We start from the raw sequence: 54,601 nt of genomic DNA, 5'->3' as shown, positions 1-54,601 counted from the left end.
GGCGCCCGGCCGCTGCGCCGCACGATCCAGCGGGAGATCGAGGACGCGCTGTCGGAGAAGATCCTGTACGGCGACCTCAAGGCCGGCCAGATCGTCGTGGTCGACACCGAGGGCACCGGCGAGAACGCCAAGTTCACCTTCAAGGGCATGCCGAAGCCCTCGTCCGTCCCGGACGTCGCGGTGATCGAGGAGGCGTCCCCGCTGAACCTCAACAAGGACTGACGGCCTTCAAGCGGAAGGGCCCGCACCCGAATCGGGTGCGGGCCCTTCGGCGTTCCTTCGGCCGTCTCAGGGGCGGCTGGGGGGTGGTCAGGCGAGCAGGAGGTAGGCGGTGCCGCCCGCGAGCACGAGCACGTCGGTGACGGCGAAGATGATCCAGGACCAGCCGACCAGGCGGCGGGCCGCCGCGCGGTCGGTGGCGACCCGCCGCATGCCCGCGTCGCTGAGCAGGATGCCGACGAGCCCGGCGGGGAGCACGGCGAACAGGGCGAGGGTGCCGAGCAGGAACGCGCAGACGCTGCCCTTGCGGGTCAGATCGCCGTTGGCGTCCACGCCCAGCGGGAGTCTGCCGCCGGCGACAGCGACGTCCATGGGGGCCTCCGAGGGGGTGGATGGCACTGTCCGCACGGTACGTCCCCGCCGTCACCGGGGGCAAGGGTTTTCTGTGACGCGGGTCATACTCCCGTCGCGGGTTCGGCGAAGGTGCCGGGAAGGGCGTACCTGCCGTCGTCCAGGGGGTCCACAAGGCCGTCGGCGATGAGGCCGTCCAGGGCGCGCTCTCGTTGGACGGCGTCGGACCACACGACGTCCAGGGCGGGCTTCTCCACGGGGTGGGAGGACTGCCGGAGGACGGCCAGGAGACGGCCCCTGCACTGCCTGTCGGTGCCCGCGTAGGTCTGGCCGCGCCGGGGCGGGCCGTCGTAGGCGGGCCTGCCGTCCCGGTACCAGGCGCACTGGGCGATCACGGGGCAGTCCGCGCAGCGCGGGGAGCGGGCGGTGCAGACGAGCGCGCCCAGCTCCATCACGGCGACGGCCCAGGTGGCGGCCGTCTCCGGGTCGTCGGGCAGGAGGGACTCGGCGAGGCGGACCTCGGCCGTCGTCTGGGTCTTCGGCGGGTGTTCCTGGCCGCCCTTCAGCCTGGCCAGGACGCGCCGCACGTTGGTGTCCAGGACGGCGTGCCGCTGCCGGTAGGCGAAGCTCGCGACGGCCGCCGCCGTGTAGGCGCCGACGCCGGGCAGGGCGAGGAGCCGCGCGTGGTCGTCCGGCACCCTTCCGGCGTGCCGCTCGGTGATCGCGACGGCGCAGGCGTGCAGCCGCAGCGCGCGGCGCGGGTAGCCGAGCCGCCCCCAGGCGCGCACGGCCTCGCCGGACGGCGCCGCGGCCAGCGCGGCGGGCGTGGGCCAGCGCTCCATCCAGGCGGTCCAGACGGGCAGGACGCGGTTCACCGGCGTCTGCTGGAGCATCAACTCGCTCACCAGGATGGACCAGGGCGAAGCGGACGGCGTGCGCCACGGCAGATCACGGGCGTGCACGGCGTACCAGTCGAGAACGGGTTGGATCGGCATCGCCGCCAGCTTAGGGGGTGCGCGTGTCGCGTGCGCTGCCGAAGATCCAAAACGCATACTGTCGGTATGGATTCCGGCACGCCAGGTTATGACGACGAGGGTTACGGCGACGCTTACTGGCGGCGCAGGGCGCTGGCGCTCGGCGCGGTGCTGCTCGTCGTCGGCGGGATCACGTGGAGCTGCGTGGGCGAGGACGCCCCGGCCCGCAAGACGGTGGCCGCCGGATCGGCGAGCCCGACCCCGACCCCGGAGCCCAGCGCGACCGGCACCGAGGCGTTCGTGATCCCGACGGTGACGTTCACCGCGACCGTCACGGCGACCGTAGCGGCGCCCCGCCAGCCCGGCGACGCCTGCGCGAAGAACAGCGTGGTGGCGACGGTCATCCCGGCCAAGGCGGTGTTCCGGACCGGCGAGCGGCCCTCGTTCCAGGTGACCGTGGTGAACACCGGCAAACTGGACTGCACCTTCGACGTGGGCGCCGAGCACTTCGTCGCGCGGATCACCACGGGGCCGTACAAGATCTGGTCGTCGGCGCACTGCCCGTCGGGGGGCGCGTCGTCCATCCAGATGCTGCGCCGGGGCATCCCGTACACCACGACGTTCGAGTGGAACCGGCGGCGCAGCTCGTCCGGGTCGTGCTCGACGCCGCAGTCGAAGGCGGTGCCGGGCACGTACACCGTGCGCGGGTTCGCGCCGGGCGTCAAGACGCCGAAGGAGACGTTCACGCTGGTCGCGCCGCCCTGAGCCCCGTCCCGCACGGCCTCGCGGAGTTATCCACAGGCGCTCCGGAAAATGTCGGCGGTTCTGTTTAGGGTCGTGGCATGGCGAAGGCAGTGAAGACCGCGTACAGGTGCGGCGAGTGCGGGTGGCGGACGGCCAAGTGGGTCGGCCGGTGCGGCGAGTGCCAGGCGTGGGGAACGGTCGGCGAGGCGGGCGCGGCGGCGCCGCCGCGGGTGGTGTCGGCGGGCCCCGTCACCACACCCGCCCGGCCGATCGGCGAGGTGGACGTGCGGTCGTCGGCCACCCGGCCGACGGGGATGGACGAGCTGGACAGGGTGCTCGGCGGCGGTCTGGTGCCGGGCGCGGTGGTGCTGATGGCGGGCGAGCCGGGCATCGGCAAGTCCACGCTGTTGCTGGAGGTCGCGGCGCTGGCGGCGGGCCAGGGCCCGGTCCTGTACGTGACGGGCGAGGAGTCGGTCGAGCAGGTGCGGTTGCGGGCCGATCGGGTGGGCGCGATCACCGAGCGGCTGTACCTGGCGGCGGAAACGGATCTGGGCGCGCTGCTCGGCCATGTGGAGGCGGTCGGGCCGCGCCTGCTCATCGTGGATTCGATCCAGACCATCGGCTCGGCGGAGGCGGACGGCGCGCCGGGCGGCGTCACCCAGATCCGCGAGGTGACGGCCAACCTGATCCGGGTCGCCAAGGAGCGGGCGATCACCACGGTGCTGGTCGGGCACGTCACCAAGGAGGGGTCGATCGCGGGGCCGCGCCTGCTGGAGCACCTGGTGGACGTCGTCCTGTACTTCGAGGGCGATCGGCACAGCAGGCTCCGGATGATCAGGGCGGTGAAGAACCGGTACGGCCCAACGGACGAGCTCGGCTGCTTCGACCTGTCGGAGGTCGGGATCGTCGGGCTGGCCGATCCGAGCGGGCTGTTCCTCACCCGGCGCGAGGAGCCGGTGCCGGGCACCTGCGTCACCGTCACGCTGGAGGGCAGGCGGCCACTCGTGGCCGAGGTACAGGCACTGGTCGGGCAGAGCTTCCTGCCCTCCCCACGCAGGGCCACCTCGGGGCTGGATTCCACCCGGGTGGCCATGGTGCTGGCGGTCCTGCAGCAGCGGGCGCGGATGAAGATGCACGAGAAGGACGTGTACGTGTCGACCGTCGGCGGAGTCCGGCTCGCCGAGACGTCGGTGGACCTCGCGGTGGCGCTGGCCGTCGCCGGGTCGAGTTCGGAGCAGCCGCTGTCGCCGACGCTCATCGCCGTCGGGGAGGTCGGCCTGGCAGGCGAGGTGCGGGCGGTCCCGGGCGCGCAGCGGCGGCTGAGCGAGGCGGCCCGGCTCGGGTTCCGCAGCGCGCTCGTGCCGCGCGGCGCCCTGGAACTCGGCAAGCGCGGGCCGCTGCGCGAGCTGGGCGCTGTTGAGTTCGAAGGGATGAAGGTGATCGAAGTGGACACCCTCGCCGAAGCCACCCGCGTGGCGTTCACCGCGCCATGACCTTCCGTGTGCGCCCGGCCCACGGTCCGGTCCGACCGAAATGGACATTTCGAAAGCATCACTGTCAGGAGGAAGGGGAACCAGCGGGACGAGCCGCACGTCCGACCCAACGGAGAAGGGGTTCTCGGTAAACTGACCGCGCCCGAATCTCACTCCAGGGGCGCATGACGGAAGAGATCTTCCGGTACGGCCGCGTCCCCTCTGACGACCGGCGACCTGCGGGGGTCCAGTGCCAGCACCAGAGAAGACCGTCGACGACAGACGCCGCGCGACGCTTGCCGCGGTGGCCCCGGGGACGCAGCTGCGCGACGGTCTGGAACGCATCCTGCGCGGCCATACCGGCGGCCTGATCGTTCTGGGCTACGACAAGGCGGTGCAGGAGTTGTGCACCGGGGGTTTTGAGCTCGACGTCGAGTTCTCCGCGACCCGGCTGCGCGAGCTCGCCAAGATGGACGGCGCGATCGTCGTGGACGCCTCGTGTACCCGGATCGTGCGGGCCGCGGTCCACCTGGTGCCCGACCCGGTGATCCCGACCGAGGAGTCCGGCACCCGGCACCGCACCGCCGAGCGCGTCGCCAAACAGACCGGGCATCCGGTGATCACGGTGAGCCAGTCGATGCGGATCATCGCGCTGTACCTCGACGGACGCTATGTCCTTGAGGACTCCGCGGCGATCCTGTCCAAGGCGAACCAGGCGCTGGCCACGCTGGAGCGCTACAAGCTGCGGCTGGACGAGGTGTCCGGCACACTGTCGGCGCTGGAGATCGAGGATCTCGTCACCGTGCGTGACGTCACCGCTGTCGTGCAGCGGCTGGAGATGGTGCGCCGCATCGCCGACGAGATCGACGGCTACGTGGTGGAGCTCGGCACGGACGGGCGGCTGCTGTCGCTCCAACTGGACGAGCTGGTGTCCGGCGTCGAGGAGGAGCGCGAGCTGATCGTGCGCGACTACCGCCCGAGCGAGCGCCCCGTCGCCCAGGTGCTCAACGCCCTGGACGCGCTCACCGCCGCCGACCTCATCGATCTCGGCGACGTCGCCCGCACCCTCGATTTCACCGGCACCGACTCCTTGGACCTGCCCGTCAGCCCCAAGGGCTACCGCCTGCTGGCGAAGGTCCCCCGCCTGCCCGGCAGCGTCGTGGAGCGCCTCGTCGAACACTTCGGCGGCCTCCAGAAGCTCCTGGCCGCCACCACCGACGACCTCCAGGCCGTAGGCGGCGTAGGCGAGTCCCGAGCCCGCTCCGTCCGCGAGGGCCTCTCCCGCCTAGCCGAATCCAGCATCCTGGAACGCTACGTCTGATCCCCAGCCCCTCAAACGCCCCCCGAAGCCAACACGGACCCCCACCCCACCCGGCCGCTTTCCACAGCGCCCGGGAGGTGTAAGCGCGACCCGGTGGTCAGCGGCTTTCCACGGCACTCCGCGCTGACATCAGCCACCGCGATTCGGGCCCGCCGTCTGGACTGAGGATCTTGATCGCCCCCAGGGCGATCAAGATCTGAGGGAAGACGGCGGATCCCAGCCCGAATCGCCGCGCGACGGAGGAGCGCCAAACAAACACAGCAAGGACCGGAGTAATACCGACCCGGTTAGATTCCCTTGATCAGGGTCTGAAGGTGCTCGCTTACATGCGTGGGGCGTTCCAGCATGGCCATGTGGCCGGAGGTGGGGATGACTTCGAGGCGGGCTTTGGGGCATTTGGTGGCGAGGGTGAGGCTGTGTTCGACGGGGGTGAGGCGGTCGTTCTCGGCGGCGATGATGAGGGTGTCGATGGTGGAGAGGGGGGAGCAGGGGGAGATCTCGGGGGTGGCGATCATTGAGTGGAGGAAGCCGGTGAGGGCGTCGAGCCGGGTGTGCGACATGAGTTCCTCGGCGAAGCGGACGGCGGTGGGGCTGGCGTCCGGGCCGAAGGCGATGAAGTCCTCGATGAGCAGTGAGGCGGTGCGGCTGAAGCGGCGGGAGCGTTCGAAGGCGAGGGCGCGGGGGGTGGCGGCGCGGGTGGCGCGCGGCAGGACGGTCTGTGTGACGCGGGCGAGCGCGGCGGGCAGGCCGAGGGTGACCTCGCCGAGGCCGCCGCTGGACGTGCACACGAGCCCGGCGCCCTTGATCTTGGTGCCCATCAGCCGGGGGTACTCGTCGGCGAACCGCATGATGGTCATGCCGCCCATGGAGTGGCCGACGAGGACGACGGGTGTGTGCCGTGGCACGGTGGCGTCGATGACGGCGCGCAGGTCGTGTGGGAGCTGCCAGAGCCGGTAGGTGTCGTGGGCGGCGGAGTCGGAGAGGCCGTGTCCGCGCTGGTCCCAGAAGACGAGCCGGCCGAGGTCCTGGAACGCCTCGCGCTGGAAGTGCCAGGAGTCGCGGGTGAGGGTCCAGCCGTGGCTGAAGACGATCGCGAGGTCGTCCCGGTCGGGGTTGTCGATCTCGGCGTGCAGCCGGGTGCCGTCGTCGGCGACGACCGAGACGGGGGTGCCGCGCCGGGCGCCGAGGACCTCGCCGGCGTACGGGTCGGGGCGCAGCGCGAGCCGGCGGGCGGCGTGCCGCTGGGCGAGTGCGCCCGCGACGCCCCCGGCGGCGGTTGCGGTTCCGAGGGCGGTGGCTGCCCACATCAGGGTGCGACGACGGCTCATGGGTGTGACCTCCTGTTCCCGGCATTGTTATACATATTGTCCAGCAATGGGAAGCGGTCAGTACGCCCGATGCCAGAGGTTGACGGCGTAGTCCACGTCGAGTCCGGGTGTCTCGGCGAGGAATCTGGCGGCGAGATCGGCGGGGAACTCGATGCCGAGCACAGCGGCCAGATCGTCGCGGGTGCCGAACGACCACCGGATCGTCAGCGGCTCGCGGCTGAATCCCTGCCGCGTCCAGAACCGTTCGACGGCCTCCGGGTCGTACTTCGGCAGCCACTCACGGAACCAGCGGCCGAACGTGGAGCGGGTCGCGTCGTTGTCGATGATGAAGGCGGTGCCGCCGCGTCGCAGCACCCGCCGCACCTCGCGCAGCCCCGGTTCGCAGCCGGGCCCGAAGAAATAGGCCCACCGTGCGTGCACGACGTCGACGGAGGCGTCGGGCAGCGGGACGGCCTGCGCGGCGCCCGTCAAGACCGTGACGTTGCCCAGGAGGGCGGTCCGGCGGCGGGCGGCGGCGGCGAGGCCCGCGTGGGGTTCGACGCCGATCACCCGGCCCGCCTTCGCGGCGAAGAACGGCAGGTGGAAGCCGGTGCCGCAGCCGAGGTCGAGGACCGTCGCGCCGTCCCACGGGCGGATCCCGGCCATGGCCGCGGCGAGGACGCCGTCGGGGTCGACCGCCCGGTTCTCCAGTTCGTAGATCTGCGGCGTGTTCCAGATGTTGGGGCTGGGGACGGCCCCGGGGGCGATCTCCGTCACGCACCGAGGGTAACCGCCGTGAGGCGGGGCGCGTGCTTCCCGCCGGTGGTGCGCGCTTCCACCCGAGAAAGCGCATAGGCTTTCTGTGCTAGAGACGGCCAGGGAGGCTTCCAGGGAGGCGCGGCCTTGTCCCGTAACGACGTAGCCAAGTCGATCAGGGTGCCGGACGCCCCGATCACGCTTTCGACGGCCTCGGTCTACCCGGAGAAGGTGCCGAGCGCCTTCGAGACCGCGGCCTGGCTGGGTTACGACGGCGTTGAGGTCATGGTCACGCTGGACGCGGCCTCGCAGGATCTGAACGTGCTGCGGCGGCTGTCGGAGTACCACCAGATGCCGATCAAGTCGATCCACGCGCCCTGTCTGCTGTTCACGCAGATGGTGTGGGGGCGTGACCCCTGGGTGAAGCTGCTGCGGTCCAAGGAGATCGCCGAGCAGCTCGGGGCCGAGGTCGTGGTGGTGCACCCGCCGTTCCGGTGGCAGCGCGAGTACGCGCGCGAGTTCGAGGTGGGCCTGGCCCGCATGCAGGACGAGACGGACGTGATCTTCGCCGTCGAGAACATGTTCCCGGCGAAGGCGCGTGGCACGGAGCTGGGCATGTACTCGCCGCACTGGGATCCGAGCGCCTACGACTACCCGCATCTGACCCTGGACATGTCGCACACGGCGGTGTCGGGCAGTGATCCGCTGGCGATGGCCGACACGTTCGGCGAGCGGCTGCGGCACCTGCACCTGGCGGACGGCGTGGGCATCCCGAACAAGGACGAGCACCTGGTGCCGGGCCGGGGCGCCCAGCCGTGCGGGGAGATGCTGGAGAGGCTGGCCCTGGAGGGCTACCGGGGCCATGTGGTGCTTGAGGTGAACACTCGTAAGGTGACGTCGCGGTCGGAGCGGGTCGAGGATCTCGCCGAGGCGCTGGCGTTCGCGCGGCTGCATCTGGCGGCGAGCCGCACGTGGGAGGTGTCGGCCTCCGGCGAGGTCTCCCGCCAGCCGGGCAGGTGAGCGGGCCGGGGCGCAGGCCGGGGCCGTCGGCGACGCGGGCGCGGATCGTCGCGGCGGCGCGCGAGCTGTTCGCGGAGAAGGGCTTCGACGCGACGTCGCTGCGCGCGGTGGCGCGGGCGGCGGAGGTGGATCCGGCGCTGGTGCACCACTACTTCACCGGTAAGGCGGCGCTGTTCGTCGCGGCGATGGAGTTCCCGTTCGACCCGTCCGAGGTGCTGCCGCTGGTGTTGGAGGGGCCTCGGGAGGAGTTGGGGGAGCGTCTGGTGCGGACGTTCCTGGGGCTGTGGGGCGATCCGGAGTTGGGGCCGCGCCTGTTGGCGGTGGTGCGGACGGCGGTCGCGGGGGAGGGTGGCGCGGCGCTGGTCCGCGAGTTCGTGTCGGCGGCGCTGTTGAACCGGATCGCGGACGCGCTCGACGTCCCGCGCCTGCGGGTGGCGGCGGTGGCGTCCCAGATGGTGGGGTTCGTGATCGCGCAGCGGGTGCTGGAGCTGCCCGCCGTGGTCGCCGCGTCGGATGACGAGATCGTGGCGTTGCTGGCGCCGACCGTCCAGCGTTACCTGGGGTAGACCCTTTCCTGTCCTGCTCTTGACCGGCTTCGTGCGCCCGATTAATTTCATCACATGGTGAATTCTTGTGTGAGGGTCTCGGGACTCCACGTGGTCAGGGGAGGTCGGGAGGTCCTGCACGGGATCTCCTTCGACGTCCCGCGAGGTCAGGTGCTCGGCCTGCTCGGGCCCAGCGGGAGTGGGAAGACGACGTTGCTGCGCGCGATCGTCGGGGTCCAGGTCGTCGCGAGTGGCTCGGTGGACGTCCTGGGCGCCCCTGCGGGCGACAGGAGCGTCCGGGGCAGGGTCGGGTACGCGACGCAGAGTCCTGCCGTCTACGGCGATCTGAGCGTCCGCGAGAACCTGGCCTACTTCGCCGACGTGCTGGGCCTGCCGCGCGGCGCCGTCGCCGAGGTGATCGAGCGGGTCGATCTGGCCGCGCACGCCGACCGGGTGGTGGGCGCCCTGTCCGGCGGGCAGCGCGGCCGGGTCAACCTGGCGGCGGCGCTGCTGGGCGGGCCCGAGCTGATCGTGCTGGACGAGCCGACGGTCGGGCTGGACCCGGTGCTGCGCGAGCGGCTGTGGGCGCTGTTCCACGAGCTGGCGGCCGAGGGCGCGGCGCTCGTCGTGTCCAGCCACGTCATGGAGGAGGCGGGCCGCTGCGACCGGCTCGTCCTGCTCCGCGAGGGCGTCGTCCTCGCGGACGCGACACCGGCCGAGCTGCGCGCCGGCACCGGCACCGACGATCTCGACCAGGCGTTCCTGCGCCTCGTCAGGCAGGAGGCACAGGCGTGAACCCCAGGGTGACCCTCGCGACGACCCGGCGCATCCTCCAGCAGCTCAGGCGCGACCCGAGGACGATCGCGCTGCTGCTGGTCCTGCCGACGGCCCTCACCGCCGTCCTCCGGTACGTGTTCGACGACGACCAGGCGGTGTTCACCCGGGTCGGCCCGCTCATGCTCGGGATCTTCCCGCTGGCCACGATGTTCGTGGTGACGAGCGTGGCGACCCTGCGCGAGCGCACCGGAGGCACCCTGGAAAGGCTGATGACCACGCCGCTGGCCAAGCTGGACCTGCTGCTCGGGTACGCCCTGGCGTTCTCGGTGGCGGCCGTCGCGCAGATCGCGGTGCTGCTGCCCGTCTCGCTGCTGCTGCTCGGCCTTGAGGTGGAGGGGCCGCTGTGGGCGCTGGTGCTGGTGGCGGTGCTCGTCGCGGTCCTGGGTGTGGCGCTCGGGCTGCTGGGTAGCGCGTTCGCCCGAACCGAGTTCCAGGCCGTCCAGATGTTCCCGGCGCTCATCCTGCCCCAGGTGCTGCTGTGCGGGCTGTTCGCGCCGCGCGACTCGATGGGCCCGGTGCTCGGCCTCCTGTCGGACCTGATGCCGCTGTCCTACGCGGTGGACGCCCTGCGCGCGTTGGCCGTCGAGCCCGGATTCGGCTCGGGGCAGGCCGTCGACACCGCCGTCATCGCGGGGGTCGCGTTGGCGGCGCTGCTGGTCGGCGCGGCCACGCTGCCCCGGCGCACCGGGTGAGGGGAGCTTAGGCTGGCTTCGGAGGGGGGATCCGATGCTTCGCCGAACACTGGTGGCCGCCGCGCACAATGATCCGCTGCGCAAGGCGGTCGAGCGGCTTCCCGCGGCGCGTGCCGTCGCGGAGCGGTACATCGTGGGGGAGACCGTGGGTGAGGTGCTCCTCGCGACCCGGATCCTGCGCAGCGAGCGGCTGCTCGTGGACGTCGAGCGGCTCGGCGAGGAGGTGCGGACGCGGGAGGAGGCCGAGGAGACGGTCTCCGCCTACGAGCGGCTTCTGGTGGAGCTGCCCGAGGGCGCGGAGGTGTCGGTCCGGCCCACCGCGCTCGGCCTGCGCCTTGACGAGGACCTCGCCTACGCGTGCGCCGAGCGCATCTGCGAGGCCGCGGCAGCGGCCGGGACGACGGTGACGCTCTACATGGAGGACCACACGACCGTGGACGCGACGCTGCGCGTCCTGAACAGGCTGAGGTTCGGCTATCCGCTGACGGGCGTCGTCGTCCAGTCGTACCTGCGCCGGTCAGAGGAGTACTGCGCGGAGCTCTCGCACGCCGAGTCCAGGGTCCGCCTGTGCAAGGGCGCCTTCGCCGCGCCGATGGAGGTCGCCTTCACCGACCGGGAGGAGATCGACAAGTCCTTCGTGCGCTGCCTACGGCTGCTCATGGCGGGCGAGGGCTACCCGATGATCGCCACGCACGACCCCCGGCTCCTGGAGATCGTCGACGCGCTGCGGATCATCCACGACCGCCCGTACGACTCGTTCGAGTACCAGATGTTCTACGGCGTCCGCCCCGACGAACAGCACCGGCTCGCTGAGACGGGCGCCCGCGTCCGCGTCTACGTCCCCTACGGCAAGGACTGGTACCCGTACCTCATGCGCCGGGTCGCCGAACACCCCGCGACCCTCCGCTACTTCCTCCGCGCCCCGTCCACCTGAGCAGGGCCCGGGGCCGCACTAGGCTGGAGCGCTGAGCCGCGCGGGGACGCGCAAAGGCCAACTCGAACAGGTGTGAAGATGATTGCGATTCTTGGTACCGGCAAGATGGGGGAGGCCCTGCTCTCGGGGCTGTTGCGGGCTGGGCGGCGGCCTGCGGAGGTCGTGGTGACGGCGCGTCGGCCGGAGCGGGCGGCGCTGTTGCGGGAGCGGTACGGGGTGGACGCGGTCGCGAACACCGAGGCGGCCGCGAAGGCGGCGGTGGTGGTGCTCGCGGTGAAGCCGCAGGACATGGGTGCGCTGTTGGAGGAGGTCGGTCCGCACATCCCGGCCGGGACGCTTGTGGTGTCGATGGCGGCCGGCATCACCACGGGGTTCATCGAGCAGCGGATCGCGGCCGAGGCGCCGGTCGTGCGGGTCATGTCGAACACGCCGGTGCTGGTGGACGAGGCGATGAGCGTCATCTCGGCGGGCGCGCACGCGGGCGAGGAGCACCTGCGGCTGGCCGAGGAGCTGCTGTCGCCGGTCGGCAAGGTGACCCGGATCCCCGAGTCGCTGCAGGACGCGGCGACGGCCCTGTCAGGCTCGGGCCCGGCCTACTTCTACTACCTGGTCGAGGCGATGGTGGACGCTGGCATCCTGCTGGGCATGCCGCGCGCGGCCGCGCTCGACATGGTCATCCAGTCGGCGGTCGGCGCGGCGGTGATGCTGCGCGACTCGGGCGAGCACCCGGTGCTGCTGCGCGAGGCCGTCACCTCGCCGGGCGGCACGACGATCGCGGCGATCCGGGAGCTGGAGCGGCACGGGGTGCGGGCCGCCGTCCTGGAGGCGATCGAGGCGGCGCGGAACCGGGGCAGGGAGCTGGCCGGGGGCTGACCTCCCCCGATGTGATCTATATGGGGGACCCAAGGGTCCGGTGGGGCTTACGGGCCTAGCATGCCCGGTGTGATGCGGCGTTTTGTCCCCCCTGCTCTGGTGTGTGCCCTCCTCGTGCTGGGCGGCTGCTCCGGCGGCGACGCCGGACCCCGGATCGGCCTGGGCACGGCGGGGCGCGGCGACGTCGCGGAGGTCGTCGAGGCGCCCGCGACCCTGACGGCCAAGGCGGACGCGACGCTGCGCAGCCCCGCCGAGGGTGTGATCGCCCAGCTGAAGGTGCGCGACGGCGACACCGTCAAGGAGGGCCAGCTCCTCGCCCGGATCTCCTCGCCGACGGCCACCGAGCAGCTCGAACAGGCCAAGGAGGCCGACCGGCAGGCGGCGGGCGGGGTCGCGCCGCCGACGGGGGTGAGCGTCGGCGACTTCAAGAAGGAGCTCGACAAGATCGCCAAGCGCGGCTTCAAGGAGGCGCGGAAGCTGGCGCGGACGATCGAGGACCCGAAGGAACGCGCCAAGGTCCTCGCCGAGATCACCAAGGCCGAGGGCGACTACGCGCAGGCGGCCGGCGCGGCGCAGGCGGCGGTGGCCCGGCTGAACGCCGGGCTCGGCGGCCTCAGCTCGGCGCTCGCCTCGCTCGGCGCGGCCAGCAGGGTGCAGACGAAGGCGGCGGTGCGCGGCGCCCAGCGGACCGTTGACGGCCTCGTGCTGCGCGCCCCGTTCGCCGGGGTGGTCAGCCTGGGCGGCCCGTCGGGCGGCGACGCGGGCCTGGGCGGGCTGCTCCCGCCGCAGCTCGCCGACCTCGCGGGCGGCGGCCTGTCCGCGCCCGGCGCGGCGAGCGACGGGACGTCCGTCGCGGTCGGCGCGCCCGTGACGTCCGGGGCCGCCGTGGTCACCGTGACGGACATATCCGAGTTGCGGCTGTCCGCCGACATCGACGAGTCCGACATCCTCAAGGTGCGCCGTGACGGGCCCGCCGTCGCCGACTTCGACGCGCTGCCCGAGGCCGTCTACGGCGCGAAGGTGTACAGCGTGGGGGTGACCCCGCAGGAGGGCTCCGGAGGCGGCGTGACGTACAAGGTCCGCCTCACCCTCGCCGCCGGGACGCTCCCGGACGGGGCGGAGGCGCCCGAACCGAAGCCGGGGATGAGCGCCGTGGTCAGGTTGACCGTCCGGCAGGTGAAGGACGTGGTCTTCGTCCCCGTGACGGCGGTCGTCAGCAGCGGCAGGGACAGCACGGTGTGGGTGGTCCAGAACGGCAAGGCCGTAAGGCGCACCGTCACCTTGGGCGCGGAAGGCGACGGACGTGCTGAGGTCGTCTCCGGGTTGAAGGAGGGCGAGCGGATCGTCGTCACCGGGGCGGACGCGGTCAAGGCGGGGCAGGAGCTTCCGTGAGCGGCCCTCCCGCCATCGAGGCGGTGGACCTCACCCGTTCCTACGACCTGGGCGGCGAGCGCGTCCAGGCGCTCAAGGGCGTCAGCCTCACCATCGGCGACGGCGAGTACGCGGCGATCCTCGGGCCGTCCGGCTCGGGCAAGTCCACCCTCATGCACGTGCTCGGCGCGCTCGACCGGCCGACGACCGGCACCCTGCGGATCGCCGGACGCGACGTCGCGGGGCTGGACGGCGACGCGCTCGCCGAGTTGCGCAACGCGCACATCGGGTTTGTGTTCCAGTCGTTCCACCTGCTGGCGCGTACCAGCGCCGTCGACAACGTGGCGCTGCCTCTGGCGTACCGGGGTGTGCCGAAGGGCGAGCGGCGGCTGCGCGCGGCGGCGGCGCTGGAGCGGGTCGGCCTCGGGCACCGGCTCGGGCACCGCCCGAACCAGCTCTCGGGCGGCGAGCAGCAGCGGGTGGCGATCGCCCGCGCGCTCGTCGGCGGCCCCCGGCTGGTGCTGGCCGACGAGCCGACCGGCAACCTCGACACCCGCACCGGGCACGAGGTGATGGACCTCCTGGAGCGGCTCAACGGCGACCAGGGCGTCGCCGTCGTCCTGGTGACGCACGAGCCGGACGTGGCCGAGCGGGCGCCGCGCCGCATCCACGTCCGGGACGGCCTCATCGAGACGGACGAGCGGGAGGCGGGCCGGTGAGGCGGCGCGAGCTGTTCGCGGTCGCCTTGGAGGCGCTCCGGGTGAACCGTATGCGCAGCCTGCTCACGATGCTCGGTGTTGTCATCGGGGTGTGGGCGGTGGTGGTGCTCGTCGCGATCGGCGGCGGCGCGCGCGACATGGTCGAGGGCGAGATCGAGGGGCTCGGCTCGAACATCATCTTTGTGGTGCCGGGCGAGCTGGGGTTCGGCGCGGCCCCGACCGTCAGCCGGATGACCCGTGACGACGTCGCGCGGCTCACCGACCTCGCGGGCGAGGGCGCCGTCACGGCCGGGATCACCTCGGGCGAGTCGGTGCGCAACGGGCACGCGGAGGTGTTCGCGACGCTGACCGGCGCCGACGAGAACGGCCGCAACGTGTTCGACAGGCCGCTCGCCAAAGGCAGGTACCTGTCTGAGATCGACGTGGAGACCCGCCGCAGGGTCGCCGTCCTCGGATCGGTCGCGGCCGAACGGCTCTTCGGCGAGGTGGATCCGCTCGGTAGGCAGGTGACGATAGGCGGCGTCCGCTTCCGTGTCATCGGGGTGTTCGCGGCGGTCGGCCAGACGTTCGGCCAGTCCCGTGACGGCGAGGTCCAGGTGCCGCTCACGACCGCGCACCGGCTCCTCGGGGTGACGCGGGTGGATTTCGCCGCCGTCAGGGCGCCCGACGCGGAGTCCATCGAGGACCTGCAGAGCCGGATCGTCGAGACGCTGGAGGACGCGCATCCGGGCGAGCGGTTCTCGGCGGTCACGCAGACCCAGTTGCTCGGCACGATCGGCACGGTGTTGGGCGCGCTCACCGCCGTGCTCGCGGCCATCGCGGCGATCTCGCTGCTCGTCGGCGGCGTCGGCGTCTCCAACATCATGCTGGTGAGCGTGCGGGAGCGCACCCGCGAGATCGGGTTGCGCAAGGCGCTGGGCGCGCGGCAGCGCGACGTGCTCGGCCAGTTCCTCGTGGAGGCCGTGCTGTTGACGTCGGCGGGCGGGGCCGCGGGCATCGTGCTGGGCGTCGGCACCGCGCTGACGATCGCCGCGCTGTCGCCGGTCCCGGCGTCGATCGCGTGGTGGTCGCCGGTGCTGGCGTTCGGCGTGTCGGCGGGGGTTGGCGTGTTCTTCGGGGTGGCCCCGGCGCGGCGCGCGGGACGGCTCGACCCGGTGGTGGCCCTGCGCGCCGACTGAGGTCAGGCGACGACGGTGAGGCTCGCGCCGCCGCCGTCGTGCCCGGCGAGGGCCTCGGCGACGAACTCGGCGGTCCTGCGCATGGCGGCGTCGGCGTCCGGGAGGATGCGGTTGAGGAGCTGGAAGACGTGCATCTGGCCCGCCCAGACCTCAAGGTCGACCCGGCCTCCGGCGGCGGTGAGCAGCCGGGCCAGCTCCTCGGCCTCGGGCCGCAGCACCTCGGCGCCGCCGACCTGGATGAGGACGGGCGGCAGCGCGCCCCAGTCGGCGCCGAGAAGGTGCAGCCGGGGGTCGGTCTCGGCGCCCGCGACGAGGCGGCCGACGCGCCGGGCCGCGAAGGGGCTGAGGAACGCGTCCTTGACCTCCTTGTCGGCGGGCACGGACAGCTCGCAGGACAGGTCCACCCAGGGGGAGTACAGGACGATGCCCGCGGGCTCGGGCAGCCCCGATCTGTTGATCTCCCCGGCGAGGCTGGCCGCGAGGTGGCCGCCCGCCGAGTCGCCCGCGACGATGATCTTGGAGTGGCCCCGGTCGAGCAGCCACTGGTAGGCGGCCAACGCGTCCTCAAGGGCGGCGGGGAAGGGGTGTTCGGGGGCGAGGCGGTAGTGCGGGACGAGGACGGGCAGGCCGTTGTCCAGCGCGAGGCGGGTGGTGAGGGGCCGGTGTGTCTGCGGCGAACAGAGGATGTAGCCCCCGCCGTGCAGGTACAGGACGGCGCCGTCGGCGGGTGCGTCGGGGATGATCCACTCGGCCTTGAGCACGTGGCCGGTGCGTAGGTGCGGGTCGCGTAGGCGTTCGATCCGGACGCGCCTGTCGGTCGGCATGAGGGCGGCGGCCCGGTCCAGTGCGCGGCGCGCCACCCGGATCGGCAGGGGGCGGCTGGGCGCGTGGTGGATGAACGGGCGCATGGTGAGGCGGAGCGCGCCGCCGAGGACCTTGCTCTGGAGGCTCGGACGCCACTCCGCGTCGGGGGCGGAGGGGCGCGGCGCGGGAACCGATGAGACGACGTCATCAAGCATGGCCACCCCTGATGTTTCCGCTTTGTTAAAGGTTACCCATTCTGACAACAGAGTTACCCTACGAAAAGGGTCAAATTGGTACGCTCCACGTAACTCTCCGTATAACGCGCTACGGTTGATCCCGTCGGGTGCGGGATCGGAGCGGCGGGATGATCACATGAGCGGCGAGCTGCGGGTGTACTGGGACGAGAAGCTGCTGTCGTACGACTTCGGCCCCTCCCACCCGCTCAACCCGGTGCGGGTGGACCTCACGATGCGGCTCGCCCGCGCCCTGGGCGTCCTGGACCACGTGGAGGTCGCCGGGTTCACCTCCGCGGGCGACGGGCTGATCTCCCTCGTGCACGACCGCGCCTACATGGACGCGGTCAAGGCGGCCGGAACCGGCCTGCGGCCGGACTACCGGCACGGGCTCGGCACCGCCGACACGCCGATCTTCGCGGGCATGCACGAGGCGTCCGCGCTCGTCGTGGGCGCGTCCGTCGCGGCGGCCGAGGCGGTGTGGCGCGGCGAGGTGCCGCACGCCGCCAACATCGCGGGCGGGCTGCACCACGCGATGCCGGGCGGCGCCGCCGGGTTCTGCGTCTACAACGACCCGGCCGTGGCCATCGCCTGGCTGCTGGAGCACGGAGCCCAGCGCGTCGCTTACGTGGACGTGGACGTGCACCACGGCGACGGCGTCCAGGCCGCCTTCTACGACGACCCGCGCGTGCTCACCATCAGCCTGCACGAGACGCCCCGGACGCTCTTCCCCGGCACCGGCTTCCCGCACGAGACGGGAGCGGACGGCACCGCTGTCAACGTCGCGCTTCCGCCCGGCACGGGTGACCGCGCCTGGATGCGCGCCTTCCAGGGCGTCGTCCCGCAACTGCTGGAAGCCTTCCGGCCGCAGGTGCTCGTGACACAGCAGGGGTGCGACACCCACCGGCACGACCCGCTCGCGCACCTGTCCCTCAGCGTGGACGGGCAGCGCGCGGTCTACGCGGAGCTGCACCGCCTCGCGCACGAGACGGCGGGCGGCCGCTGGGTGCTCACCGGAGGCGGCGGCTACGAGCTGGTGCAGGTGGTGCCGCGCGCGTGGACGCACCTGCTCGCGGAGGCTTCCGGCCGCCCGCTCGCGCCGGACACCGTCTGCCCGCAGGAGTGGCGGACGTACGCGCTCGAGCGCACGGGCGAGGTGGCGCCCAAGGTGATGACCGACGGATTCCAGGTGGAGGTAACGACGTGGGGCGAGGGCTTCGATCCGGCCAACCCGATCGACCAGGCGATCCTGGCGACACGCAACGCGGTCTTCCCGGAGCACGGCCTCCTTCCCGTGTAGAGCTGCGCGAGCACCTGCTCCGCCACTTCATCGCGGGCGACGTCGCGACGCCGCGCCACAACAACCTCAAGCACTTCCGCCGGATGGCCGAGGGCGACCCGTACTACCAGTTCGGCCTCGACCTGGGCACGTGGACGTTCGAGGAGACCGTCGCGATGATGGCCGAGCACGCCGGCACGAGCCCGGACCTCGACCACTGGTGGGGCGACGACACCATCGACGTCGAACGCACCCTGGACGCGCTGGACGCGATGGGCGAGCGGATCGGTGTCGCGGCGCGGGAGAAGCAGACCGTCCTGCTCGCCACCGGGCATCCGGGCGCGCTCCTCGACGTGCTGTACGTGCCGCTCGCCGACGCCCTGCGCGCCGCCGGATGCGCCGTGCCGACGCCCGCGGAAGGGTGGTCCTACCACTCCGACGAGGGTCGTGACGGCCCCGAGACGCGCGCGATCCGGTACACGTCGGGTGTCGCGGCCCTGGTCGGGGGCGGCGAGTTCCGTCACACGCACCACGCCGCTCCCATGGAGGCGATGCTCGCAAACCTCGCAGGCGAATCCCGGTATTGGCCGGACCTGGTCATCGCCGACCACGGCTGGGCGGGCGCGGCGGGAGAGGCGGGCGTTTCGACGGTGGGGTTCGCCGACTGCAATGATCCCGCCCTGTTCGCGGGGCATGTCCTGGGGAAAATAGAGGTCTGTGTGCCGCTGGACGACTTCGTGCTCCCACGGCACTACATCCCCCTGACGCGGTACCTGCTGGCCCGCGCGGACCTGTCGGCCTGAAGAACCCCTTGCGACTTGCGGTACGCGATTTACGCTGGATGAAGAACACGTGCGGTGATCGAAGTCACCCGAAGGGCAGGTGCGCGGCACGTGTGGGAGAGGGCGACCCATGGGCGCAGGCGAACGACCCCTCAGTGAGGTGAGGTTCCTGACCGTCGCTGAGGTGGCGTCGGTCATGCGGGTGTCCAAGATGACCGTCTATCGGCTCGTGCACTCGGGCGAGCTTCCGGCCATCCGGGTCGGACGTTCGTTCCGGGTTCCCGAGCAGGCTGTCCACGACTACCTGCAAGAGGCATACATCGAGGCCGGTTAACCGGCTCCGGTAACGGCGAGGGGCGAGACCGACACCGGCGGCCGAGAGGCCGCCGGTACTACTCAAGGGACGAGCGGCGGTAGTGTTAGCCGCTGGGCCGCGTCGCGGCCTATCTTCCCTGCATGCTGTCTGAGTGAGGTTTCGTGGGTTCCGTTATCAAGAAGCGTCGTAAGCGGATGGCCAAGAAGAAGCACCGCAAGCTGCTGAAGAAGACCCGCGTGCAGCGCCGTAACAAGAAGTAGCACGGCGCCGCACCGCGCCGCACCGCCACTAGCAGCCGTGAGGGGTGGGCACAGTGTCTTCTCCGCGTGCCTCGTCCGCGGCCCGCGTCGTCCTGGTCACCGGAGTGTCCAGGTTCCTGGGCGCGCGGGTCGCCAACACCCTGCAAGCTGACCCCGGCATCGACCGGGTCATCGGTGTGGACACCGTGCCGCCGGCGCATCCGCTGGGCCGCACCGAGTTCGTCAGGGTCGACATCCGCACCTCCGGCATCGCGAAGGTGATCGAGGCGGCCGAGGTCGACACGGTGGTGCACCTCAACCTGGTGACGTCCCCGTCGGGCCAGCGCTCGGCGATGAAGGAGATCAACGTCATCGGGGCGATGCAGCTGCTCGCCGCCTGCCAGCGCTCGCCGCACACGCGCAAGCTCGTGGTGCGCTCGTCGGCCGCGGTGTACGGCTCGTCGCCGCGTGATCCCGCGGTCTTCACCGAGGACACCGAGCCGGTGGAGCCGCCCGCGTCCGGGTACGCCAAGGACGCCGCGGAGGTCGAGGGCTATGTGCGCGGGCTGCAACGCCGCAGGTCCGATCTTGTGGTGTCGGTGCTGCGGTTCGTCAACTTCCTCGGCGCGGGCGTCGACTCGCCGCTGACGCGGGTGTTCCGCATGCCCGCGGTGCCGACGGTGCTCGGCTTCGACCCGCGCCTGCAGTTCCTGCACGAGGACGACGGCGTCGAGGTGCTGCGGCGGATGACGGTCGAGGACCATCCGGGCGTCTTCAACGTGGCGGGTGACGGCGTGCTGCTGCTGTCGCAGTGCCTGCGCAGGGCGGGGCGCGTGTCCGTGCCGCTGCCCGCGCCCGCCTACGCGCTCGTCGGCGACACCGGGCGCCGGATCGGCACGCTGCCGGGCTTCTCCGCCGAGTTGCAGCGCTGGCTGACGTACGGCCGCGTGGTGGACACCGCGCGCCTGGCGTCCGCGCTGTCGTGGCGGCCCAAGTACGACACGGCGGCGGCGTTCGCGGAGTTCGCCCAGGCCCACGGCCTCGGCAACGAGATACCGCTCGCGCTCTTCGACACGCTGACGGCGGGCCTGCCCGTGGACGGGAGCGGCACCCGGTGATGAACGCGCAAGAGGGCCGTGACGGTGACGACGCGGCCGAGCCGGTCGCCCGGGTCATCCCGCTGTACGACTACGGAAGCCCCGAGCCCGAACGCAACCCCGTCGAGCACGCGCTCGCCTCGGGTCTGGCGTTCCTGCGCCGCCGGGTCGCGGGCGAGTACGAGGTCGACGAGTTCGGCTACGACCCGGACTTCACCGAGTCGGTGCTGATCCCGCTCGCGCGGCTGCTGTACCGGCACTGGTTCCGGGTGGAGCTGCACGGTCTCGACAACGTGCCCGCGTCCGGTTCCGCGCTGCTGGCCGCCAACCACTCCGGTGTGCTGCCGCTGGACGCCATCATGTTGCAGGTCGGCCTGCACGACGCGCTCGACCGTGACATCCGGCTGCTGGGCGCCGACCTCGTCTACCAGGTGCCGTTCCTCGGGCACCTGTCCCGCAAGTCCGGGCACACGCTCGCGACGCCCCCGGACGCCGCCAGGCTGCTGGAGAAGGGCGAACTCGTCGGGGTCTTCCCCGAGGGGTTCAAGGGCGTCGGCAAGCCGTTCAGCGAGCGCTACCGGCTCGCGCGGTTCGGTCGCGGCGGGTTCGTGGCGACGGCGCTGCGCGCGCGGGTCCCGATCGTGCCGACGGCCATCGTGGGGGCCGAGGAGATCTACCCGAAGATCGGCGAGATCCGGCTCCTGGCCCGCCTGTTCGGGCTGCCCTACTTCCCGGTGACGCCGACGTTCCCGTGGCTCGGGCCGCTCGGGGTGGTGCCGCTGCCGTCCAAGTGGATGATCCAGGTCGGCGAGCCGATCCCGGTGGACGACTACGACCCCGAGCAGGCCGACGACCCCATGGCGGTCTACGAGCTCACCGACAGGGTGCGTGAGACCGTCCAGCAGATGGTCTACGACCTGCTGTTGCGGCGCGGCCCGGCCTTCTAGCCACCGGCTCAGAAGCGGACGGGCGCGCGGTAGTGGCGGCGCAGCGCGATGCCCGCGGCGACGCCCCCGGCCAGCGCGCCCGCGCCGGCGGCGGCGGGCAGCGTGACGAGCGCTACCTTGCGGCCGGTGCGGAAGTCGTGGATCGGCCAGTCGTCGGCCTTGGCACGGTCGCGCAGCTCGCCGTCCGGGTTGACCGCGTGCGGGTCGCCCACGGTGGTGAGCATGGGCAGGTCGTTGGCCGAGTCGCTGTAGGCGGAGCAGCGTGTGAGGTCGAGGCCCTCCTTGTCGGCGAGCGCGCGCACGGCTTCGGCCTTGGCCGGGCCGTGCAGGAGGTTGCCGACGAGACGGCCGGTGTAGACGCCGTCCACGGTCTCCGCGACGGTGCCGAGCGCCCCGGTCAGGCCGAGCCGCCGGGCCATCACCCGGGCGATCTCCACCGGCGTCGCGGTGACGAGCCAGACCTGCTGTCCGGCGTCGAGGTGGGACAGGGCGAGGCTGCGGGTGCCCTGCCAGATCCGGTCCTCCATGACGTCGTCGTAGATCTCCTCGCACAGGGCGACGAGCTCGTCGACGGACTTGCCCGCGACGAAGCCGAGCGCCGTCTCGCGGGCGGTGCCGATGTGGTCGGCGTTCTCGGTGCCGCGCACGCGGAACACCGCCTGGCCCCACGCGAACAGGGCGAGGTCGCGGGTGGTGAACAGCTTGCGCTTGGCCAGGCCGCGCGCGAAGTGGTAGATCGACGCGCCGCGCATCATCGTGTTGTCGACGTCGAAGAAGGCGGCGGCCGCCGGGTCCGCCAGGGTCGGCAGGGTCTGGACCGCCTCGGCGGCGACCTTGCCCGCGTCCACCGGGTCCTGCTCGTGTCTGTGCCAGAAGCGCCGCATGCTCGTGATCGTCTCCGCTCCCCGTCGTCTCCTTGAGAGCCTAGCCACGGCACGGCCGGTTTCCGAGCCGTCGGCGCCGAATCGGGATCGTCGTCACAGAACACCCGCCGCCGGTCACAGGGCCCTCGGGTCGGCGGGCAGGGTGCGGGCGAGGGTGCGCACCGCGCGGTGCTGGAGCGCCTTGACGGCCCCGGTGTTCTTGCCCATCGCCTGGGCCGTCTCGGCGACGGTCATGCCGTGCAGGAACCGCAGCGCCACACAGGCCCGCTGCTCGGCCCCCAGCCGCCGGACGGCCTGGAACAGGACCTGGTAGGCGATGGCGTCCACGACGGCCCGCTCGGGGCCCTCCAGGGGCGTCTCGGGCGGTTCGTCGGTGGTGAGTTCGAGCCGGTGCCGCGCGGACTTGTAGTGGTCGGCGACGAGGTTGCGGGCGATCGTCACGAGCCAGGCGCCGAAGTCGCGGCCCTGCCAGGTGAAGTCGCCGATGCGGCGGAGCGCGCGCGCGAACGTCTCGCTGGTGAGGTCCTCGGCGAGCGGCTGGGCGCCGACGCGGGCGTGGACGTACCGGTAGATCAGGTCGGCGTACTGGCCGTAGAGGGCGCCGAACGCGTCGCGGCAGCCCCTGCGCGCGCGCTCGACCAGGACTTCCGGGTCGAGTGGCTCCGCGCGCGTGACCTTCGGCACGCCTGCCACCCTAGATACCGTTGAGTAGCCGGGCAATGGCGTCCTCCATGGAAAAACGGTGAGAAGTTGCCCTCCCGGTACGCCTCACCGTGGTTCATCGGGCACCATGGGGGCGCGATGGTCGAAGGAATGCTGGCTCTGGTGGCGACCTCGGCAGCCCTCGTGGGCGCCGGGTTGCTGGTCCAGAGCGCCCTCAAGGAGCGCAGAGCGCACCTCGCCGTGTGGTCGGCGGGGCTGGTGCTCATGGGTCTGTCGCTCGCCGCGATGGCCCTGGGGTCGTTCGCGGGCTTCACCCCCTTCGCGTTCCGTGTGATGGCTCTCACGGGCGGGCTGCTGGCGCCGCTGTGCGCGGCGGTCGGGCTGATCGAACTGGTCGCCCGGCCGGTTCAGGTCAGGTTCGCCGCGCGGCTCGTCGGGATCTCCTACGGGCTCGTCGCGCTCGTCGTGCTGATCCTCGACCCGCTGTCCACGGCCAAGCAGGACCTGGGCGTGCCCAACCCGGGCGACGCCTACGGGGTGCTCCCGACGGCGCTGCTCACCGGCGCGACGGGCCTGTCCGTCCTGACGCTCCTGGGCGGCCTGACCACCGCCGTGGTGCGCACCCAGAAGCGCGACAAGAGCGCCTACGCGCTCATGCTCCCGGCCGGCCTCGCCGCGGTCGCCGGGATGATCAACGTGATCGCGGTCGGCTGGATGCCCGGTCTGCTGAAGATCGTCGGGCTGGCCGCCGCCGCGGGGCTGATCTTCTTCGCGGCGTCCAACACCACAACGGCCGAGCCCGACGAAGACGACGAAGACGACGAATCCGGCGAAGCAGAGCAGGAAGCCGAGGACGAGATGGCCTACGAGCCGCCTTACGAGCACCCCCACCGGCCGCACCAGCCGCCGCGCCAGAACACGCAGGGCATGCGCAGGCCGGAGCCGCCGCAGCCGCCCCCGCCGCCGGGCCGGCACACCGGGCAGCGGCCGCTGCCGCCGCAGCCCCCGGCGGGCCCGCCGACCCAGGCGATGCCGCCGATGCAGTCCACCGGCCCGCTCGCGCCGGACGACTGGTTCGCCTCGCCGCCCCCGCCGCCGCAGCAGCCGCCCGCGGGCCCGTACGGCCAGATCGTCGTCTACACCCTCCTGGACGGCCGTGAGCAGGCGTTCGACAGGCAGGTCAACCAGCTCATCGGCGAGGCGGTGCGCGCCGAGGAGGGCATCCTGATCTTCACCTGCCACGAGGTCGAGGGTGCGCCGACGCAGCGCATCTCCTACCAGCTGTTCCGCGACCGCGCCGCCTACAACGCGCATCAGGGCCGTCCCTACGTGCACCGGTTCCACGGCGAGAGCCGCACCCACGTGCTCGCCACCAACGTGATCGACCTCAAGCTGACCGGCGGCAGCCTGCCGGTGCTCCGATGATCACGCTGCTCTCCCGGCCCGGCTGCCATCTGTGCGACGACGCCCGCACGGTGATCGTCAGGGTGGCGGCCGACTGCGGTGAGCCCTGGGAGGAGAAGGACATCACCCGGGACGAGGCGTTGCTGCGCGAGTACCACGACCACATCCCCGTGACCTTCGTGGACGGCCGCCAGGTCGACTTCTGGCGGGTCGATGAAGATCGTCTGAGGCGGGCGCTAGCCTCAAGGTGAACACCCCGTCGCGGCGCGGCGCGAATGTCGCGTCGGTCACATTCGTCGGCTCCTGTGCGCCCTCCCACCTGGAACAAGCGTCTAGAACCGGATTCGGCACTTTGTGCATTCGTTCACGACAGGGTTAACCTGGTCGAAATACGCCTCTCCCGGGGTGGGAGAGGCGCGCGCAGGAGAGGCCGACCCACCCGAGATGAGCCCCCGGCAGCCGCAGGACAGCGCGGCCAGCAGAGATCTGCGAGGCGCGGCCAAAGGCATTCCCGAGGCCACCGTCGCGAGACTGCCGGTCTACCTGAGAGCCCTGCACGGACTCCAGGAGCGGGGCGTGATGACCGTCTCGTCCGAGGAGCTCGCCGGAGCCGCGGGCGTGAACTCCGCCAAGCTCCGTAAAGACCTCTCCCACCTCGGCTCGTACGGCACCCGCGGGGTCGGATACGAGGTTGAGTACCTCGTGTACCAGATCTCGCGTGAGCTGGGCCTGACCCAGGACTGGGTCGTGGCCATCATCGGAGTGGGTAACCTGGGCCGCGCTCTCGCCGGTTATGGCGGGTTCGCTTCCAGGGGATTCCGGGTGGCCGGGCTGCTGGACGCCGACGCGGCGACCGTCGGCCAGCGCATCGCCGGGCTCACCGTCGAGCACATAGACGAGCTGGAGACCATCATCAAGGACCAGGGCGTGTCCATCGCCGTCATCGCCACACCGGCGTCGGCGGCACAGTCGGTCTGCGACCGGGTGGTCGCGGCCGGGGTCACCAGCGTGCTCAACTTCGCCCCCGTCGTCCTCAGCGTCCCCGAGGGCGTGGACGTCCGCAAGGTCGACCTGTCGATCGAACTCCAGATCCTGGCGTTCCACGAGCAGCGCAAGGCCGGCGGACCGCACGAGGAGTACGTAGAGGTACACCCATGAGCCTGCTCGTCGTCGGCCTCAGCCACCGGTCGGCCCCCGTCACCCTCCTCGAACGCGCCTCCGTCACCGGCGACGACCTGGTCAAACTGCTGCACGAGATCCACGACTCGGTGCGCGAGACGATGATCGTCTCCACCTGCAACCGGGTCGAGGTGTACGCGGCCGTCGACAAGTTCCACGGCGGCGTCCAGGTGATCTCCGAGGCGCTGGCCCGGCGGTCCGGCGTCGCGCTGGAGGAACTGACCCGGCACCTGTACGTGCACTACGAGGACAGGGCCGTCCAGCACGCGTTCGCCGTCGCCTGCGGGCTGGAGTCGATGGTCGTCGGCGAGGGGCAGATCCTCGGCCAGATCCGGTCGGCGTTCCGGCTCGGCCAGGACGAGGGCACCATCGGGCGCGGCCTGCACGAGGTCGTCCAGCGGGCGCTGCGGGTCGGCAAGCGCGCGCACTCCGACACCGGCATCGACAAGGCGGGCGCCTCGCTCGTCAGCGTCGGGCTGCAACTCGCCTCCGCGCACCTGGGCGAGCTGGAGGGCCGCCGCGCCCTCGTCATCGGCGCGGGCGCGATGAGCGGCCTCGCGGTGGCCACCCTCGCGCGCAGCGGCGTCGGCGAGATCACCGTCGCCAACCGGACGTACTCGCGCGCGGTCCGCCTCGCCGAGTCCGCCGCCGCCGAGGGTGTGCCCGCCCGGCCGCTGCCGCTGGAGCGGATGGACGCCGAGCTGAACCGCGCCGACCTGATCGTCTCCTGTACCGGGGCGGGGCGGATCATCGGGCCCGGCCAGCTTGAGCCGGGCCGCAGGTTCATCCTGGATCTGGCCCTGCCGCACGACGTGGACCCGGCCGTCCGCGCCATCGACGGCGTCGGCCTCGCCGGGCTCGAAGAACTCCGCACCGCCGAGGAGGCCGCCCGCGCGATCGGCCCCGAAGCCGTGGAGGCGGTGCGCCGCATCGTCGCCGACGAGGTCGCCGCCTTCCTGTCGGCCGAACGCGCCGCCGCCGTCGCCCCGACCGTCGTCGCGCTGCGCGCCAAGGCCGCCGAGGTGGTGGAACTGGAGCTCGCGCGGCTGCGCGCCAAGCTCCCCGACCTCGACCCCAAGACCGAACACGAGCTGGCCATGACCGTCCGCCGGGTGGCGGACAAGCTCATGCACGCGCCGACCGTCAGGGTGAAGGAACTGGCCGCCGCGCCCGGCGGCGACTCCTACGCCGACGCGCTGCGCGAGCTCTTCGACCTCGACCCCGCGGCTCCCGAGGCCGTGACGCGCGCTGACCTCACGCGCCAGGAACGGAGCCCGTCGTGACCCAGTCCCCGCTTCGGCTCGGCACCCGCAAGAGCCTCATGGCCATGACCCAGTCCGGCCTCGTCGCCGACGCGCTCACCGAGGCCACCGGGCATGCCGTGGAGCTGGTCGGGGTAACGACCGAGGGTGATGTCTCCAAGGCACTGCTGGCACAGATGGGCGGCACCGGCGTGTTCGTCAACGGGCTGCGCGAGAAGATCCTCTCCGGTGAGGTGGACTTCGCCGTGCACTCGCTGAAGGACCTGCCCACCGCGCCCGCCGAGGGCATCGCGCTCGTCGCCATCCCGCCCCGGAACGACCCGCGTGACGCGCTGTGCGCGCCGGGTAAGCTGGGAGAACTCCCCACGGGGGCCAGGGTCGGCACCGGATCGCCCCGCCGCGTCGCACAGTTGCGCGCGCTGCGGCCCGATCTCGACGTCGTCGCGATCCGCGGCAACGCCGACACGCGGTTGGGCAAGATCGCCTCCGGTGAGCTGGACGCGGTGGTGCTGGCGCACGCCGGGCTCGTCCGGATCGGCAGGACAGCCGAGATCGGCGAGGTCTTCGGGCCGGACGCGATGCTGCCCGCCCCGGGGCAGGGCGCGCTGGCCCTGGAGTGCAGGGCGGACGACGCCCGGCTCCTCAACATCCTCCGGGTGCTCGACGACCCGGCGACCCGCGCGGCCGTCACCGCCGAACGCACCGTGCTCGCGGTGCTGGAGGCGGGCTGCTCCGCGCCGGTCGGTGCGTACGCGCGGCTGGAGGACGGGCAAGAACTGAGCCTGACGGCGGCGGTCGTCTCGGTCGACGGCACGCGCCAGATCAGGCTCACCGCGAGCGGCCACCCAGAACGGGCCGAGGAGCTGGGACGCGATCTCGCGGCCCGGCTCTTCGCCGAGGGGGCCGACAAGCTGATGGAGGTGCCATGACCGTCACATTCGTGGGCCTGGGGCCGGGCGATCCGGGCCTGCTCACCCTGCGCGCGGCCGAGGTGCTCGGGCGGGCCGACACGGTCGTGGTGAACCGTTCGACCTGCCCCAAACAGGTGCTCGCGCTGTGCGCGCCGGGGGCGGAGATCGTCGACGCCGACGACAGGGACGCCGCCAAGCTCGTGCTCGCGGCGGCCCGCACCGGCAGCGTCGCACGGCTCGTCGCGGGCGACTCCGGGCTCGGCGGGGCGACCGCCCGCGAGGCCGAGGTGTGCGCCGCCGAGGGCGTCCCGTTCGAGGTCGTGCCGGGCGTGTCGGCGGTGACGGCGGTGCCGCAGTACGCGGGCATCCCGCTGCGCGACGACGCCACCCGCGAGGTCAGGATCATCGACGCCGCCGGCGGCGGCGTCGACTGGGACACCGTGGCGGGCGGCGACGCGACGCTCGTGGTGCTGGGCGCCGAGGGCATCATCAGCGAGACGGCCAAGGGCATCATGGCGGCGGGCCGCGCCGACTCGACGCCGGTCGCCTACACCGCGATGGGCAGCACGACCGAGCAGGAGACGGTCGTCACCACCCTGAACCGGCTGTACGCCGAGACCAAGGGCATGGACACCCCCGCGATGATCGTCGTCGGGGACGTCGTGCGCTGGCGGGACAGGCTGTCGTGGTTCGAGACCAAGCCGCTGTTCGGCTGGCGGGTGCTGGTGCCGCGCACCAAGGAGCAGGCCGCCGACCTGTCGGAACAGCTGCGCTCCTACGGCGCGGTGCCCGACGAGGTGCCGACGATCTCGGTCGAGCCGCCCCGCACCCCGCAGCAGATGGACCGCGCTATCAAGGGCCTGGTGACGGGCCGCTACGAGTGGGTCGTCTTCACGTCCGTGAACGCGGTGAAGGCGGTGCGTGAGAAGTTCGTCGAGTACGGGCTGGACGCGCGCGCCTACGCGGGGCTGAAGGTGGCCGCCGTGGGCGAGCAGACGTCCGCCGCGCTCGTCGAGTTCGGCGTGGTGCCCGACCTCGTGCCGTCCGGCGAGCAGTCCAGCGACGGCCTCCTCGAGGTCTGGCCGCCCTACGACGAGGACCTCGACCCGATCAACCGGGTGCTCCTGCCGCGCGCTGACATCGCCACAGACCGCCTCATCTCCGGGCTGACGGACCTGGGGTGGGAGTGCGACGACGTCACCGCCTACCGGACCGTCAGGGCCGCGCCGCCGCCCCAGCCGATCCGCGAGGCGATCAAGGGCGGCGGGTTCGACGCCGTCCTGTTCACCTCGTCGTCCACCGTGAAGAACCTGATCGGCATCGCGGGCAAACCGCACAACGTGACGGTGATCGCGGTGATCGGGCCGCAAACGGCCAAGACCGCCGAGGAATACGGCCTGCGCGTCGACGTTATGGCGGAGAAGCCCTCGGTGTCGGCGCTGGCCGAGGCGCTCGCGGAGTACGGTTCGAAGCGCAGGGCCGGCCAGGTCGAGGCGGGCGAGCCGCTGCGCAGGCCGAGCCAGATGCGGCGCGGCGCCCGGAAGAAGAGGTTCACGTGATGATCGAACGTCCCCGCCGGCTCCGCCGGACCCCGGCCCTGCGTCGGCTGGTGGCCGAGACCCGGCTCGATCCTGCCGCTTTTATCCTCCCGATGTTCATCAAGGAAGGGATCTCCGACCCCGTCGAGATCTCGTCCATGCCCGGCGTCCACCAGCACACCCGCGAGAGCCTCCGCAAGGCGGCGCACGAGGCCGTCGAGGCGGGCGTCGGGGGCGTCATCCTGTTCGGGATCCCGGCGCACAAGGACGAGCGCGGCTCGGCCGCCGACGACCCGAACGGCGTCATGCAGGTGGCGCTGCGCGACCTGTCCGCCGACCTCGGTGACTCCGTCGTCCTGATGACCGACCTGTGTCTCGACGAGTACACCTCGCATGGGCACTGCGGGCTGCTCACCCCGTCCGGCGAGGTCGACAACGACCCGACGCTGGAGCGGTACGCGTCGATCGCCGTCGCGCAGGCCGCGGCGGGCGCGCAGGTCGTCGCGCCGAGCGGCATGATGGACGGCCAGGTTGCCGCGATCCGGGACGCGCTGGACGGCGCCGGGTACCACAACATCCCGATCATGGCCTACTCCGCGAAGTACGCCTCCGCCCTGTACGGGCCGTTCCGCGACGCCGCCGAGTGCGCGCCGCAGTTCGGCGACCGGGCCGCCTACCAGCAGGACCCGGCCAACGCCCGCGAGTCGCTGCGGGAGACGGCGCTGGACCTCGCCGAAGGCGCCGACATCGTCATGGTGAAGCCCGCGAGCCTCTACCTGGACGTCGTCCGTCAGGTGAAGGACGCGGTGGAGGTGCCCGTCGCCGCCTACCAGGTGAGCGGCGAGTACGCGATGATCGAGGCGGCCGCCGCGAACGGCTGGATCGACAGGGACAGGGCGATCATGGAGTCGCTCGTCTCGATCCGCCGCGCCGGCGCCGACCTGACCCTGACGTACTGGGCGACGGAGGTGGCGCGCCGGCTGCGTTGACGGGTCTTCGCCGCCCGGCCGCGCCGGGTGGTCAGTCTCTAGTCATTTGGAACCGTATCCCGGGGGTCGCCGCGCGGGTCTCCACCGGCTTTCGCCATCATCTGGGAAAGGGCGGTTCTCTCTCGGGGGGCGGTACATGTTGGCGGTGGCACGCTATTCACGCACGAAGAACCGGCTGGCCGACGCGGCGCGGTCGTACGCGCGGCACGGCTGGACGGTCGTCGCGGGCGCCTCGGCGGGCGCCGACCGCGCCTGTTCCTGCGACCGGATCGGCTGTCCCGACCCGGCCGCCCACCCCGTCTCCGCCGCCTGGGGCATCCAGGCCACCACCGACCCGGAGACCCTGACCCGCTGGTGGTCCCACAGACCAACGGCCAACGTGATCCTCCCAACGGGCCGAGTCTTCGACGTCATCGACGTCCCCGCCACCCGAGGCCAAGCCGCCCTAGCCGCCATGACCGCCGCCAACATCCCCACCGGCCCAGTCGCAAAGATCGGCGAAGACCGCCTCCTCTTCTTCGTAGCCACCCGAGGCAACCCGGCCGACGAAGACGAATGGTGGTCCTGCCACCTGGATTCCACCCCCGAAACCATCGCCGACAACCCGGGCATGCGCTGGCACTGCCGAGACAGCTACGTGGTAGCCCCCCCTTCCACCCTCCCCACCGGCCGAGAAGTCACCTGGCTCCGCCCCCCCACCCCCACCACCCCCCTCCCCGACCCCCTCCGCCTCCTAGAATTCCTCGCCGACTAACCCCAGGCCACTCCCCGCCCCCAGCTCCGGACCCAACGGAGACCTCGCCGCCTCAGGTGCTGTAGGAGAGAGTGGGTGTCGAGGGTGCCTGTGAGAGGGGAGGAGCAATTCCATGCAAAGCAACGACTCGGGTGGGCTGCCGCGGCTTATCTTCTTCTGCAAGGATCCGGATTCGGTTCCGGGTGAGGATTGTCCGTCGTTCTATCGGACGGATCGGGAGAGCTGGGTCGTCCAGGGGGAGCAGCGGGCGGAGCCGGAGGTGGTCGGGCAGTTGCTCGCGCTGAAGGCGGACGAGGTCGCGTTGGAGATTCCCGAGCGGCTGGCTGAGCTGTTCGTGCGGATGTATGCCAGGGAGCGCTATGGAGTCGATCTCGGCTGAGGAGCGGGGGGAGCTCTTCGCCACGTTCAGGAAGACAGCCGACCATCTTGAGCTGCGTGATTTCTATGCGAGCAGCGATCTGGAGAAGAGCCGGTTCGCGGCGTGGCTGGCGGGGGAGCCGGACGATCTGGGGTGGATGGGCGAGTGGTGCGAGCGTATGCGCCGGGCTCGCGCGGCGGGCCGGAGTTATCGGCGGGCCATCGTGGTGTCGGAGCCGGTCAGCGACTACCGGCGGTTCGCTCATCATGTCCTCGGTCCGGCTGTCGAGGCGGGGGAAGAGGTTGGGTACGCGCCGCGGCGGCTGTTGTCCGGAGTGGCGCTGCCCGGGAACGACTTCTGGCTGTTCGATGAAGCCGTCGCGGTGTTCACTGTGTTCTCCGGTGACGGTGCGGTCGTGGATCGGCAGAAGTCCACAGATCCCGTGGTGATCGAGCTGTGCCGTGCGGCGTTCGCCTCGGTGCGGTCGGTGGCCATTCCGCACGGGGACTACCGGCCGTCCTGAGGTGTCCGGCGAAGCGGCTGCGGCGGCGCGGAAAGCCTTTGGGACCCGGCTCAAGCATCTGCGCCTGGACGCCGGGCTTTCCGGCGTGGAACTCGCCAGGGCGGCGGGAATGCACAACACGAAGGTGTCGCGGATCGAGCACGGGAAGACGAATCCGTCCGAAGAGGACGTCAGGGCTTGGGCGACGGCGTGTGGTGCCGCCCGGCGGATTCCCGAGCTGATCGCGGCGCACCGCGAGGTCGACCAGATGTGGATCGCTTGGCGTCGGGAACTGCGTGCCGGTCAGCGGCATATTCAGTCACGCGCCGCGCGTCTGTATGAGACGACCGGTGTTCTCCGGGCGTACGAGCCGGGCTTCGTCCCGGGGATTCTCCAGACGCACGGCTATGTCGAAGCCCTGTTCCGCGCTGCCGCCCGCCTTTACGACATGCCCGAGAACGACCCGAAGGACGCGGCCGACGCCCGAATGGCCAGGCAGCGGCTCGTCACTGAGCCGACCGGGGCGAACCGATACTCTTTCGTGCTGGAGGCCGCCGCGCTGCGGATGCGCTTCGGCGGCGCGAACGTGATGCTCGACCAACTCGACTTCCTCGCCCGTGTGGCGACCCTTCCGCACGTCTCGTTGGGGATCATCCCTCCGGACCAGGACAGGTACCTCTACCCCGGAGCCGGTTTCTACGTTTTTGACGAGCGTCTCGTCCGCTGCTCTGGCTGGGCCGGAGAACAGCGGACGAGCGACCCTGAAGAGATCGGGCTCTTCCTCCGCGCGTTCGAGATGCTTCGACGGCAGGCGGTTTACGGACCCGAGGCGCGGGCGTTGATAGCTGAGGCGCGTCGGCGGCTGCAATCCGCTGCAAACCCCTAGCCCGCGCCGACCGGCGCTCCTTACTTTCGGATCATCAGTGGCCGCCGAAAGCGATCAGGGGCGTCGTCATGCTGTGTTCCCCGGCCGAGAGCCCGCCTTTCCGGCGGCGACGGCACATCGGCTATCGGTGGCGTGTCCCTGAGAGGAAGAGGGACCACGCCTGTCGGGTGAACGCCACATGCGGCCCGTCGATGTTCTTGGAGTCACGGACCCCGATGCTGCCGCCGTCGCCCCGACCGATCTCGACGCATTGGGCGTCGCCTTCGCTGCGCCGGGACTTGCGCCAACCGCTGAACTGCTCGGTCGTCATGACCTTCCTTCTATATGTGCGGCAGCCGCTCGGCTGCCCGGAAGAGGGCTTCGATGCTGGCTTCGGGCGAGAGACTCGCTTCGCGAAGCATGTCGTACAGGTTCACGTGGCTTTGCACGGCCTCCGGGCCGTGGAGAACCGTGTCGTTACTAGCACCCTCGATCGACACGACCGGGGGATCGTTCACGTAGTCGTAGATGGAGAACCTGGTGAGTGGTACGGCATAGGAGCTGATCTTCGCGGTCAGGGGCAGGATCAGCACGCTGATCCTGGGTGCTTCCCGCTCGACCACGTCCACGATGTGGCGGTACTGCTCTCTGAGTATGTGCGGGGCCGCGGTTGGACGGGTGATCGCGATCTCGTCCAGGATCGTCTCGAAGCGCGGCCCATCGGGACGATGCAGGTTCCGTCGCCGCCCCGCGCGGCCTTCGAGGATTCCTTCGACGGTGGTTCCGGGGGTTCGGGGGAACCACTGCTCGGATTCCGCCAGCCGTGCTCGTGTGTACTCCGGGGTCTGGAGGAGGCCCGGGATGAGCGCTTGCTGGACGTCCCGGATCTGGGTGGCTCCCCCTTCGAGGTCGGCATAGAGGGCCTGGCGGGGTCCCATCTTCTTCGTCAGTGGAACCCACCACCCCCGCTCCGACGCCTCACGAGCGATCTTGATGACCTCGTCCCACTTGGGGTTCTTCACGTCGAGGTGTTCAAGGATCTTGAAGACGACATTGAGGTTCGGCGTGCCCTTGCCGTTCTCAAGATTCGACAGCACCGGACGGTGGACCCCGATCGCCTTGGCCAAGTCGACCGTGCTGATGCCGCTGGACGCGCGCAGCTCGCGGAGTTCGGCGGCCAGGCGGTGCCGACGCACGTAGGGACTGATCATTCGGGCCTCCTGAGCGGCGGAGGGGGCGTGGGAGAGCCGCAGGCGGAAGTTTACCTGTACGGCGCACTCGTACATCCGAGCAGTCCGTACATTCCAGCACTCGGTACAGCGGCGAGTTCTCGTCGCTCGGTGGTGATTGGTCCTCCCTGAGCCCTTGCCCTTCCGTCCCCGATCGCTAGATACTTCGTACTGTATGAACTTCGTACAGTACGAAAGTCGTACAGTACAGAATCGGTGCTGTTCTTGGTGCCAGAAAGGTGTGCACGTATGTCTGGGCGTGACTGTTTTGCGGTGAATCTGGCGCGTTGGGGTGTTGTGCCGTACATCACGGCGTGGTCGTCGGAGGAGACGTCGCCGGTCGTGGTGGTGGTTCGTGGTGGGCGGATCGCGTATGCCGACGAGAGGGCGGAGGACCGTGACGGTTCGGGGGTGTTGTGGACGCGGATCGGGTTCAGCCCCGGTGTCGGGGTTCCGGAGTTCAAGTCCGTCCATTTCTTCCGGCAGCGGGAGGCGATGCGCCGCCTGCTGTGCCAGGTGTGCGGCACGCCCTGCGGAAAGAGCGGGTTGTGGATGCTCTCGCGGGAGGAGTACGAGAGCGCGGACGGGCCGTGGCCCGCGCCCGTCATGACGGCGCATCCTCCGGTGTGTCCGGGGTGTGTGGAGCGGTCGGCGCGGCTGTGCCCGCACCTGCGTCGGGGGTACGTGGTGCTGCGTCCCCGGCGCGTCGCCCCGGCCGGGTTCTCGGGCATGCTCTACCGGCCCACCCGGGCCGGTCTGGCACCCAGCGACGCCACCATCGCCCACAACGACCCCCGCACCCGCTGGCTACGCGCGACCCAACTCCACGTCCAACTGGAGGACTACGACGTCATCGGCCTCGGCAACATGATCATCACCGGTTGAGCACCTGATCCTCGATCACGACGTTGTCGGCTCCCGGGAAGGTGTCCTCACCGACTTGGAGCGGGCCGAATGGCATCTCCACGGTTATGCGCCCGACAGCCAGTCGACCGTCACCGTGATCGCGTCGTCCTCCCGTTCCCGTGAGTCGAAGCCGTGATCGGACCCCTCGATCGTGTGGAGGGCTGTCGCGGGACGTTCCTTGGCGGCGCGTGCGGCGATCTCGTACGACACATACGAATCGCGGTCCCCGTGCACCACCAAGGCGGGCACGCCACTGGCGGCGAACGCCTCGGCCGGACGGTACCGGGTGAACTCCTCGAAGAGGACTCTGCCGAGTTTGAACTCGTCGTCCACGAGTAGGTGGCCGCGATCGTTCAGCGCCGCCTGCGCCTCCGGTCCGAAATTCTCCACTCCCCAGGGGAGCTCCGGTTCGACGAAGGTCCGGACGAGATCGAGTACCGGATTCCACAGGACCAAGCGCGAAAGCCGGCCCTCCAGGTAGGGCAGCGAAACACAACTGGAGACGGCGCCGAAGCTCGCGGCGACCAGGGACAACGGCCCCGCGAACTCCGTCCGCGCGACGGCGACCGCAGTCTGGAGGTCGAGCATCTCGCCTGCGATGGTCACGCCCTCCTGGGTTCCGCCGCTTTCGCCGTGCCCCCGGTAGGAGAACCTCAGCACCCCAAAACCCGCACCCGCCAACCGCTCGGCGAGCCGCACGAACATCCCGCCCTCGTCCCGGTCGACCGTGATCCCGTGAGCCAGGACGACGCCCCCACGAATCCCTCCATCCGGAAGGTTGACGACCGCGTCGATCAAGACGCCGTCAACCGAGGCGAACCCCAACGACCTCGCCTGGAAACCGCCCACAAGCCCCTCCAGAGCGTTGACCGGATACACGGCAAGACTTCCATCTCCCCGTCACCTCAGGAAGAGGAACGCTGGCGGGACGACGGGATTATGACGGCGCCGAAGCTCGCGGCGACCAGAGACAGAGGCCCCGCGAACTCCGTCCGCGCGACGGCGACCGCGGCCTGGAGGTCGAGCATCTCGCCTGCGATGGTCACGCCCTCCTGGGTTCCGCCGCTTTCGCCGTGCCCCCGGTAGGAGAACCTCAGCACCCCAAAACCCGCACCCGTTCGGTGAGCCGCACGAGCATGCCGCCCTTGTCGCGGTCGACCGTGATCCCGTGAGTCAGGGAGACGCCGGGGGCGGCGGTCTAAGGGCATGCGCCATCGACGGGGTTGCGCGGGGAAGCTAGTGGCCGGTGCGCAGCAGGGCCGCGCGGGGCGAAATCGTGCACTGTTCGTGTTGGGGAGGCTTCGGAGTGTTGGGTGTGGTGGGTGGTGGCGCTTGTTGCTACCAGGATGGATTGTGTTTCTGGTTGGTGGGGGTTGGTGACCTGCGGTGATGCCTCAGGGTGGTGGGGTGGTTTCGGGGCTTCGGGTCGGGGGGTTGTGGTCTGGGATTCTCTTGCGGGGGGTGGGGGGTGTCGTTTTCAATGCCTCGAATCCGATGTTCGGGTTCGCTCGCGTCTGAAGGTGGGAGAACCGATGCGTTTGTGTGCCCTGCTGGGTGCTCTGGTCGTCACGGGTGGTCTGGTCGTGGGAGTCGCCTCCCCGGCCTCCGCACACCCGACTTTGACGGTGACCGCCAGCCCGACCACCGTCCCTGCGGGGACGACGACCACGATCACGGTCAGCGGGACGTCCAACGGCAACTACTCCGGCGCCCGTATCGACGTGTCGGCCACCGGCGGGACCGGCGGGACCACCGGGACGCTGCCGTCGTTCACGTCCATCTCCTCCTACGGCGGCGGCGTCCTCTCCGCCACCGAGGTCGGATCGGTCGACCGGCTGATGCTGCCGAACCTGACCAACGGGCAGGCGTTCAGCTACACCCTGACCGTCGCCGTCGACTCCGGCACGGCCGCCGGGACGTTCACCAGCCGAGCCCAGTTCTACACCTCCGGCGGCTCCACCACCGGAGCCGTCAACGGGCCCGTCATCACCGTCACCGCCGCCGCTCCCGACCTGCGCGCCGTCAAGGGCTTCGCGGGCTACGTCCCGCTCACCCAGACGATCACCTTCGGGGCGCGGCTGTTCAACGACGGCAACGGCGCGGCCACCAACGTCACCCTCACCAAGACCGTCAGCCCGTCGGGGCTCCTCACCTCCGCCATCGGTGTCGGCTGCACCGGCGGCGCCAACAACGAGGTCTGCGCCCTGAGCGACATCCCGGCCGGCGGCGTGGCCCAGCCCGGCATCTCCCGGGCTGTCAACCTCCTGGCGCTGGGGACCTACACCGTCACCCTGGCCTTCGACACCACCGGCGAATCCAACCCGAGCAACAACACCATCACCTACACCTGCACCGTTCTGACCGGCCTCATCGTCAACTGCACCTGACCCCCGCCCCGGCCGTCCCTCGACACCCTTCTTCTGCTCTGCGGCAGCCGGTTGGCTGCCGCGGCGTGGGCTTCCGGCCGTAGGTGGTTGTTACAGGTCGTACTGGCCGGACTTTATGGCCTTGGTGAGGGACTGGAAGGTTGAGTGGTTGAAGGAGTGGCGGGGGCCGTGGGGGTTTTTGGAGTCTCGGATGGCGATTTCGGTGCTGGCCTTGGCGACTTCCACGCAGTTTTCGGCGTTGGAGCCGGACCTTGTGCTCTTGCGCCAGTTCAACTGATCCACTGTTGGGCTGCCTTCTCTATTATTTGAAGGGATGTGTTCTTGGGCAGTGCCATGCTTTGGGCGTTTGCCCAGATGCGTGGGAACTCTTGTACGTCGCGCTGGTCGCCGAACACTTGGCCGCGCCAGACTCCGTCCTGGTAGACGACGTCCTGGCCCTCGAACCTGGCGATCATGAAAGCGCCGTTATGGGCGACATGATACCCCGCGTTCTCTGGGATGACGTGCACGAATACGTTGGGTGACTTTGCCACCTCGATGACCTTTGTGAGTTGGTCGTGCATGAGGTTCGCGTCGCCGACCTGGTTGTGTAGTACGCGTTCGTCCATGATGAACACGCAGGTGGGTGGCTCGTCCTTGGCGAAGATTCCCTGACGGTCCATCCGGCTTTGGAGCTTCCCGCCGATGTCACCGAAGGGTTGTCCCTTTCGGATGAGGATGTGCGCGTACTGTTCCGTCTGGAGCAAGCCCGGAATGATGGAGTGCTCGTAGGACAGGAGGCTGACGGCGTCCTTCTCGACTGCGAGCCAGCGGCCGGTCCACTCCGGGGCGACCTCTGTCTCGACTAGGTCTTCCAGTAGTCGTAGCAGGATCGGTGATTCGGTGGACAGTGCGGTGAGGAGTGCGGCGAGTTGATCTGACCTTGGGACTTGTCGGCCGGACTCCCAGGCGGCGATGAGTGAGTCGGAACAGAACAGCTTCTTGGCTAGTGCGGCCCTGGTCACTCCGTGTGCGTCGCGGGCCAGGCGGAGTTCCTTACCAAGGAAGACGCGGGCCGTCATGCGAATGCTGGAAGTCACGCTGTACTCCTCTGTAATTCGTCTCCGCCGGGCCGCACATCGTGCCTTTGCTTGTCTTTGACCTCCCCAAGCGTATCCCCGCTTGTCACGCTGGAACCGCGGAACGGACAACGGATTCGGAGTCCTGCGGTCCGCACATGTGACGGCGTGTGGGAGTTCATCTCCTGATACGAGAAAGGTGGAGGCATATGTCTGGGCGTGGTTGTTTTGCGGTGAATCTGGCGCGGTGGGGGGTCGTGCCGTACATCACGGCGTGGTCGTCGGAGGACACCTTGCAGGTCGCGGTGGTGGTGCGGGGTGGGCGGATCGCCTATGCGGATGAGAGGGCGGAGGACCGTGACCGTGCGGGGGTGTTGTGGACTCGGGTGGGGTTCAGTCCCGGGGTGGGGGTTCCGCAGTTCAAGTCCGTGCACGTTCTGCGGCAGCGCGAGGCGATGCGTGGGTCGCTGTGCCAGGTGTGCGGGACGCCCTGTGGGAAGAGTGGGTTGTGGATGCTTTCGCGGGAGGAGTACGAGAGCGCGGAAGGCCCGTGGCCCGCGCCTGTGATGACGGCGCATCCGCCGGTGTGTCCGGGATCTCCGGCGTGCTCTACCGGCCCACCCGGGCCGGGCTGGTGCCCAGCGCCACCACCATCGCGCACACCGACCTCCGCACGCGCTGGCTGCGCGCGGCGCAGCTCCACGTGACGTTGGAGGACTACGACGTCGTGGAGCTCGGCGGCATGATCGTCACCGGTTGAGGGAGTGGGCTGGTCGTGGTGGGGTCAGCGCTTGGGGGGTTTGATGGAGACTTTGGTGCCCCATTTGCTGTAGGTGATGACCACGGTGATTTTGGGCTTGTTCTCGGCGGTGATGGTGGCGCGGAGGCGGTGGGGGAGCCAGCCGGTGGCGATGGTGAGGTCGTAGGTGACCTTGGGCTTTTTGTAGCCGGGGGCTATGTCGCTCAGGGCGGAGGCGTCGGGGACGGTGCCCAGCCAGCGGGTGCCGCCCCTGCGGGTGAGGGTCTCGGTTTCGTCCAGGAGGTCGGTCAGGGCGGAGAGGGATCCGGCCCAGCGGGCCTGGGCGGCCAGGGCGCCGTAGGTCTTGGGCTTGCCTAGGGCGATCTTCTGCCAGTTTGTGCCGTTCTGGACGTGGGCGGTGCCCGAGACCACGATGACCTGGCGCCTGGTGAGGGGTTTGGGGCCCGCTACGGCGATCTTGAGGTCGCTGCCCTTGACCCAGCCGGAGGCGGACGTGACCTCCTTGGCGGAGGTGCGGCGGAAGGCGATCGCGAAGGTCTCCTTGCCGTCCACGGCGGTGGTGATCTTGCCCGCGAGGCCGGGGCCGTCGAGCGGCTCGACGGCGGGCGGGGTGGTGCTCGACAGCGGCGGCGGCGTGGTGACGGCCACCGGTGACGGCGTCGAGACGGCCGGAGCCGTGTCGTCGCCCTTGGTCGCGTAGGCGACGCCGCCGATCACCAGGACGGCCGCCACGCCGCCGCCCAAGAGCACCAGGGGCCCCTTGCGGCCACGGCCCTGGGCGACGCCTGCGGCGTCCTTCTTGGGCGCCAGGAACGACGAGCGGGCCGGAGGCGGCGGGAGCGGGGCGTCGGCGGCGCGCTTGGCGAGCTCGCGGACGCGGGCCCGGCCGCGCTTCTCCCAGTCGGGGCCGAACACGGGGCTGACGGCGTCGTCCAGCTCGGCGAGGAAGTCGGCGGCCGAGCCGGGCCTGTCGTCGGGCGACTTGGCGAGGCCGTGCAGCACCAGCGGACGCAGCGGTCCTGGCACGTCGCTGACGGGCACCGGGCTGTTGTTGTGCGCCTTGCCGAGCCCGCTCGTGGACGTCGCCGGGAACAGCCGCCGCCCGGTCAGGCACTCCACGAACACGGCGGTCGCCGCGTACAGGTCGGCCCGCTCGCTCTGCGGGGAGCCGTGCCACCGCTCCGGCGCCTGGTAGGCGGGGTTGCCCGCAGGCGCCCCCCTGCCCTGCACGACGGCGAGGCCGAGGTCGGCCAGCTTGGCGCGGCCGTCCGGCGCGATGAGGACCCGGTCGGGCGTGACGTCGCCGTGGTGGACGCCCTTGGCGTGCGCGGCGGCCAGGCCCAGCAGGATGTCGCTCAGCACAACAACGGCCGACTCGGGGTCGAGCGGGTCGGTGAGGAGGCGGCGCAGCGCCACCCCGTCGAAGTACTCCGAGACGACGGCAGCGCCGCCGCCCGGTCCGTCCTCGTTGACCAGTTGGTACACCTGGACGAGGTTGTCGTCCTCCAACTGCGCGAGCGTGTCCATCCTGCGGGTGAACGCCTCGTCGCGCGGGAGGCCGGGGGGCAGGTAGCGGATGGTGACCTTGGTCCCGGTCAGCTCGTCCGTCGCCAGCACCTGCCGTCCGGACGCGTCGGCACCCAGCTCGCGGACGAGCGAGAATCCAGGTACCGCCCAGCCGTCTGTCACTTCAGTCCGCCCCTTAACGCACGCGCAGTTCCTCTGCCCTCATGGGTGGATATCGGCAGTTGCGGTACGTGGTCAAGGGAGTTACCGGATTGTGTCGGGGTCGGCGCATATGCGCGTCCGGAACGCCACACCGCGCGCATCCGTCGGTGACCTTCTGTGATCTCCGGCACGGCCCGTGATCTTCTTGTGCGGACGCTTTGGCGGCACTGGGCACGGCCACGGCGGGCGTGCTGGCAGACTGAGGCCGTGACTTCCACCGAGCGATCTCAAGCGCTGTTCGACCGGGCCGGAGCCGTCGTCCCCGGCGGCGTGAACTCCCCGGTCAGGGCGTTCCGTGCCGTCGGCGGGACGCCCAGGTTCATGGCCTCGGCCAAGGGCGCGTACCTGACGGACGCCGACGGCGCGACCTACGTGGACCTGATCTGCTCGTGGGGCCCGATGATCCTCGGTCACGCCCACCCGGCCGTGGTGGAGGCCGTCACGGCGGCCGCAGCCAACGGCACGTCCTACGGCGCGCCCACCGAGGGCGAGGTCGCGCTCGCGGAGGAGATCGTCGCGCGGACGCCGGTGGAGAAGGTCCGGCTGGTCAACTCCGGCACCGAGGCCACCATGTCGGCGATCCGGCTGGCGCGCGGCTTCACCGAGCGGTCCAAGGTGGTGAAGTTCGCCGGGTGCTACCACGGCCACGTGGACGCGCTGCTGGCGTCGGCCGGGTCCGGCGTCGTCACCCTGGGCCTGCCCGACACCCCTGGTGTGACGGGCGCCGCCACCGCCGACACGATCGTGTTGCCCTACAACGACGCGCTCGCGGTCGAGAAGGTGTTCGCCGAGTTCGGCCACGAGATCGCCTGTGTGATCACCGAGGCGTGCCCGTCGAACATGGGCGTCGTCCCGCCGATCGACGGCTTCAACGAGCTGCTGAGGCGCCTGTGCGCCAAACACGGCGCGCTGCTGATCATCGACGAGGTGCTCACCGGCTTCCGGGTGACGAAGTCCGGCTGGTTCGGGCGTGAGGGCGTCAAGGCCGACCTGTTCACCTTCGGCAAGGTGATGGGCGGCGGGCTGCCCGCCGCCGCGTTCGGCGGCCGCGCCGACGTGATGGACCACCTGGCCCCCGCCGGGCCCGTCTACCAGGCGGGCACCCTGTCGGGGAACCCGCTCGCGACGGCGGCGGGCCTGGCCACCCTGCGCGGCTGCACCGACGAGGTGTACGCGACGGTCGACCGGGCCGCCCGGCTCGTCGCGGAGTGGGCGTCGGACGCGCTGAGCCGCGAGGGCGTCCCGCACCGCCTCCAGACCGCGGGGAACCTCTTCTCCGTCTTCTTCACCGACGCGCGCGTCCTCGACTTCGAGGCGGCGCGCAAGCAGAACTCCGCGGCCTACGCGGCGTTCTTCCACGAGGCGCTCGCGCGTGGCGTCTACCTGCCGCCGTCGTCGTACGAGGCGTGGTTCCTCAGCGCCGCGCACGACGACGCCGCGCTGGACCGGATCGCCGACGCGCTGCCGCACGCCGCACGCGCCGCCGCGCGCGCCGTCTGACCGCTGCCGGACACGGGTACCCTGGGGCCGCCATGACTGAGACCACGATCGTCCACCTGCTGCGCCACGGCGAGGTTCACAACCCGCGCGGTGTGCTGTACGGCAGGCTGCCCGACTTCCACCTGAGCGAGGACGGGCATCTGATGGCCAAGGCCGCCGCCGGATGGTTCCGCGGCCGTGACGTCCTCGCGCTGTACACCTCGCCCTTGGAACGCGCCCAGGAGACGGTGGCGCCGCTCGCCGAGGCCACCGGGATCAAACCGGTCGTCGACGAGCGCCTCATCGAGGCCGCGAACGTCTTCGAGGGCGAGGTCTTCAAGATGTCGCGCCTGGTCGACCCGCGTGTCTGGCCGCGTTTCCGGAACCCGTTCAGCCCGTCGTGGGGCGAGCCGTTCGAGGTCGTCGCGCGCCGGATGGACGCGGTGACGGCCGAGGCGCGCACCGCCGCGCGGGGCGGCGAGGCCGTTCTGGTGAGCCATCAGTTGCCGATCTACACGGCGCGGCGGCGGGCCGAGGGCGTCCGGCTGTGGCACGACCCGCGCCGCCGTGAGTGCGGCCTGGCTAGCGTCACCAGCCTCGTCTACGAGGACGGCGAGCTGGCCCGGGTGGAGTACCACGAGCCCGCCGCGCACCTGATCAAGGGCCCCACCATCCCGGGCGCCTGAGGCGCCGGTACAGTCGGGTACTACCCGCCGTAGTACATCAGGCGGAGTACTTCTTGGAGAGTTTTGATGATCCCCCGTGCCGTCGCCGCGTCCGCGCTGCTGTTGTCCGTCGCGGCCTGCGGCGGGGGCGGGACGGGGGTCGAGCCGGGTAAGCCGATCCCGGCCGAGGAGCGCAAGGCGCCCGTCGGCGAGGTGAAGGGCGAGGACCTCGAAGGAAAGCCGCTCGACCTGGCGTCCTTCAAGGGCAAGGTCACCGTGGTGAACTTCTGGGCGTCGTGGTGTGGCCCCTGCCGGGGTGAGGCCGAGACGTTGGAGCACACCTACAAGGAGAACAAGGACAAGGGCGTCGAGTTCGTCGGCGTGGACATCGAGGACACCCGCGACGGGGCCAAGGCGTTCACCCGGACGTTCGGCACGACCTACCCGAGTTTCTTCGACCCGCAGGGCAAGATCACCCAGTCGTTCTCGACCGTCAACCCCAGCGCGCTGCCGACCACGCTGATCCTGGACCGCCAGGGCCGCGTCGCCGTCCAGTTCCCCGGCCTGGTGACGACGACGAAGCTCAACCCCGCGCTCGCCGCGATCGTCGCCGAGCAGTGACCCCGTGATCCTCGCGTCCGGCATCGAGCAGACCATCACCAGCGGCACGCTGGTGCTGGCCCTGCCGCTCGCCGCGCTCGCCGGGACGGTGTCGTTCCTCAGCCCGTGTGTGCTGCCGCTCGTCCCCGGCTACCTGTCGTACGTGACGGGCATGACCGGCGCGGACCTGGCCGAGCAGCGCAAGGGCAGGCTCGTCGCCGGGGTCGCGCTGTTCGTGCTCGGCTTCACGTTCGTCTTCATGGCGTACGGCTTCTTCTTCGGCGGGCTCGGCCGCTGGCTCAACCTGTACGAGGACGTCCTGACACGGGTGCTCGGCGCCGTCACGATCGTCATGGGCCTGCTCTTCATGGGCCTGTTCACCCGGTTCCAGCGCACGTTCAAGTCCGACCGGCTGCCCGCCGCGGGCGTCGCGGGCGCGCCGCTGCTCGGTGTGCTGTTCGGGCTCGGCTGGACGCCCTGCATAGGCCCGACCCTCACTGCGATCCAGGCGCTGGCGTTCACCGAGGCGACCCCGGTGCGCGGCGGCCTGCTCTCGTTCGTCTACTGCCTCGGTCTCGGGCTGCCGTTCCTGGTGACGGCCCTGGCTTACCGGCGCGCGCTCGGCGTCTTCGGCTGGGTGAAGCGGCACTACGCGCTCGTGATGCGCCTCGGCGGGCTGATGCTCGTCGCGATCGGCGTCCTCCTGCTGTCCGGGCTGTGGACCGAACTCAACAACGAGCTGCGCGTGTGGATCGGCGGCTTCGGGACGGTGATCTAGATGGGTGTGACGGGCTGGCTGCGCTGGGGCTGGCGGCAGTTGACGTCGATGCGGACGGCGCTCGTGCTGCTGTTCCTCGTCGCGCTCGCGTCCGTGCCCGGCTCGATCTTCCCGCAGCGGGGGATGTCGCCGGAGAAGGTGAACGAGTACTTCGAGAACAGCCCCGAGCTGGCGAAGTGGCTCGACCGGCTCTCGCTGTTCGACGTGTTCGCCGCGCCCTGGTTCGCCGCCGTGTACCTGCTGCTGTTCACGTCGCTCGCGGGCTGTGTGGTGCCGCGCGCCTGGCAGCTGTACGGGCACGTCAGGGCACGGCCGCCCAAGGCGCCGCAGCGGCTCGGTCGGCTTCCGCAGCACGGGGAGTTCACCACCTCCGCGACGCCGGACGAGGCCGTCGAGGCGGCCCGCAAGGTGCTGCGCGCGAGGCGCTTCCGGACCGTCGTGGACGGCGACTCGGTCGCGTCCGAGAAGGGCTACCTGGGCGAGGCCGGGAACCTCCTGTTCCACCTGGCGATGCTCGCCCTGCTCTGCGCCATCGGGCTCGGCTCCCTGTTCGGCTACCGGGGCAACCTCCTGCTGACCGAAGGCACCGGCTTCAGCAACTCCGTCGCCTTCTATGACGAGTACAAGCCCGGCCACCTCGTCGACCCTGAGGACCTCGCCCCCTTCCAGGTCACCCTTGACGACTTCAAGGCCGAGTTCATCACCTCGGGCCCCCAGACGGGCCAGCCCAGCGGCTTCTGGGGCGACCTCACCTACCGGGAGAAGCCCGGCGCCGCCGAGAAGCGGTACACCCTGCGCGTCAACCACCCGCTCGACGTGGACGGCGCCAAGGTCTACCTCCTCGGCCACGGGTACGCGCCGACGTTCAAGGTCACCGACGCGGAGGGGAACGTCGCGTTCAACGACGCGGTCCAGTTCATCCCGCGCGAGACCGGCAACCTGACGTCCGAGGGCGTCCTCAAGACCCCCGACGCGCGCCCGGAGCAGCTCGCCTTCCAGATGATGTTCTGGCCGACCGCCGGGGCCTCCAGGGACGGCGTGGCGATCGTCTCGACGTTCCCCGGCCCGCTCAACCCGACGGTCGCGGTGATGGCGGCGTTCAAGGGCGACCTCAACATGGACAACGGGAACGCCCAGTCCGTCTACGAGATCGACTCGACGAAGCTGGAGATGGTGAAGCTCCCCGAGGAGGCGAAGGTCCTCAAGGTGGGGGACAAACTGGAGCTTCCGGGCGGGGCGGGCACCCTGGAGTTCACCGGCTTCAAGGAGTACGGCGCCCTGACCGTCACCTACGACCCCGGAAGGGTGCCCGCGCTGGTCGCCGGGGCGCTGGCCGTCCTGGGGCTCGTCGGGTCCTTCATGGTCCGCCGCCGCAGGGTGTGGGTCCGTGCGCGGGCCGGGGACGACGGGCGTACCGTGGTCGAGGTCGGCGGCCTCACCCTGGGCGCGGCCACCGCCGAGTTCGACGAGATCCTCACCGAACTCCGGCCGGACGACGACGAAGGGCGCGCGGAGCGCTCGGACGACAGCGAGCCGGTCCCCACCGGCCCGATCAAGGAGTGACACGGTGGTCGACGCCGATCTGGCCGGCCTGAGCAACAACCTCGTGCTCGGCGCTGTGCTTCTGTACGTCGTGGCGATGTTCGGCTACGCGGCCGACCTCGTCTCGTCGCCGACGCGGGCCGAACGCCGCGCGCTCGTCGGCGCGGGCGGCCCCGAGCTCCCGCAGGAGGAGCCGGAGAAGGCGCGCGCCGACTGGGGCCGCTTCGCCATCGGCATGACCGTCCTCGGCTGGCTGCTGCACGCGGGCGCGATGGTGACGCGCGGCATCGCGGTGGAGCGCTGGCCCTGGGCGAACATGTACGAGTTCGTCGTGGCGATCTGCGTTGCTGCCGTCACGGCCTACCTCGTGCTCGTGTTCAAGGCGAAGGCGAAGTTCCTTGGCGCGTTCGTCATGGTCGCCGTCGTCATCGGGCTGGGGGCCGCGACGATCTGGCTCTACCAGGAGGCCGGGGCCGTCGTGCCCGCGCTGGAGTCGTACTGGATCGCCATCCACGTCACCGCCGCCATCATCGCGTCGGGCGGCTTCACCGTCGGGTTCGTCGCCACGCTGCTGTACCTGCCCGCCGCGCGCCGCGAGGCCCGCAAGGCCGAGGGCGAGCCCAAGCCGAGTCTGCTCGACCGGCTGCCTTCCGCGAACGTCCTTGACGGGCTCGCCTACAAGTCCATCATGTTCGTCTTCCCCGTCTGGACGTTCGCCATCATCGCGGGCGCCATCTGGGCCGACGAGGCGTGGGGCCGCTACTGGGGCTGGGACCCCAAGGAGACGTGGTCGTTCATCGTCTTCGCCATCTACGCCGGATACCTGCACGCCCGCGCCACCGCCGGATGGAAGGGCCGCAAGGCCGCCGTCGTGTCCGTCATCGGCTACGCGGCGCTGCTGTTCAACCTGGTCGGCGTGAACATCTTCTTCGAGGGGCTGCACTCCTACTCGGGCATGTGATGTGATCTTGCGTCGTTCCGCGCTTGAATGGTCGGCGATGTCCGGCTACGCGGGAGATGCTCATGCGGTGGGGAAGACACCGGAAGACCGCCGAGGCTTTCCCGGCGGCCCCGCGGCGCCCCGACGCGGTGCGCGCCCGCGAGGTGCAGCCGCGCGACACCCGCGGCAGGTTCCGCAGGGCGGGCCGCGACGACGCCTCGGTCGGCCTGTGGGACGCCGCGGGCTACGAGCTGGACGACACCATCATCGCCGTCCCGCCGCATCCGCCGGACCACCCCTGGGGCGGTGACGGCCGCATCCACTGCGGCCCGCTGGAGCGCATCCTGGTGCGGCAGTGGGACGCCGCCAAGGGGCCGCCGCCCGAAGCCGTCGTCCGTGCCGTGGAGAGTCTCGCCGCGCTGCCGCAGCGGCTCAAGGACAAGCTCGCGCGCGCCCTGGAGGGCATCTACGTGGGTCCGGGCGGCGTGCCCGACCTCGACCACATGGGCGAGCTCAAGGGCCGGGCACTGCCTTCCGGGGCCGCCACGTGGGACGTGTGCGCGGGCGCCTACGGCAACCGCAAGATCGTCGTGGGCGACCGGCCGTCGCCCACCCCCGACGTCATGATGCACGAGGTCGGCCACGCGCTCGACGACGTCGACGTCCCCGGCGGCGGCTGGGTGTCGGACTCCCCCGAGTTCCAGGCGCTCTTCCGGTCGTGCGCGCCCTTCCTGCGCAGCGGGTTCCACCGCCAGGAGGGGGTGCTGGGCCGCCGGGAGTTCTTCGCCGACGCGTTCGCCGCGATCGCCTCGCACCAGCGCCCCGCCCTCGTCGACATGCTCGGCGGCAACATCCGCCTTGCGCTCGACGTGATGCTGTTCTTCAACCGCCGGTATGGAATCTGAGGAGTACGAGGATGTACGTGATCAGACTCGCCAATGGGAGATTGCGGGTGCCGTACAGCGAACTCACCGAGAACGACGAGATCGTGCAGACCTATCGTGAAATAGGCCCCGAAGACGAGGATTATTCATCACTGGCCGCGGAGGCGGTCAGTGAAGAGGAACTCGTCAGGATCAAAGAACGCTGGCGCAGGGACGACGAGGCGTTGCGCACCAGTTTTGAGGAGTGGAAGGCCACGCTCCCCGACGACTGAGCTAGCGGACCTCGGTGAGCGGCTCTTCGCCGCGCAGCAGCGCGTGCACCTCGGACTCGCGGAACCGGCGGTGGCCGCCCGGCGTGCGGATGCTGCTGATCCGGCCCGCCGCGGCCCAGCGGGTGACCGTCTTCGGGTCGACGCGGAACAGGTTGGCGACCTCACCAGGTGTCAGCAGCCGCTCACTAGTGCTTTCCACGGATTCTCTCCCTTTTGTCCCGCTCTGGTGACGGGTGGTTGGATTCCAAGTCTGACGGGTCAAGACCGTTTCATGCCTTGTTTTCGGAAAAGATGACTTTCTGTGACGCCCTGACCAGCAAGGACGTCGGAAAGTAACCGCTGCATGCCTCACAGCAGCAACCCACGCGCCACTGACACCGTTCCTGACCTTCGCAGACCCCGTCTGATGACGGTTTCGGCCGGTTGGTTCGGGGTCGCTTGACCGCGCCGGATAGGGTTCCGGCATGTCGGATCTGGTCACTTTGCCGGAAATCGAGGGTGCGGCGCGGCGGCTCGCCGGGGTGGCCGTGCGGACCCCGCTCGTCCGCTTCCCCGGGAGCGAATTGTCGGTCAAGCCGGAATCACTGCAACCGATCGGCGCGTTCAAAATCCGCGGCGCATATGCCGCGATGACGGCGGGACCGCGCCCGTCCGGGGTCGTCGCCCATTCCAGCGGCAATCACGCCCAGGCCGTCGCGTACGCCGCCCGCGAGTTGGGCATCCCGTCGGTTCTCGTCATTCCGCACACCGCGCCCGATCTCAAAGTGCAGGCGTGCCTGGATCTCGGCGCGGAAATCGTCCTTGTCGAACCGACCCTTGAGGCCCGCGCCGAGACGGCAGCCCGGTTGGCCGAGAACCACGGATACGACCTGATCGCCCCGTTCGACGACCTCCGCGTCATCGCGGGCCAGGCGACGATCGGGCTCGAACTGCTCGCCGACGCGCCGGACCTGGACGTCGTCCTGGTGCCCGTCGGCGGAGGCGGCCTCCTGGCGGGCGTGGCGACGGCCGTCAAGCTCCTCAGCCCCCGCACGAAGGTGATCGGGGTGGAGCCCTCCCTGGCCGCCGACGCCCGCGACTCGTTCCTCCTGGGCCGTCCCGTCGCCTGGTCGCCGGTGGACACGGCCCGCACCATGGCCGACGCCCTCCGCGCCGAACGTGTCGGCGACCTCCCCTTCGCCCACATCACCAAACACGTGGACGACATCATCACGGTGACGGAGGAGGAGATCTACTCCTCCATGCGCTCCCTCGCCTCCTCCGTCCACCTCATCGCCGAACCCGCCGGCGCCGTCGCCACCGCCGCCTACCTCCACCACCGCGCCGAACTCCCCGCCGGCCACCACTACGCCGCCATCCTCTCCGGCGGCAACATAGACCCCACCCTCCTCTTCTCCTAACCCCTCAACCCCCCCCGCCCCGTCGCCGGGCCGCCGCCGGACCCAGTACCCGGCACCGGAGTCCCCGGCGATGAACTCGACCCCGTCCCCCGGCCCGTCCCGCCGCGGATCGACACGCCACGGCTCCCACGACCCGGCCCCCGAATCCCCGTCGTAGTACCCCCACAACCCATCCGGAACCCGCCGCCAGAACTCCCCGACCCCTCTTCGCCTAACCCCCCACCGCCGTCGTCCCGGCGAGGCCGGCCAGAGTCTCAGGTCTGGAGTCCGAGGATCAGGCGGACCGACGCCTCCACGCTCCGGAGTTCGCCGAGCGCCAGCGTGCCCAGCTTGCGGCGCAGCCTCGGCTTCGCGACGGTGTGCAGGTCCGTGCAGTTGACGTAGGACTCGTCGTACTTGGTGAGCCCCGCTTCCTTTCCGATGGGCACATGGGTGGTCGGAGGGCCGGGGGATCCGGTGACCACCGCGACCGTGACCGCCGAAAGGGGCCCGGCGACGCGGTTGGCCGTGAGGACGACCACCGGATGAGGACCTATCGGAGCGGGGAGAGCACAGGCCCACACCTCTCCGCGCAGCGCCGTGCCGGGACTCACCATTCCGTCTCGTCCACGGCCTCGAACTCGCTGTCGTCGACAGGAACCACGCCGTCGGGCAGCGGCGCCGGGGCTCCCGCGTAGAAGGCACGGATCTCCTCGGCCGCCGCGAGCTCCGTCGCCTCAAGGGTGAGCAGGCGCAGACCCTCACGGAGGGCATCCGAGGTCGAGCCGAGATTCAACGTGCGCATCGTCTCGCGCAACGTCTCCATCTCCTCCGGCCGCAGCCTGACCTGTGCCAGCTTGCCCGCACCCCGCCCCTGGGACGGCTTGTGCCGCCTCCCCGACTTCCTCGCCGCTTCCGGGCTCATCGCCCCTCCCCCCTGTCGTACAACTGTCATACACCAAGCATCTCCCCAACCCCGCCCCCCGTCAACCCCAGGACCGCGGGGTCGGTGACGACGCGGCCCTGGAACAGGCAGTCGCCCGTGACGGGGTCGACACGTCTGTCGGCGTCGTGAGGTTGAGGTAGCCGCTGATCAGCTCCACGGAGACGAGGTCCGCGTCGTTCATCGAGAACGACTCGCCCGCGACCGCCCCGAGCCGGTACCAGAGCACGTCCTCTTCGAGCAGGAACAGCCACCGCGCGTGGGGGCGTCTGGTACACCCGGTGCACTCGCACCTGCCAGTACTCGTCCCGCAGCCCGCGGTCTCCTGGGATCTCGTACTGTCGGTCTTCGGGGCCTTCTCCTTCTCCGACCCCCGTCCCTTGGCCGTCTACGGAAGTCGCCGCAGGTCATCGTCACCCACCCCTACCCGCAGGCATTGAGCGCCCGAGGCGGGTCGGGTGGGGAGGCCGGTCAGACCGGAGATTTCCCCGCGCACACCCCACGGTCTCGCACGGTGGCCTGATCCACCCTCTCTTGCGCTGGACGACCCAGGCCACGGCAAAGAGGTGTGAAGTAGTGAAAATCATATGATTAGACACTGTGCGAGTCCTCATACTTGAGAAAATGCAGGTTTCCCGCAATAGTTGGGCTATGCAAGACCATCCATCCTTCTCTCAGTCGATGATGTTGGCGTTCCGTGCTGAGAACGTGCGATCGTTCCGTGACGCCATCGATCTCTCGATGATGGCGACGGCTCTGGCGGAGCCCGGGGTGCCGAGGGAACTTCCTTGGCGTCAGGGAGGTCGGCATCCGGTGCGTGTGCTGCCCGCCGCCGGAGTCTTCGGAGCCAATGCAGCGGGTAAGAGCAACCTGCTCCGGGTGCTGCATGACATGAGGCACCTGGTGGTCAGTTCGTTCCGATCGAGCACGCGGAGGGCCAAGGTCGATCGCGAGTACTTCAAGCTTGATCCCGCTTCGGCGGAAAAGCCGTCGCGGTACGAGATCGACCTGATACTCGAGGGTGTCAGGTACGAGTACGGTTTTGTGGTCGATGACGTCCATGTGATAGAGGAATGGGCGAGGTTCTTCCCCAAGGGAAAGGCCGCCACTCTTTTTCACCGGTCAAAGGACGAACTGGATCTTGGCTCCAGGAACAGGATGATCGGGCGGACGGTGGAGACGCTGATGCGGCCACACGTCCTGTTCCTGTCCGCGGCTGGTGCCACTGACCATCCGGACCTTCTGCCTCTCTACGAATGGTTCGAACAGAATCTGATACTGGTTGAGGCGTCGACGCGTGCGCGACGATGGGTGGCGACGACCCATCTTCTCAGCACTGAGTTCAGCCGTGAACACGTACTGGCTCTCCTGCACGCGGCCGACCTCGGAATCACCGGTGCCAGGGTCCGCAAACCAGACCCGCAGATGATGGAGCGTATCCAGCGGGCCGCCATGATTCTTATGGGCAGGGAAGACGATCCCGAAGTCGCGGAGATGGACTTCGATTTCGCTGAGACGGGCCTCATGCTCAGCCATCGGGGCACTGCGGGAGACGTCGAACTCGAAGTCCACGACGAGTCGCTGGGAACGCTCGTCTGGTTCGGCCTCATCGGCCCGGTGACGGCCGCGCTGGCGACAGGCACCGTCCTGCTGGTGGACGAGATCGAGGCGAGTCTCCATCCCGTCCTGGTGGGCGAGTTGGTCCGCGCCTTTCAGAACCCTGAATCGAATCCGCACGGTGCGCAGATCGTCTTCAACTCGCATGAGGCGGCCTTGCTGGGTGACTCCTCGGGGAACCGGGTCATCGGCCGGGACCAGGTTTGGTTCGTGGAGAAAATCAACGACGGATCGTCTCGCCTTTATCCGCTCTCGGACCTGAATCCGAGAAAAGAGGAGGCCGTGGGCCGTCGGTATCTGACCGGCAGGTATGGGGCCACTCCTATCGTCAGTACCGAAGAGTTCGTGGAGGCGATGAGCAAGGCTGTGGGGATGGTCGAAGAATGAGTCGCACTCGTGGCAGGCTCAACCGATCGGTCACCAGTACCGCAAAGAAGTATCAGATCCTTGTCTTCACTGAGGGGAAGAAGACCGAACCCCTTTATCTCAACCACTGGTCCCGTCTCCACCGGGAAAGGGTCATCGTCAAGGTCGCAGACTTTCATGCAGACCCCTTCTCGCTGGTGCGGGAGGCCGCATCCCAGAAGAAGTCGGATGAGAGGTCTGCGAGGAAAGGAAGAGGTGACTCGTTCGATGAGTACTGGTGCTCCTTCGATATTGACGAGCATCCCAAGATTCCGCAGGCGATCCAGATGGCTGCGGAGAACGGAATCTCCCTGGCGATATCCAACCCGTGCGTGGAACTCTGGTTCGCTCTCCATTTTCGTGATGTGCCCACATACATCCACCGATACGACGTGCAGAGAGAGGTCCGGGACCTCCTCAAGTGCGGGAAGGCGCTGCCCCCGGCGGCTCTCGGCCGGTTGGCGGACAACTTTCAGGCAGCGAAGGGGCGAGCCGTCCTCTTGGATCGGAAGCACGCGGCCGACGGTTCAGCACCCGGTACGAACCCGAGTTCGAACATGTGGTCGCTCATCGAAGTGATCAGGCGAAGCCCTGATCCCCTATGACCGCACCACCCCGCTGACGCTGGTGCACACCATCTGACGTTTCCCCCGTCGGAGGCGTGGCGGCTCCCGACGGGCAGGGTCGGCGGGTGTTGGGGGTGGGTCGGGGGGAGGGGGGGAGGGGTGGGGGGTAGCCTCGTAGGACCATGCGTTCTGTACTTGCTTATTCGGTGTCTCGGTTTTTGTTGTTTGCCGCGACGGCTGCGATCTTGTTTTTGATCGGGGTCACGGGGTTGTTGAACCTTGCGCTCTCGGTGTTGATCTCCGGGATCGTGAGTTATGTGGTGTTGTCCAAGCAGCGGGACGCGGTGTCCACGGTGGTGGCGGAGCGGGCGCAGCGGGGGCGGGGTGACGGGGGAGAAGAGGGGGGCTCGCACTAAGGTGCAGGTATGAGCCGTGCCGATCTGGACAAGAAGCCCTCTGACGTCGCCGCGATGTTCGACGACACGGCGGAGCGGTATGACCTGCTGAACAGCCTCATGACCGGTGGGCGGGATCGGGTGTGGCGGAAGGCCGTCGCGCGGGCCGTCGCGGCGCGGCGCGGCGAGCGGGTGCTCGACCTCGCGGCGGGCACCGGAACGTCGGCGGCGGCACTGGCCGCGGACGGCGCGGACGTCGTCGCCTGCGACTTCTCGCTCGGCATGCTCCAGGTCGGCACCAGGCGCCAGGAGGGAACCGCCGGGCTCACGTTCGTGGCGGGTGACGCGCTCAGGCTCCCGTTCCGCGACAGCGCCTTCGACACGGTGACGATCTCGTTCGGCCTCCGCAACGTCGCCGACGTGAACACGGCGCTCCGCGAACTGCTGCGGGTCACCAAACCGGGCGGAAAACTCGTCATCTGTGAGGTCAGCCACCCAGGCAACCCTTTGTTGCGGACGGGCCACCGCCTCCACCTGAAGGTGGGCCTGCCCTTCCTGGCCCGGTTCAGCTCGAACAAGGACTCCTACACCTACCTGGCCGAGTCCACCCTGAGGTGGCCCGACCAGCGCGGGCTCGCCGCCCAGCTGCGTGAAGCCGGGTGGGAGCGCGCCCAGTGGCGCGACCTCACCTTTGGTGTCGCCGCCATCCACCGCGCCTGGAAGCCGGAGATCATTTCCGACGGCGGCTGACCTCCTCTGCCGTCGGGAACGCCCACGGGTGTAGCCTCGCTTCCGAGAGAGTTTGTGAAGTTGTTCACAAACGCACTTGAGCGGAGCGAAGAAGGTCGGCTGTTGAGCGAGCACTCCCCCGAAGCCGCGGATGTCATCGTCGTCGGGGCCGGACCCGCCGGATCGACGACGGCGTACTACCTCGCGCAGACGGGCCTGAAGGTCCTCCTACTGGAGAAGGCCACCTTCCCGCGTGACAAGATCTGCGGCGACGGCCTCACCCCCCGCGCGGTCCGCCAACTGATCGCCATGGGCGTGGACATCAACGCGCCGGGCTGGATCAGGAACAAGGGCCTGCGGATCTACGGCGGCGGCGTCAAGATCGAACTGCCCTGGCCGGAGCTCGCGACGTTCCCCGACTTCGGCCTCGTCCGCCCCCGGATGGACCTCGACGCCCTCCTCGCGGAGCACGCCGTGAAGGCGGGCGCGACCCTCATGCAGGGCACCACGGTCACCGAGCCGATCATCGACGAGCGCAGCGACCGCGTCGCCGGCGTCCGCACGAAGGACGGCCGCGAGTACCGCGCGCCCCTCGTCGTCGCCGCCGACGGCAACTCGGCCCGGCTGGCGCTCGCGCTCGACATCCGCAAACGCGAGGACCGCCCGATGGGCGTGGCCGTCCGGCGCTACTACGAGACGCCCAGGCACAACGACGACTACCTGGAGTCGTGGCTCGAACTGTGGGACGGCGACAAGCTGCTCCCCGGCTACGGCTGGGTGTTCGGCTGCGGCAACGGCACGTCCAACGTCGGACTCGGCCTGCTGAACACGTCCAAGTCGTTCCAGAACACCGACTACCGCGAGATGCTGCGCCGCTGGACCGCGAACATGCCGCCGGAGTGGCAGTTCGACGAGGAGCACGCGACGGGGCCCGTCCGCGGCGCGGCCCTGCCGATGGGCTTCAACCGGCAGCCGCACTACTCCCGGGGCCTGCTGCTCGTCGGCGACGCCGGCGGCATG

At 70.2% G+C, this 54,601-nt stretch carries 64 protein-coding genes (2 of these 64 only partly in view); 47 read left to right on the top strand and 17 right to left on the bottom strand.

Features of this window, described 5'->3' with window-relative positions:
- Positions 1-222, top strand: partial view of an ATP-dependent Clp protease ATP-binding subunit gene (locus LO762_RS24195; RefSeq protein WP_230618272.1) — the end only. 2,295 nt of this gene lie to the left of the window's left edge; 222 of the gene's 2,517 nt are visible here — the last part of the coding sequence; its start codon lies beyond the left edge, outside the window; its stop codon occupies positions 220-222.
- 87 nt (positions 223-309) lie between these two features.
- Here the strand turns inward: LO762_RS24195 and LO762_RS24190 are convergent, their stop codons facing one another.
- Together LO762_RS24190 and LO762_RS24185 are read right to left on the bottom strand one after the other, a co-directional pair.
- Positions 310-591 carry a hypothetical protein gene (locus tag LO762_RS24190; RefSeq protein WP_230618271.1) on the bottom strand — a complete coding sequence of 94 codons (282 nt, stop codon included), beginning with the start codon at positions 589-591 and terminating at the stop codon, positions 310-312.
- Positions 592-674: 83 nt separating this feature from the next.
- Complete coding sequence (locus LO762_RS24185; RefSeq protein ID WP_230618270.1) at positions 675-1,565, bottom strand: A/G-specific adenine glycosylase; 891 nt, start codon at positions 1,563-1,565, stop codon at positions 675-677.
- A 66-nt stretch (positions 1,566-1,631) separates the two neighbouring features.
- Between LO762_RS24185 and LO762_RS24180 the strand changes: the two genes are divergently transcribed.
- From LO762_RS24180 to disA, 3 genes are all read left to right on the top strand, one after another.
- Positions 1,632-2,309: a hypothetical protein gene (locus LO762_RS24180; RefSeq protein WP_230618268.1), complete on the top strand. Its 678-nt coding sequence runs from the start codon at positions 1,632-1,634 to the stop codon at positions 2,307-2,309.
- A gap of 77 nt (positions 2,310-2,386) precedes the next feature.
- A complete protein-coding gene (gene radA / locus LO762_RS24175; protein ID WP_230618266.1) occupies positions 2,387-3,781 on the top strand; it encodes a DNA repair protein RadA in 1,395 nt (464 codons plus the stop codon).
- 229 nt (positions 3,782-4,010) lie between these two features.
- Positions 4,011-5,081, top strand: a complete 1,071-nt coding sequence (gene disA / locus LO762_RS24170) for a DNA integrity scanning diadenylate cyclase DisA (RefSeq protein WP_308104448.1) — start codon at positions 4,011-4,013, stop codon at positions 5,079-5,081.
- Between the two features lie 287 nt (positions 5,082-5,368).
- Here disA and LO762_RS24165 read toward each other — a convergent pair whose 3' ends face one another.
- Complete coding sequence (locus LO762_RS24165; RefSeq protein ID WP_230618262.1) at positions 5,369-6,409, bottom strand: alpha/beta fold hydrolase; 1,041 nt, start codon at positions 6,407-6,409, stop codon at positions 5,369-5,371.
- A gap of 57 nt (positions 6,410-6,466) precedes the next feature.
- Positions 6,467-7,165, bottom strand: a complete 699-nt coding sequence (locus LO762_RS24160; RefSeq protein ID WP_230618260.1) for a class I SAM-dependent methyltransferase — start codon at positions 7,163-7,165, stop codon at positions 6,467-6,469.
- A 126-nt stretch (positions 7,166-7,291) separates the two neighbouring features.
- On the opposite strand from LO762_RS24160, the gene LO762_RS24155 reads away from it, so the two are divergent.
- The 9 genes from LO762_RS24155 to LO762_RS24110 all read left to right on the top strand — a co-directional run bounded on the left by LO762_RS24155 (position 7,292) and on the right by LO762_RS24110 (position 15,313).
- Positions 7,292-8,164: a sugar phosphate isomerase/epimerase gene (locus LO762_RS24155; protein ID WP_230618258.1), complete on the top strand. Its 873-nt coding sequence runs from the start codon at positions 7,292-7,294 to the stop codon at positions 8,162-8,164.
- Complete coding sequence (locus LO762_RS24145; protein ID WP_308104445.1) at positions 8,161-8,730, top strand: TetR family transcriptional regulator; 570 nt, start codon at positions 8,161-8,163, stop codon at positions 8,728-8,730. The genes LO762_RS24155 and LO762_RS24145 overlap by 4 nt, the downstream gene beginning before the upstream one ends.
- 69 nt (positions 8,731-8,799) lie before the next feature.
- Positions 8,800-9,504 carry an ABC transporter ATP-binding protein gene (locus LO762_RS24140; RefSeq protein WP_230618257.1) on the top strand — a complete coding sequence of 235 codons (705 nt, stop codon included), beginning with the start codon at positions 8,800-8,802 and terminating at the stop codon, positions 9,502-9,504.
- The gene (locus LO762_RS24135) at positions 9,501-10,238 is read left to right on the top strand and encodes an ABC transporter permease (protein ID WP_230618255.1); all 738 of its coding nucleotides are present in this window, start codon (positions 9,501-9,503) and stop codon (positions 10,236-10,238) included. The genes LO762_RS24140 and LO762_RS24135 overlap by 4 nt, the downstream gene beginning before the upstream one ends.
- Before the next feature lie 34 nt (positions 10,239-10,272).
- Positions 10,273-11,172, top strand: coding sequence for a proline dehydrogenase family protein (locus tag LO762_RS24130; RefSeq protein WP_230618251.1), 900 nt, complete (start codon positions 10,273-10,275; stop codon positions 11,170-11,172).
- Between the two features lie 78 nt (positions 11,173-11,250).
- On the top strand, positions 11,251-12,045 hold the full coding sequence (proC, locus tag LO762_RS24125; protein ID WP_230618249.1) for a pyrroline-5-carboxylate reductase: 795 nt from the start codon (positions 11,251-11,253) through the stop codon (positions 12,043-12,045).
- 72 nt (positions 12,046-12,117) lie between these two features.
- Positions 12,118-13,437 carry an efflux RND transporter periplasmic adaptor subunit gene (locus LO762_RS24120; protein WP_230618453.1) on the top strand — a complete coding sequence of 440 codons (1,320 nt, stop codon included), beginning with the start codon at positions 12,118-12,120 and terminating at the stop codon, positions 13,435-13,437.
- Entirely contained in the window at positions 13,434-14,135 is a 702-nt protein-coding gene (locus LO762_RS24115) for an ABC transporter ATP-binding protein (protein ID WP_230618248.1), read from the top strand. The genes LO762_RS24120 and LO762_RS24115 overlap by 4 nt, the downstream gene beginning before the upstream one ends.
- Positions 14,132-15,313: an ABC transporter permease gene (locus tag LO762_RS24110; protein ID WP_230618246.1), complete on the top strand. Its 1,182-nt coding sequence runs from the start codon at positions 14,132-14,134 to the stop codon at positions 15,311-15,313. Before LO762_RS24115 ends, LO762_RS24110 begins: the two co-directional genes overlap by 4 nt.
- Before the next feature lie 2 nt (positions 15,314-15,315).
- On the opposite strand, the gene LO762_RS24105 is transcribed toward LO762_RS24110, so the two are convergent.
- Positions 15,316-16,332, bottom strand: coding sequence for an alpha/beta hydrolase (locus tag LO762_RS24105; RefSeq protein WP_230618243.1), 1,017 nt, complete (start codon positions 16,330-16,332; stop codon positions 15,316-15,318).
- Positions 16,333-16,489: 157 nt separating this feature from the next.
- On the opposite strand from LO762_RS24105, the gene LO762_RS24100 reads away from it, so the two are divergent.
- The 6 genes from LO762_RS24100 (at position 16,490) to LO762_RS24075 (ending at position 21,010) form a co-directional block, all read left to right on the top strand.
- Positions 16,490-17,650, top strand: coding sequence for an acetoin utilization protein AcuC (locus LO762_RS24100; protein WP_230618241.1), 1,161 nt, complete (start codon positions 16,490-16,492; stop codon positions 17,648-17,650).
- A gap of 2 nt (positions 17,651-17,652) precedes the next feature.
- A complete protein-coding gene (locus tag LO762_RS24095) occupies positions 17,653-18,432 on the top strand; it encodes a phosphatase (RefSeq protein ID WP_230618452.1) in 780 nt (259 codons plus the stop codon).
- Positions 18,433-18,541: 109 nt separating this feature from the next.
- On the top strand, positions 18,542-18,745 hold the full coding sequence (locus LO762_RS24090) for a helix-turn-helix domain-containing protein (RefSeq protein ID WP_230618240.1): 204 nt from the start codon (positions 18,542-18,544) through the stop codon (positions 18,743-18,745).
- Between the two features lie 143 nt (positions 18,746-18,888).
- The gene (locus LO762_RS24085; RefSeq protein WP_012854759.1) at positions 18,889-18,987 is read left to right on the top strand and encodes a 30S ribosomal protein bS22; all 99 of its coding nucleotides are present in this window, start codon (positions 18,889-18,891) and stop codon (positions 18,985-18,987) included.
- Between the two features lie 53 nt (positions 18,988-19,040).
- A complete protein-coding gene (locus tag LO762_RS24080) occupies positions 19,041-20,084 on the top strand; it encodes an NAD-dependent epimerase/dehydratase family protein (protein WP_230618239.1) in 1,044 nt (347 codons plus the stop codon).
- Entirely contained in the window at positions 20,084-21,010 is a 927-nt protein-coding gene (locus tag LO762_RS24075; RefSeq protein ID WP_230618238.1) for a lysophospholipid acyltransferase family protein, read from the top strand. The genes LO762_RS24080 and LO762_RS24075 overlap by 1 nt, the downstream gene beginning before the upstream one ends.
- Positions 21,011-21,018: 8 nt before the next feature.
- Here the strand turns inward: LO762_RS24075 and LO762_RS24070 are convergent, their stop codons facing one another.
- Positions 21,019-21,894 (bottom strand): HAD family phosphatase, encoded by an 876-nt coding sequence (locus tag LO762_RS24070; protein ID WP_230618237.1) that lies wholly within the window; start codon positions 21,892-21,894, stop codon positions 21,019-21,021.
- Between the two features lie 114 nt (positions 21,895-22,008).
- Complete coding sequence (locus tag LO762_RS24065; RefSeq protein ID WP_230618236.1) at positions 22,009-22,578, bottom strand: sigma-70 family RNA polymerase sigma factor; 570 nt, start codon at positions 22,576-22,578, stop codon at positions 22,009-22,011.
- 117 nt (positions 22,579-22,695) lie between these two features.
- Here LO762_RS24065 and LO762_RS24060 point away from each other — a divergent pair, with 117 nt between their 5' ends.
- The 11 genes from LO762_RS24060 to LO762_RS24010 all read left to right on the top strand — a co-directional run bounded on the left by LO762_RS24060 (position 22,696) and on the right by LO762_RS24010 (position 32,340).
- Positions 22,696-23,982, top strand: a complete 1,287-nt coding sequence (locus tag LO762_RS24060) for a putative quinol monooxygenase (RefSeq protein WP_230618235.1) — start codon at positions 22,696-22,698, stop codon at positions 23,980-23,982.
- Complete coding sequence (locus LO762_RS24055; RefSeq protein WP_230618234.1) at positions 23,979-24,212, top strand: glutaredoxin family protein; 234 nt, start codon at positions 23,979-23,981, stop codon at positions 24,210-24,212. Before LO762_RS24060 ends, LO762_RS24055 begins: the two co-directional genes overlap by 4 nt.
- A gap of 193 nt (positions 24,213-24,405) precedes the next feature.
- Complete coding sequence (locus LO762_RS24050) at positions 24,406-25,119, top strand: redox-sensing transcriptional repressor Rex (protein WP_230618233.1); 714 nt, start codon at positions 24,406-24,408, stop codon at positions 25,117-25,119.
- Positions 25,116-26,423 carry a glutamyl-tRNA reductase gene (locus LO762_RS24045; RefSeq protein WP_230618232.1) on the top strand — a complete coding sequence of 436 codons (1,308 nt, stop codon included), beginning with the start codon at positions 25,116-25,118 and terminating at the stop codon, positions 26,421-26,423. The genes LO762_RS24050 and LO762_RS24045 overlap by 4 nt, the downstream gene beginning before the upstream one ends.
- Positions 26,420-27,331, top strand: a complete 912-nt coding sequence (hemC, locus tag LO762_RS24040) for a hydroxymethylbilane synthase (protein WP_308104437.1) — start codon at positions 26,420-26,422, stop codon at positions 27,329-27,331. The genes LO762_RS24045 and hemC overlap by 4 nt, the downstream gene beginning before the upstream one ends.
- On the top strand, positions 27,328-28,872 hold the full coding sequence (locus tag LO762_RS24035) for a bifunctional uroporphyrinogen-III C-methyltransferase/uroporphyrinogen-III synthase (protein ID WP_230618230.1): 1,545 nt from the start codon (positions 27,328-27,330) through the stop codon (positions 28,870-28,872). Before hemC ends, LO762_RS24035 begins: the two co-directional genes overlap by 4 nt.
- Positions 28,872-29,840: a porphobilinogen synthase gene (hemB, locus tag LO762_RS24030; RefSeq protein ID WP_230618227.1), complete on the top strand. Its 969-nt coding sequence runs from the start codon at positions 28,872-28,874 to the stop codon at positions 29,838-29,840. The genes LO762_RS24035 and hemB overlap by 1 nt, the downstream gene beginning before the upstream one ends.
- Before the next feature lie 136 nt (positions 29,841-29,976).
- Positions 29,977-30,594 carry a bifunctional DNA primase/polymerase gene (locus LO762_RS24025; RefSeq protein ID WP_230618225.1) on the top strand — a complete coding sequence of 206 codons (618 nt, stop codon included), beginning with the start codon at positions 29,977-29,979 and terminating at the stop codon, positions 30,592-30,594.
- Between the two features lie 112 nt (positions 30,595-30,706).
- Positions 30,707-30,973, top strand: a complete 267-nt coding sequence (locus LO762_RS24020) for a hypothetical protein (RefSeq protein WP_230618224.1) — start codon at positions 30,707-30,709, stop codon at positions 30,971-30,973.
- On the top strand, positions 30,954-31,475 hold the full coding sequence (locus LO762_RS24015) for a DUF6879 family protein (RefSeq protein WP_230618220.1): 522 nt from the start codon (positions 30,954-30,956) through the stop codon (positions 31,473-31,475). The genes LO762_RS24020 and LO762_RS24015 overlap by 20 nt, the downstream gene beginning before the upstream one ends.
- 1 nt (position 31,476) lies before the next feature.
- Complete coding sequence (locus LO762_RS24010; protein WP_230618219.1) at positions 31,477-32,340, top strand: helix-turn-helix transcriptional regulator; 864 nt, start codon at positions 31,477-31,479, stop codon at positions 32,338-32,340.
- A gap of 121 nt (positions 32,341-32,461) precedes the next feature.
- On the opposite strand, the gene LO762_RS24005 is transcribed toward LO762_RS24010, so the two are convergent.
- Together LO762_RS24005 and LO762_RS24000 are read right to left on the bottom strand one after the other, a co-directional pair.
- Positions 32,462-32,650 (bottom strand): DUF397 domain-containing protein, encoded by a 189-nt coding sequence (locus LO762_RS24005; RefSeq protein WP_230618217.1) that lies wholly within the window; start codon positions 32,648-32,650, stop codon positions 32,462-32,464.
- Positions 32,651-32,660: 10 nt separating this feature from the next.
- The gene (locus LO762_RS24000) at positions 32,661-33,605 is read right to left on the bottom strand and encodes a helix-turn-helix transcriptional regulator (RefSeq protein WP_230618215.1); all 945 of its coding nucleotides are present in this window, start codon (positions 33,603-33,605) and stop codon (positions 32,661-32,663) included.
- A gap of 216 nt (positions 33,606-33,821) precedes the next feature.
- On the opposite strand from LO762_RS24000, the gene LO762_RS23995 reads away from it, so the two are divergent.
- Positions 33,822-34,433: a hypothetical protein gene (locus LO762_RS23995; RefSeq protein ID WP_230618212.1), complete on the top strand. Its 612-nt coding sequence runs from the start codon at positions 33,822-33,824 to the stop codon at positions 34,431-34,433.
- An 84-nt stretch (positions 34,434-34,517) separates the two neighbouring features.
- On the opposite strand, the gene LO762_RS23990 is transcribed toward LO762_RS23995, so the two are convergent.
- Positions 34,518-35,333, bottom strand: coding sequence for an alpha/beta hydrolase (locus LO762_RS23990; protein ID WP_230618210.1), 816 nt, complete (start codon positions 35,331-35,333; stop codon positions 34,518-34,520).
- Between the two features lie 26 nt (positions 35,334-35,359).
- Positions 35,360-35,500, bottom strand: coding sequence for a hypothetical protein (locus LO762_RS23985; RefSeq protein WP_230618209.1), 141 nt, complete (start codon positions 35,498-35,500; stop codon positions 35,360-35,362).
- Positions 35,501-36,079: 579 nt separating this feature from the next.
- Here LO762_RS23985 and LO762_RS23980 point away from each other — a divergent pair.
- Positions 36,080-36,841 (top strand): DUF11 domain-containing protein, encoded by a 762-nt coding sequence (locus LO762_RS23980; RefSeq protein ID WP_230618207.1) that lies wholly within the window; start codon positions 36,080-36,082, stop codon positions 36,839-36,841.
- 90 nt (positions 36,842-36,931) lie between these two features.
- On the opposite strand, the gene LO762_RS23975 is transcribed toward LO762_RS23980, so the two are convergent.
- Positions 36,932-37,066 carry a DUF397 domain-containing protein gene (locus LO762_RS23975; RefSeq protein WP_230618450.1) on the bottom strand — a complete coding sequence of 45 codons (135 nt, stop codon included), beginning with the start codon at positions 37,064-37,066 and terminating at the stop codon, positions 36,932-36,934.
- Positions 37,067-37,110: 44 nt separating this feature from the next.
- The gene (locus tag LO762_RS23970) at positions 37,111-37,920 is read right to left on the bottom strand and encodes a helix-turn-helix transcriptional regulator (RefSeq protein WP_230618205.1); all 810 of its coding nucleotides are present in this window, start codon (positions 37,918-37,920) and stop codon (positions 37,111-37,113) included.
- 565 nt (positions 37,921-38,485) lie between these two features.
- On the opposite strand from LO762_RS23970, the gene LO762_RS23965 reads away from it, so the two are divergent.
- The gene (locus LO762_RS23965; RefSeq protein ID WP_230618203.1) at positions 38,486-38,659 is read left to right on the top strand and encodes a hypothetical protein; all 174 of its coding nucleotides are present in this window, start codon (positions 38,486-38,488) and stop codon (positions 38,657-38,659) included.
- Between the two features lie 24 nt (positions 38,660-38,683).
- Here the strand turns inward: LO762_RS23965 and LO762_RS33190 are convergent, their stop codons facing one another.
- A complete protein-coding gene (locus LO762_RS33190; protein ID WP_308104428.1) occupies positions 38,684-40,348 on the bottom strand; it encodes a protein kinase in 1,665 nt (554 codons plus the stop codon).
- Between the two features lie 246 nt (positions 40,349-40,594).
- On the opposite strand from LO762_RS33190, the gene hemL reads away from it, so the two are divergent.
- From hemL to LO762_RS23915, 8 genes are all read left to right on the top strand, one after another.
- Complete coding sequence (hemL, locus tag LO762_RS23950) at positions 40,595-41,887, top strand: glutamate-1-semialdehyde 2,1-aminomutase (protein WP_230618201.1); 1,293 nt, start codon at positions 40,595-40,597, stop codon at positions 41,885-41,887.
- Between the two features lie 32 nt (positions 41,888-41,919).
- Positions 41,920-42,552 carry a histidine phosphatase family protein gene (locus LO762_RS23945; RefSeq protein WP_230618199.1) on the top strand — a complete coding sequence of 211 codons (633 nt, stop codon included), beginning with the start codon at positions 41,920-41,922 and terminating at the stop codon, positions 42,550-42,552.
- A 66-nt stretch (positions 42,553-42,618) separates the two neighbouring features.
- Positions 42,619-43,152: a TlpA disulfide reductase family protein gene (locus tag LO762_RS23940; protein ID WP_230618198.1), complete on the top strand. Its 534-nt coding sequence runs from the start codon at positions 42,619-42,621 to the stop codon at positions 43,150-43,152.
- A 4-nt stretch (positions 43,153-43,156) separates the two neighbouring features.
- Positions 43,157-43,909, top strand: a complete 753-nt coding sequence (locus LO762_RS23935; RefSeq protein ID WP_230618196.1) for a cytochrome c biogenesis CcdA family protein — start codon at positions 43,157-43,159, stop codon at positions 43,907-43,909.
- On the top strand, positions 43,910-45,472 hold the full coding sequence (locus tag LO762_RS23930) for a cytochrome c biogenesis protein ResB (protein WP_230618194.1): 1,563 nt from the start codon (positions 43,910-43,912) through the stop codon (positions 45,470-45,472).
- Positions 45,473-45,476: 4 nt separating this feature from the next.
- Entirely contained in the window at positions 45,477-46,412 is a 936-nt protein-coding gene (gene ccsB, locus LO762_RS23925; RefSeq protein ID WP_230618192.1) for a c-type cytochrome biogenesis protein CcsB, read from the top strand.
- A 62-nt stretch (positions 46,413-46,474) separates the two neighbouring features.
- Complete coding sequence (locus LO762_RS23920; RefSeq protein WP_230618191.1) at positions 46,475-47,296, top strand: hypothetical protein; 822 nt, start codon at positions 46,475-46,477, stop codon at positions 47,294-47,296.
- A gap of 11 nt (positions 47,297-47,307) precedes the next feature.
- Positions 47,308-47,547: a hypothetical protein gene (locus LO762_RS23915; protein WP_230618189.1), complete on the top strand. Its 240-nt coding sequence runs from the start codon at positions 47,308-47,310 to the stop codon at positions 47,545-47,547.
- Position 47,548: 1 nt separating this feature from the next.
- On the opposite strand, the gene LO762_RS23910 is transcribed toward LO762_RS23915, so the two are convergent.
- On the bottom strand, positions 47,549-47,746 hold the full coding sequence (locus tag LO762_RS23910) for a BldC family transcriptional regulator (protein WP_230618187.1): 198 nt from the start codon (positions 47,744-47,746) through the stop codon (positions 47,549-47,551).
- A 265-nt stretch (positions 47,747-48,011) separates the two neighbouring features.
- On the opposite strand from LO762_RS23910, the gene LO762_RS23905 reads away from it, so the two are divergent.
- Positions 48,012-48,947, top strand: coding sequence for a threonine/serine dehydratase (locus LO762_RS23905; protein WP_230618184.1), 936 nt, complete (start codon positions 48,012-48,014; stop codon positions 48,945-48,947).
- 254 nt (positions 48,948-49,201) lie between these two features.
- On the opposite strand, the gene LO762_RS23900 is transcribed toward LO762_RS23905, so the two are convergent.
- Positions 49,202-49,543, bottom strand: a complete 342-nt coding sequence (locus LO762_RS23900) for a type II toxin-antitoxin system PemK/MazF family toxin (RefSeq protein ID WP_255687762.1) — start codon at positions 49,541-49,543, stop codon at positions 49,202-49,204.
- Complete coding sequence (locus LO762_RS23895; protein ID WP_230618180.1) at positions 49,537-49,851, bottom strand: hypothetical protein; 315 nt, start codon at positions 49,849-49,851, stop codon at positions 49,537-49,539. The genes LO762_RS23900 and LO762_RS23895 overlap by 7 nt, the downstream gene beginning before the upstream one ends.
- 699 nt (positions 49,852-50,550) lie before the next feature.
- Here LO762_RS23895 and LO762_RS23890 point away from each other — a divergent pair.
- From LO762_RS23890 to LO762_RS23870, 5 genes are all read left to right on the top strand, one after another.
- Positions 50,551-51,873, top strand: coding sequence for an ATP/GTP-binding protein (locus LO762_RS23890; RefSeq protein ID WP_230618178.1), 1,323 nt, complete (start codon positions 50,551-50,553; stop codon positions 51,871-51,873).
- The gene (locus LO762_RS23885) at positions 51,870-52,496 is read left to right on the top strand and encodes an RloB family protein (RefSeq protein WP_230618177.1); all 627 of its coding nucleotides are present in this window, start codon (positions 51,870-51,872) and stop codon (positions 52,494-52,496) included. The genes LO762_RS23890 and LO762_RS23885 overlap by 4 nt, the downstream gene beginning before the upstream one ends.
- Before the next feature lie 143 nt (positions 52,497-52,639).
- Positions 52,640-52,873, top strand: a complete 234-nt coding sequence (locus LO762_RS23880) for a DUF4229 domain-containing protein (RefSeq protein ID WP_230618175.1) — start codon at positions 52,640-52,642, stop codon at positions 52,871-52,873.
- Between the two features lie 9 nt (positions 52,874-52,882).
- Complete coding sequence (locus tag LO762_RS23875; RefSeq protein WP_230618172.1) at positions 52,883-53,602, top strand: demethylmenaquinone methyltransferase; 720 nt, start codon at positions 52,883-52,885, stop codon at positions 53,600-53,602.
- Positions 53,603-53,704: 102 nt separating this feature from the next.
- Positions 53,705-54,601, top strand: the 5' portion of a protein-coding gene (locus tag LO762_RS23870; RefSeq protein ID WP_230618171.1) for a geranylgeranyl reductase family protein. The gene runs 354 nt beyond the window's last position; 897 of the gene's 1,251 nt are visible here — the first part of the coding sequence; the start codon lies at positions 53,705-53,707; the stop codon falls past the right edge of the window.

Source organism: Actinocorallia sp. API 0066 (assembly GCF_020991275.1).
In the GTDB taxonomy this organism is placed as follows: Bacteria; Actinomycetota; Actinomycetes; order Streptosporangiales; family Streptosporangiaceae; genus Actinocorallia.
This window is presented reverse-complemented; position numbering and strand designations above follow the sequence as displayed.

Bases quoted from the DNA above. Each gene is read 5' to 3' on its own strand.
- LO762_RS24190 (WP_230618271.1), bottom strand. From the start codon at position 591: ATGGACGTCGCTGTCGCCGGCGGCAGACTCCCGCTGGGCGTGGACGCC.
- LO762_RS24185 (WP_230618270.1), bottom strand. From the start codon at position 1,565: ATGCCGATCCAACCCGTTCTCGACTGGTACGCCGTGCACGCCCGTGAT.
- LO762_RS24180 (WP_230618268.1), top strand. From the start codon at position 1,632: ATGGATTCCGGCACGCCAGGTTATGACGACGAGGGTTACGGCGACGCT.
- radA (WP_230618266.1), top strand. From the start codon at position 2,387: ATGGCGAAGGCAGTGAAGACCGCGTACAGGTGCGGCGAGTGCGGGTGG.
- LO762_RS24165 (WP_230618262.1), bottom strand. From the start codon at position 6,409: ATGAGCCGTCGTCGCACCCTGATGTGGGCAGCCACCGCCCTCGGAACC.
- LO762_RS24130 (WP_230618251.1), top strand. From the start codon at position 10,273: ATGCTTCGCCGAACACTGGTGGCCGCCGCGCACAATGATCCGCTGCGC.
- proC (WP_230618249.1), top strand. From the start codon at position 11,251: ATGATTGCGATTCTTGGTACCGGCAAGATGGGGGAGGCCCTGCTCTCG.
- LO762_RS24120 (WP_230618453.1), top strand. From the start codon at position 12,118: ATGCGGCGTTTTGTCCCCCCTGCTCTGGTGTGTGCCCTCCTCGTGCTG.
- LO762_RS24105 (WP_230618243.1), bottom strand. From the start codon at position 16,332: ATGCTTGATGACGTCGTCTCATCGGTTCCCGCGCCGCGCCCCTCCGCC.
- LO762_RS24100 (WP_230618241.1), top strand. From the start codon at position 16,490: ATGAGCGGCGAGCTGCGGGTGTACTGGGACGAGAAGCTGCTGTCGTAC.
- LO762_RS24090 (WP_230618240.1), top strand. From the start codon at position 18,542: ATGGGCGCAGGCGAACGACCCCTCAGTGAGGTGAGGTTCCTGACCGTC.
- LO762_RS24075 (WP_230618238.1), top strand. From the start codon at position 20,084: ATGAACGCGCAAGAGGGCCGTGACGGTGACGACGCGGCCGAGCCGGTC.
- LO762_RS24070 (WP_230618237.1), bottom strand. From the start codon at position 21,894: ATGCGGCGCTTCTGGCACAGACACGAGCAGGACCCGGTGGACGCGGGC.
- LO762_RS24060 (WP_230618235.1), top strand. From the start codon at position 22,696: ATGGTCGAAGGAATGCTGGCTCTGGTGGCGACCTCGGCAGCCCTCGTG.
- LO762_RS24055 (WP_230618234.1), top strand. From the start codon at position 23,979: ATGATCACGCTGCTCTCCCGGCCCGGCTGCCATCTGTGCGACGACGCC.
- LO762_RS24050 (WP_230618233.1), top strand. From the start codon at position 24,406: ATGAGCCCCCGGCAGCCGCAGGACAGCGCGGCCAGCAGAGATCTGCGA.
- LO762_RS24045 (WP_230618232.1), top strand. From the start codon at position 25,116: ATGAGCCTGCTCGTCGTCGGCCTCAGCCACCGGTCGGCCCCCGTCACC.
- LO762_RS24035 (WP_230618230.1), top strand. From the start codon at position 27,328: ATGACCGTCACATTCGTGGGCCTGGGGCCGGGCGATCCGGGCCTGCTC.
- hemB (WP_230618227.1), top strand. From the start codon at position 28,872: ATGATCGAACGTCCCCGCCGGCTCCGCCGGACCCCGGCCCTGCGTCGG.
- LO762_RS24025 (WP_230618225.1), top strand. From the start codon at position 29,977: ATGTTGGCGGTGGCACGCTATTCACGCACGAAGAACCGGCTGGCCGAC.
- LO762_RS24020 (WP_230618224.1), top strand. From the start codon at position 30,707: ATGCAAAGCAACGACTCGGGTGGGCTGCCGCGGCTTATCTTCTTCTGC.
- LO762_RS24015 (WP_230618220.1), top strand. From the start codon at position 30,954: ATGGAGTCGATCTCGGCTGAGGAGCGGGGGGAGCTCTTCGCCACGTTC.
- LO762_RS24005 (WP_230618217.1), bottom strand. From the start codon at position 32,650: ATGACGACCGAGCAGTTCAGCGGTTGGCGCAAGTCCCGGCGCAGCGAA.
- LO762_RS24000 (WP_230618215.1), bottom strand. From the start codon at position 33,605: ATGTACGAGTGCGCCGTACAGGTAAACTTCCGCCTGCGGCTCTCCCAC.
- LO762_RS23945 (WP_230618199.1), top strand. From the start codon at position 41,920: ATGACTGAGACCACGATCGTCCACCTGCTGCGCCACGGCGAGGTTCAC.
- LO762_RS23940 (WP_230618198.1), top strand. From the start codon at position 42,619: ATGATCCCCCGTGCCGTCGCCGCGTCCGCGCTGCTGTTGTCCGTCGCG.
- LO762_RS23930 (WP_230618194.1), top strand. From the start codon at position 43,910: ATGGGTGTGACGGGCTGGCTGCGCTGGGGCTGGCGGCAGTTGACGTCG.
- LO762_RS23920 (WP_230618191.1), top strand. From the start codon at position 46,475: ATGCGGTGGGGAAGACACCGGAAGACCGCCGAGGCTTTCCCGGCGGCC.
- LO762_RS23915 (WP_230618189.1), top strand. From the start codon at position 47,308: ATGTACGTGATCAGACTCGCCAATGGGAGATTGCGGGTGCCGTACAGC.
- LO762_RS23905 (WP_230618184.1), top strand. From the start codon at position 48,012: ATGTCGGATCTGGTCACTTTGCCGGAAATCGAGGGTGCGGCGCGGCGG.
- LO762_RS23900 (WP_255687762.1), bottom strand. From the start codon at position 49,543: ATGGTGAGTCCCGGCACGGCGCTGCGCGGAGAGGTGTGGGCCTGTGCT.
- LO762_RS23895 (WP_230618180.1), bottom strand. From the start codon at position 49,851: ATGAGCCCGGAAGCGGCGAGGAAGTCGGGGAGGCGGCACAAGCCGTCC.
- LO762_RS23890 (WP_230618178.1), top strand. From the start codon at position 50,551: ATGATGTTGGCGTTCCGTGCTGAGAACGTGCGATCGTTCCGTGACGCC.
- LO762_RS23885 (WP_230618177.1), top strand. From the start codon at position 51,870: ATGAGTCGCACTCGTGGCAGGCTCAACCGATCGGTCACCAGTACCGCA.
- LO762_RS23880 (WP_230618175.1), top strand. From the start codon at position 52,640: ATGCGTTCTGTACTTGCTTATTCGGTGTCTCGGTTTTTGTTGTTTGCC.
- LO762_RS23875 (WP_230618172.1), top strand. From the start codon at position 52,883: ATGAGCCGTGCCGATCTGGACAAGAAGCCCTCTGACGTCGCCGCGATG.